The sequence below is a fragment of the Enterococcus sp. DIV1767 genome (assembly GCF_050542585.1).
Classification (GTDB): domain Bacteria; phylum Bacillota; class Bacilli; order Lactobacillales; family Enterococcaceae; genus Enterococcus_D; species Enterococcus_D innesii.
On record NZ_CP172936.1, the window covers coordinates 1,380,532 to 1,438,202 of the forward strand.

Here is a 57,671-nt window from a genome sequence, read left to right on the forward strand (position 1 = left end):
GTGCGACGTTTCTAGGAGATTTTATTCCCGTATCCATTAAGATGGCTAAAGATCAAGGACTTTCTTTGAATCCTACGAAAATCTCAGGATTATGCGGTCGCTTGATGTGTTGTCTTAAGTACGAGAGTGAAGAGTATGAGCGGGCAAAAAAAGAATTGCCGGATCGCGGCAAGGAAGTTGAAACGCCAGATGGCAAAGGACGTGTCGTTGGGCTGGATCTGTTAAGCCGGGTGATCAAAGTTCGTTTGCATGATCGGCAAACACCAATCGAATATGATTATGAAGAGCTAGTGACAAAATAAGTAGGTGACCATAATGAGCATGGACAAACGATCAATATATGACGGATTGAATCAGTTAGAATCGGAGTTGCAAAATTCCTTAAATAATCTAGCAGAAATGAAGCAGTCTTTGCAAGAAATCGTCGAAAAAAATACGACATTAGAATTGGAAAATCAACGCTTACGTGAACACATTCGTGAGTTGAACCAAGTGGCAGATGCACCTGCTGAATCGGTCAAGCAGGAACTTTCTAAATCACGGATGAATTTAGAAAAGATTTACGAAGAAGGATTTCATGTTTGTTATGACTTATACGGTTCTCGCAGAGAACATGACGAACCTTGTGCATTTTGTCTAGAAGTGATCTATCGTGAAAGCGGCAAATAACTGACTGACAGTCTAATAGGTTCGTTAGAAAAAGATCAGTTTCCACTGGTCTTTTTTTCGAAAGGAGCAGTACATGCAAAAGCAACAAAGTTATAAACAAGATACTGGAAAACTGTATCTTGTTCCGACACCGATCGGGAACTTGGAAGATATGACGGTCCGGTGTGTCAAAATTTTAAAAGAAGCGGACCTGATCGCAAGTGAAGATACTCGTAATACTCAGAAATTGTTGAATCATTTTGAGATCACGACACCGCAAAAAAGCTTACATGAACACAATTATAAAGAGCGAGTTCCGCAGTTGGTAGAACAGCTGCAGATGGGCAAGACCATTGCCCAATGCAGCGATGCTGGTATGCCCTCCATCAGTGATCCGGGGCATGAATTAGTCAAGGCGTGCTTGGTCGAAGGAATTGCGGTGATTGCGCTTCCAGGACCTACGGCTGGTTTGACCGCTCTGATTGCTTCTGGCTTATCACCGCAACCAAACCTCTTTTATGGCTTTTTACCTCGTAAGAAAAAAGAACAAAAACAAGCCTTGAGTGAATTAGCGACCCAGAAAGCAACGATGATTTTCTATGAATCACCCTATCGAATCGCTGCGACGATTGAAACGATGCAAGAGGTATTTGGTGAACGGCAGGCAGTCATCTGCCGTGAATTGACGAAAATCCACGAAGAATACTTGCGCGGAACTTTTTCAGAACTGACTGACTATCTAGAACAGCAGTCAATCAAAGGAGAATGCTGTCTGTTGGTGGAAGGGTCTTCTGAAATACAAGAAATTGTTTATGAAGGAAGTTACGCAGAACAAGTGGCTGCCTTGATGCAAGAGACCGAATTGTCCTCAAAAGAAGCGATCAAAGAAGTGGCTAAGCGTAATCAAGTAAAGAAACAGCTTGTCTATCAAGCCTATCACCAAATAGAAGAGTAATCATACCGAGACTTCTCTCGGTATTTTTTTGTATCAAACGCCTACTTATGTGATATTATCTAACATATAAAGTCAGCTATTTTCAGAAAATTCATGTTTTTCTCAGAAAAATCTAGATTATTCGAAAATATGGTGTTAGGATAGCTAACATATAGAAAGGGAGGCGTATAAAATGGATACAGGGAATATTGCATTTATTTTAATTTGTAGCGGTATGGTTTTTCTAATGACTCCAGCATTGGCATTTTTTTATGGAGGATTGGAACGACGCAAAAACATCCTCAATACCATGATGATGGTGATTTGTACGATGGGCTTGGCGTCCGTCCTCTGGGTCGCTCTAGGGTATACATTATCCTTTAGCGGGACAGGATCATTTATTGGCAATTTAGACAAAGTCTTTTTCAATCATGTTTCGATGTCAGAAGGAGAGGGAATTCCTGAAGGGTTATTTGCTGCCTTTCAAATGATGTTTGCTTTGATCACAACGGCGATCATCACTGGATCAGTTGTTGGCAGAATGCGGTTCTCTGCTATTTTCCTATTTATTGGCTTCTGGCTGGTTTTCGTGTGTTTTCCAATGGCGCATATGGTGTGGGGCGGCGGCTTCTTAGATGCGATCGGCTCGATCGACTTTGCAGGAGGCAATGTCGTTCATATCAGCTCAGGAATCAGTGGGTTAGTCTTAGCGATCGTTGTCGGCAAACGACGAGAATTTCATCAAACGGAATATCGACCTCATAATATTCCATTCGTTGTTCTAGGAGCGGGATTGCTATGGTTCGGTTGGTTTGGCTTTAATGCCGGCTCTGCTCTAGCAGCTGATGGCCTAGCGATCCACGCCTTGATGACCACGAATACGGCAGCAGCCAGTGCGATGCTGTCTTGGATGTTGATTGAAAAACTCGTCGTGGGCAAACCGACGATCGTCGGTGCTTGTACCGGAGCAGTGGTGGGCTTAGTTGCGATTACTCCAGGGGCGGGGTTTGTCTCCCTTTGGTCTTCCTTTATCATTGGCGCTTTAGTCAGTCCGTTTTGTTACTTCTTTATTTCCGTCATCAAACATCGATTAGGCTTAGATGATGCATTGGATGCCTTTGGTTGTCATGGGGTAGGCGGAATCTTTGGCGGTTTGATGACCGGGATTTTTGCTGATCCAGCTGTTGGTGGACATTCAGGATTGCTTTATGGCGGTATTGATCTTTTTATCGCACAGGCCGAAAGTATCGTATTTACGATTTTGTTCGCTGGTATCCTATCCTTTGTCATTATCACCTTGATCAAATGGGTGATGCCGATTCGGGTCTCTCAGCAAGAAGAAGCGGTGGGGATGGATCGGATCGAACATGATGAAACGGCCTATCCTACCTTTATGGGGTTAGATTCTTAAGAGTGGAGGAGCAGTCATGAAAAAAGTTGAAGCGATTATTCGCCAAGAAAAATTAGAGGAGCTAAAAGCCGCATTGGATCAATCGGATCTGATCAGCGGGATGACGGTCAGTCAAGTCCTCGGATGTGGCAATCAAAAAGGCCTAAAAGAGTTTATTCGTGGCCAAGAAGTGATCACGACTCTTTTACCAAAAGTAAATGTCCGTTTCGTTTTAGCAGATGAAAAAGTTAACGATGTGATTGAGTTGATTTTATCGATCTGTCGAACAGATGAAGTCGGTGATGGCAAAATATTCGTCTACCCGTTGGAAGAAGCGATTCGGATTCGCACCAATGAACGAGGGGAAGCCGCCTTATAACAGAAATTCTTAGACTATGAACCTTGCAGCAAAAGCAGTAAACGTAGAGGGAAGGACCAATGAAAATTGGTCCTTTTTGCGTGCTTCGCTTGATTCCTTGCTTGATAGGGAACCTCTGTTCGTTTATAATGAGAAGTGAGGTGAGCAACGATGTCGGAACTGCAATTTCCCTTAAAAAATGATACGAGCCGCAAAATTATTCATATTGATATGGATGCTTTTTTTGCTTCGGTGGAAGAACGGGATGATCCTGAGCTGGCCAAGCATCCCCTCGTGATTGCCCGTCACCCAAGTGATACTGGCGGACGAGGAGTGGTCACGACAGCGAATTATTTGGCGCGACAATATGGTATCCATTCGGCAATGAGTGCGCAAAAAGCCTACGAGCTTTGTCCGCAAGCGATTTTTAAACCGGGGAATCATCAGAAGTATCGTGAAGTGTCCCAGCAAGTCAGAGAAATTTTTCACCGATACACCGACATCATCGAACCAGTTTCTATCGATGAAGCGTATCTAGATGTGACAGTTAACAAAATCAACTGTCCTTCCGCGATCAAGATCGCTCGTTTGATTCAACGAGATATCTGGCAAGAGACTCATTTGACCTGTTCGGCGGGTGTCAGTTACAACAAATTCTTGGCAAAACTATCTTCCGATTATCATAAACCACGAGGATTAACGGTGGTGATGCCGGATGAGGCAGTAGCCTTTTTACACCAACTACCCATCGATAAATTTCATGGGATCGGGAAGAAAACTGTCCCCAGGATGCATGAGTTAGGCATTTTTACAGGAGCAGATCTATACGCTTGGAGTGAGATGGCGTTGATCCGCGAATTTGGCAAAATGGGGTATTCCTTGTATCGGAAAGTTAGAGGAATCCATGATTCACCAGTCAGTGTGACCAGAGAACGAAAATCAGTTGGAAAAGAGCATACATACGGCAATCCATTAACTAGTGAAGAACAAGTTTTGAGCCAATTACGGGCTATCGCAGAAGAAGTCGAAAGATCACTGAAGCGCACACAAAAACATGGCAAAACAGTCGTGTTAAAAGTCCGTTACAGTGATTACTCTACGATCACCAAGCGAGTGACCTTGCCAACCTATGTTCATAAAAAAGAACAGCTGTTTTCCGAAGCAAGTCTGATCTGGGAAGAAATTTTAGGTTTGGAAAAAGGCATCCGTCTTTTGGGGATCACCGTCACAAATCTTGATCCACTGACCTATGAAAATATCGTACTGCCCTTATGGCAACTATCTGACGAGCAGTAGGTAAAAGAGGAGGAGCAAAATGACACTCTATCAAGTATATGACACGATGGTGGGGTTGGCTGATTTGGAGCGAAGTGAAAAAATGGCCGCCTACATGCGGCATCAGTTTGATTTTCTGGGCATTCCTGCGCCGTTGCGCCGCCAGCAAGAAAAAACAGCTTTTAAAGCAGCAAAACAAACGAAAACGGTCGATTGGGATTTTATCGATCATTGTTGGCAAAGTAACTATCGAGAACACCAGTACTTTGGGATTGATTATTTAGTGGTGATGGAGCCCTTTTTAATAGCCGTTGATCTAGCAAAAATTGAACAGTTGGTCATAACGAAAGCTTGGTGGGACAGCGTGGACGCACTGAGTGAGGTCGTTAGAAAACTTGTTCGCCGATTGCCAGCGTTAAAGGTTGAGATGCTTCGTTGGAGTCTTGACGATAATCTTTGGCTACGGCGCGTGGCGATTCTCCACCAACTGTTGCAAAAAGAACAGATGGATCAATCATTGCTAGAAGAGATCCTTGTCAACAATTTGGGTAGTTCTGAATTTTTTATCAACAAAGCCATTGGCTGGACCTTGCGAGATTATGCCAAGACAAATCCTCAGTGGGTTCAAGATTTTCTCCTGCGTTATCAAACAAGTCTGGCGCCTTTGACGGTTCGTGAAGCGAGTAAGTACCTTTAAAAAGTAGCTTTACTGGCTGAATATAGCAATAAAAAACACCGTGCAGTATCTTTTTTGAAAGATGCACGGTGTTTTGATCGTTAAATTTGTTTTTTGATTTGTTCGTAGCTTGCTTCCGCATCTTTGCACTTTGCCCAGATAACCGCTTTTCCTTGTTCACGGGATGCAGCAAGATCAATGATTCGTTGATTGCTGCTGCCACGAAATTGCAAGTTTAGGTTTCGCTTACTGAGTTCAAAGCGGCCGTCCACCAAAATATCGATTTTGGATAAGAGTTCCAGTTTATCAGGTGTTTCCAAAAGCAATTCTTCATAGGTGTAGCCGGACCAGCTCCAAATATCTTTGCTGTGCCCGAACTCAGCACGAACGCGATCAACGACTTTCAGACAGACTGTCGTGTTTAAGAAAGGTTCGCCGCCTAGGAGCGTCAGTCCTTGAACATACTCATGTCGCAGATCTTCAATGATTCGATCCTCTAGTTCTTGCGTAAAAGGTGTCCCATAGCGAAAGTTTTGGACGGCTTTGTTGAAACAGCCTTCACAAGCAAACAGACAGCCGCTCACATACAAACTATTTCGAATGCCTTCACCATCCACAAAGTTGAAGGCTTTGTAATCAGCAATATAATTTTGACTGTACTCGTTTGCTTTCCATTCTTGAGGCTTAGGATTTCTCATAAGAAAACTTCTTTCTATCGTGAATTACAGGGGTTGGTCTTCGATAAAAGGAGTGTAGAGGAAATCTAACACTCCTTTTATGATTATTCTTGCAAATGTTTGACCCGAGCAGAGATTTCTTTGTGACGACCGTTGACCATTGGACGAGCTTGAGGATTTCCAAGATACCCACAGGTTCTTTTGACAACATCACAACTTTTTGGATCGTGATTGCCACATTGTGGACATTCAAAGCCTCGTTCGGTTGGATTAAAGTCTCCTTCATATCCGCACTCGTAACAGTGATCGATAGGGGTATTTGTTCCAAGATAAGCGACCCGATCATATGCGTAATCCCAAACCGCTTCTAACGCTTTTGGATTTTGCTGCAAGACTGGGTATTCGCAGTAATGAATAAAGCCACCAGAACAGTATTTTGGATAGTCCTTTTCAAAATCAAGTTTCTCAAATGGTGTCGGATTTTTCCGCACATCATAGTGGAAGCTGTTCGTATAATATTCTTTGTCGGTAATGTTTTCAACTTCACCGAATTTTTCGGTATCTAAGCGACAGAAACGATCAGTCAGGCTTTCACTTGGCGTCGAGTACACGCTGAAATGATAACCGTATTCATCGCCCCAGGCATCCGCATGAGCTTTCAATTCTTTCACGATCGCCATCGTAAAGGCTTTTGCTTCTGGGTCTTGTTCCCAAGTTCCGCCATAAAAAGCAGAAGCAGCTTCGTATAAACCAATGTAGCCAAGTGAAACAGTGGCCCGTTTATTTTTGAATAATTCGTTGACATTGTCTTTGCGATCCAAACGCTCACCGAAAGCCCCATACATATAAAGGATCGGCGCATTGGCGGGACTCGCTTCTTTACAGCGTTCTACGCGATAGACAAGGGCATCTTTAACGATTTGCAGGCGGTCCTCCAGCAGCGACCAGAATTTTTCTTGATCGCCATTTGCTTCTAAGGCGATCCGTGGAATATTCAATGTCACGACACCTAGATTCATCCGACCGACATTGATTTCTTCACCACGTTCGTTTTTCCAGCCTTGCAAGAAAGAACGACAGCCCATCGGCACTTTAAAGCTACCGGTCAATTCAACCAATTTATCATAATTCAAAATATCCGGGTACATCCGTTTAGTGGCACATTCTAATGCCAGTTCTTTGATATCGTAATTTGGATCGGTAGGGGCCAAGTTGACCCCGCGGCGAATACTAAAAATCAATTTTGGGAAAATAGCGGTGCGCTTTTCACTGCCTAACCCGTTGATGCGAATTTGGAGAATCGCTCGTTGAATTTCCCGTTCGAACCAGTTGGTTCCTAAACCAAAGCCAAGGGAAGTAAACGGCGTTTGTCCGTTCGAGGTGAATAACGTATTGATTTCGTATTCTAGACTTTGCATTGCATCATAGATATCTTTGCGCGTTTTGCTCTTCGCGTACGCTTCCCGACGTTCGGGTGTCTCGATCCATTCTTCGGCATCTTTTAGATGCTTTTGATAATTCAACTCAGCAAAAGGAGCCAATAATTCATCTGTTCGATCAGCAGAACAGCCGCCGTATTGACTCGATGCTACGTTTGCAATGATTTGGGAGATTTGAGCGGTGGCCGTTTGGATCGATTTTGGCGACTCCACTTCGGCGTTCCCAATTTTAAACCCATTATTTAGCATGCCTTTAAAATCGATCAGGCAGCAGTTGGTCATTGGTGTGTAAGGATGATAATCCAAGTCATGGTAATGAATGTCGCCTTTTTGATGCGCATTTGCCACGTGAGGAGGCAGCATTTTCAAACCGATCGATTTTCCTACGATCCCGGCGGTCAAATCACGTTGTGTGTTGAACACATTGCTATCTTTATTGGCATTTTCATTGACGACCGATTGATCTTTATTCATCAATTTGTTGATCGTAAAGTTGATGTCTGTTGCTTTGCTGCGCTCGAAATCACGATGGGTCCGATAGTTGATATATTCTTCAGCCAAGGCATACTCGTTTTTTGCTAACAAGATATGCTCGACGATATTTTGAATCTCATAGATTTTTACATTTGTACGAAAACGTTCCGCGATCTCGTGATCGACACTGTCAACGATCTCGGTGATTTTTTCGTGGTCGATGGGAGAAAGCTCGCCGTTGACTTTTCTTAGGGCTTTCACTAACGCATCGTAAATTTTTTGATCATCAAAATCGACAAGCCGTCCATCACGTTTTACGATTTTTAACTGACGCAAAGCGGACTGTCTTTCCAACCCTTGCTCAGGATTTCTCTTAATGTTCATCATTTCTACCACTCCTTATCTTCCTCAATATAATAAAACATATTATAGAAATGAGCAACTATATATAGTGGTGAATAAGGGATAGTAAATTGGATATACACAATATATGGTGTATATTCATTGGGGTGTTTTCTGAGAAAACTGATAAGATTAAGGATTTGGTTGTTCCATGTTTCACATAATGAATAAAAAACTTTTTTAAATTTATTTTTTCTCTGTTTTTAAGCAGAACGATTCAATGAAAAGTATGCTACCATAAGGAGAGAATTTTTTTTAAGGAGGGTTCTATGTGAAAAATATGATTGATGTGAAGCATCTGACCAAAAGTTACGGCACTCGATTCAATCAAACCAAAGTATTAGATAACCTTTCTTTTGCAGTGGATCAAGGAGAATTTGTTGGGGTTATGGGACCAAGCGGTGCTGGGAAAACGACCTTGATGAATCTGTTGTCTTCCATCATGCGACCTAGCTTAGGCTCGATCTATATCGATGGCAAAGACATTACCCGAATGTCGGAAAAAGCCCTCAGCGATTTTCGGCGTCAGCAGATCGGCTTCATCTTTCAAGATTTTAATCTTTTAGAGACATTGACAGCCAGAGACAATATCTTGCTTCCGTTAGCCATTGATCGCTTACCCGTGAAGGAAACCCAAGTACGTATCGAGGAGACGGCCAATTTGTTAGGGATCGAACACTTATTGGATCGTTACCCAGAAGAATTGTCTGTAGGGCAAAAACAAAGGGTTGCTGCTGCTCGCGCAATCATCAGTCGTCCGGCGGTCCTTTTTGCTGATGAACCCACCGGAGCGCTTGATTCAAAAGCGGCGACAGAATTGTTACGGTATTTGGCACAAATCAATCAACAAGAGAAAACAACGATCTTGATGGTCACTCATGATCCTTTCACCGCCAGCTACTGCAATCGGATTTTATTCATCCGCGATGGCGTCTTCTTTGCAGAAGTTGTCAAAAAAGGCAGTCGTCAGGAATTTTTCGAAAAAATCATCGATATGCAGGCAACGATTGGAGGCGGTCCGCGCCATGTTGTTTAAAATCGGTTGGCGGAGTTTTTTGCGGCAGTTTCGCAATTATATGGTGTATTTTATCTGTATGATGACTGCCGTGATGATTTTCTATTCATTTAATGCTTTGATGAACGATCGTCTCTTGAATCAAAGAGTTCAGCAAGATATCCGGATCGAAGGGGTATTAGGATTCGGCAGCAGTGTGGTAGCATTTGTTGTCTTGTTTTTTATGCTGAGTGCCAATCATTTTTTTCTTAGCCAGCGACAAAAGGAAATCAGTGTCTATCAGCTTTTGGGGTTACGTCAAGGTCGTCTTGCTTGGTTGCTGCTGCGGGAAACGTTTCTACTGAATTTTTTCTCTTTAGTAACCGGTATTTTTATGGGAATTATTTTTTCGAAATTCTTTTCAATGATTTTGATTCGGGCAATGGGCCTGAATTTAACCAGTCATTTCTTTAATTCCCCGCAATCGATTTTTTCGACGGTCTTTGTTTTTATCGCCGCAATGATCATTTTGAGTATTCAAGTGATCCTTTTTGTTTGGCGTACCCCAATGAGTGAATTGATCAAGACCGAATACCGCTTACCGATCAAAAAAATGAAAATGACTCCGTTTCGTTCCTTAATGGGGGTTCTAGGTCTGATTTTACTTGGAGTAGGCTACTATCTGTCATTAACCCTGCGGGAAACATGGACCAACTATATCACGTATACGCAAGACTTTTCAGCGATTCTATGGATCCCTTTACTGATTCTATTTTGCTGTGTAACGGCAACCTATCTCTTTTTTGACTGTACGTTGCCGGCACTGTTGTATTTTTTGAGCAAACCCAAAAAACACCTCATTAAAGGGGCAAAATTGATTGCTTACAATAACGTGCGTGCATACTTGCAAAGGACGTGGAAAAGCTATGCCCTTTTGACGATCATTACCGCGATCGCGATCTCACTGATTGGGGGAACAATGGGGGTCATCTCATTAAATTACCAAGCAACGAACCGTATCTACCCAACCTCTTTTCAAGTGTCAGGAGAGCAGGCGGGGACCTTGCGTACCCTTTTAGAAAAGTCGGGTATGCCAATTACAGCGGAGCAAACGATTCCTTACAAAATGACCAATATGACGGTGCAGACTCGCTACCTAGGAGAGTTGCAAGATGAAAGTGTAGAAAATATGATGGTGAATCTGGTGGCACTTTCTGATTATCAGCGTCTACGAAAACTAGTTCCAAATGCTCCTGAAATTCGACTGAGTACAGACAAGCAAGCGGTACTTTTTGATAGTCAGTACGACGTGACTCGTTCATTTGTCACGTATCGGGATGAAGTCAAAGTTGGCAGTCAACATGAGTTTAAACTTATCCAAGCACAGCAGGACTACTTTGGGGATTATGCCTTGCGCTATTCTTTGCCAAATGTCCTTGTCATTCAAGATGATGCGTACCAACAAATCGAGGGATTCACCTATAGCATTGCTTATTTGCAAACCGAAAAGGTGCAAACAGAAGCGCTAACGCAGTTGTTAGATGAAGAATTGCCGATCGAGTGGGCGCATCCTTTGACCTATGAATTTAGCGACGACCAAAAAAACGTACGCTTTTATCCAGAGACCGCACGGGATTCAAGCAATGATAGTGGTCAGACGACCGCTTATCGGCTAACGTTAGCCAATCGCTTTACAACAATGCGGGGGGTGCGGCGACAAGCAGGAATCATTTTGTTCGTATCGCTGTTTGTTGGGGTGATCGTTTTGATCACCACGTCTAGTAGTTTGATCGTTCGACAATTTTCTAACACGGAGCGAGAAAAGCACAATTACCGACTATTGACAAAATTAGGCTACACCCGTAACGAAGTGCGCAAGTTGGTGTACTGGCAAAACATTTGGATTTTTATGCCCGGCACCTTATTAGCGATTTTGCATGCGGTATTTGCTATCAATACCTTCACACAGATCATCGACAGTCCCGGGTATTGGGTCGCTCATTTGTTTGCAGGAGTAGCAGCAGTTGTCTATCTATTTGCCTATTTGATTACCGTCAAGCTGTGTCTGCGGATTATTGAAACTTGATCTCTTTATACGATAAAACGATTCTAGGAAACTAGGAGCGTTTTTTTTCGTTTAACCAATCTTTTTGTATTTCCCTCTGGCACCAGATTAAGAGAATGGTATAATCATAATCAATGAGACAAAGGAGGAAGCAAGATGGAGAAAAAAGAAGAACAGCTTTTAATAGACCTAACGACTGCACGTGGGGTTCCTGGGAATGAGGAGGAAGTGCGTGAAGTCTTTAAAGAATATGCCAAAGACTTTGCTGAAGATATCTTTTTTGATGGTTTAGGAAGTGTCATTGCGAAACATGTTGGTGATGGCGGCGGTCCGAAAATTTTTATTTCGGGACATATGGATGAAGTCGGCTTTATGGTAACGAAAATTACGGAAAAAGGCTTTATTGAATTTCAAACCCTTGGTGGCTGGTGGGGGCAAGTGATGCTGGCACAGCAAGTCGAGATCAAAACCAATGATGGCAAATTGATCCACGGTGTCGTCGGCTCAAAACCACCCCATGTCTTGAGTCCAGAGACTCGAAACAAACCTTACGATATCAAAGATATGTTCATCGATATCGGCGCTTCAAGTGAAGAGGAAGCCAAAGGCTGGGGGATCCGTCCTGGAGATATGATCACCCCCTATATCCAATACAAACGGATGAACGACAGCAAATTTTTGCTAGCCAAAGCATGGGACAATCGAATTGGTACGGCGGTATCACTACGGGTATTAGAAACCTTGGCAGCCGAAGGACATCCAAACTGCTTGTTTGCCGGCAGTGACGTGATGGAAGAAGTTGGCCTAAGAGGGGCACGAACAAGCACTCACTTAGTGAATCCCGATATCGCTATCGCCCTAGATACTGGTACCGCTGGGGACACACCTGGAATGACACCAAAAGAAGCGGATTCTGTGTTAGGCAAAGGCCCACAAGTCTTGATTTTCGATGCTTCCATGATTCCTCATAAGAAATTATTGAATTTTGTGATCGATGTCGCCGAAGAGATGGAAATTCCTTTCCAATATACCGTGATCACTGGTGGGGGAACCGATGCTGGTCAAATGCATTTGACTCGTGATGGGGTTCCTTCAATCGCTATTACTGTGCCAGTTCGTTACCTGCATTCTCATACTTCTGTCATTCATGAGGATGACTACTTCAATACAGTCAAGCTTGTAACGGAAGTGGTTCGCCGCTTAGACGATAAAACCGTTAAAGCATTGCGCAGTTATTAAGGTGAGTCTATGAGATCAAATACAATGATTCGAGAGACGGCTAAAAACTCCTTGCGCGGATTCTGGGGAACATTCGTCTTAAGTATTTTAGCAACGGTTGCCGTACAAGCGGTCGTCAATTCACTGTTCAGTAGTTTAGGCTCTTCCGTAGGGACAAACAACGCAGGAAATTGGCTTGATTTTATTTTGGACAATTTTGTCTTCTTTGCTTTTTCAGTAGCATTGAGTATTATGGCACTCTATCTGGTTCGTGGTAAAGGGATCAAAGTGGCGGATATTTTTCTAGTCTTTGATAAGCGTCTGTATGTACCGTTTTTGCTACTAAATTTAGTGAGCGCGCTTTTAAATTATCTTTTGAGTTTTGCGATTTTCTTGCCGCAATTTGTCTTATCAGGCCTTAATCAATATTTGGGCTTGGTATTCAATTTTAATCGGGGAATTTCTATTGATGTATCGATGTTTAACGGTTCGATCGCTTTTGTGGTTGGGACGATTCTCTCCATCATCTTGTTCTTCTTTTTGTCGCAAGTCGTTACTGGTGTGATCCAATTAGCAATCTATCTACGCTATGATCAGCCGGAATTAGGGGTTCTTCAGTCTATCAAAGTAGCCTTTGCTCTCTTGCGACCACATCTGGGCCAATACATTTGGCTGCAATTATCATTGATTGGCTGGTTTATTCTGGGTTTCTTGGCGCTTATGATTGGGATGTTGTGGGCAAACGCCTATGCGTATGCGGTGAACGCAGCATTCTATGAAGAATTGATCAATGAACAACGAGCGCTAATTAGGTAAGCAAAAAAAACGACGTACCATTGGAATGGTTCCTTAAGGATAGAGTAGAACACTCATTCAAGGGATTCATCAATAGACGTCGTTTTTTTCTCATTTTCTTGATCCTTTTCGCAAAAAAAATGGTCAGATTTTAGTCAAATCAGCAGAGATGTGATAGCATTAAAGAAGTAGAAAATCAGCTTGATTCAAAGAGGAGGAAACACAAGTGAAAATAACTGTCTTAGGTTGTTTAGGTGCCTATCCGTATAACGGTGAAGGGACAACTGGCTATTTAGTTGAGTCAGAAGGCTTTCATTTGCTGCTTGATGCGGGAAGCACCACCTTGGTCCAACTAGAAAAAATCCTTGATCCCTTAGACTTAGATGCAGTGATTTTGACGCATTACCATCACGATCATATTGCGGATTTAGGGGTATTGCAATACTATTGGCAATTATATCCTGGAAGCGAAGAACGCCAGGTTTTACCGATCTACGGCCATGGTGAGGATACAGTTCATTTTGAAAGCCTGACGATGCCTGGAGTGACTCAAGGAATTGATTACCTCCAAACGGAGTCATTGGAATTGGGCCCGTTTACCATTACCTTTATGAAAACGATCCATCCAGTCACTTGCTATGCCATGCGATTTGTTGAGAAAAGCACAGGCAAGGTTTTTGTTTTTACAGGTGATTCTGGCTACTTAGAATCTTTTGTTCCGTTTGCACAAGGAGCTGACCTGTTTTTGGCAGATACCTATCTTTTTGCAGGAAATGAGCGGCACAAGGCTCATTTTACGTCAAAAGAAGCAGGCGAGATCGCCCAGGCAGCGCAGGTAAAAAAATTAATGTTGACGCATTTGCCGCAACATGGTGACTTAGAACAGTTACGAGAAGAGGCTGCACTAGCTGCCAATGGGATCCCCGTTGAATTGGCGGCTGTTCAAAAAATAATTGAAATCATCTAATTAGGAGGAACGAATAGTATGCTTTTTGTACCGAACGAACTGAATGACCCACGCATCAATTTAGCCATCGAGATTTTTCTTCTTCAAGAAATGAAAGTGGATGAACCAATCTTACTTTTTTACATTAATGAACCATCGATTATCATTGGACGCAATCAAAATACGATCGAAGAGATCAATAAGGAATATGTGGATGAACATGGGATCCATGTCGTTCGTCGTTTCAGCGGCGGCGGTGCAGTCTATCATGATTTCGGAAACTTGAATTTCAGTTTTATTATGCCTGACGATGGCAATTCTTTCAGAGATTTTGAAAAGCTGACGAAACCAATCGTCCAAGCCTTGCATGAGATGGGGGTTGAAGGAGCGCAACTAAAAGGCCGCAACGACCTTGTGATCAATGACATGAAGTTTTCTGGGAATGCGATGTACGCAACGAATGGACGGATGTTTGCTCATGGCACGATCATGTTTGACAGTGACATCAATGAAGTGGTCAACGCATTGAAAGTCCGCAAAGACAAAATCGAATCAAAAGGTATCAAATCGATCCGCTCAAGAGTAACCAACATCAAACCATTCTTGCCAAAAGAGAAGCAAGACATGACGACTGAAGAGTTCCGTCAAGAAATCTTATTGAAGATTTTTGGTGTCGATTCCGTTGAAGAAGTCAAAACTTATGAATTAACAGAAGAAGATTGGGTCAAGATCAATGAGATTTCCGATAAGTATTATCGCAACTGGGATTGGAATTACGGTAAATCTCCAGCCTTTGATATTGAACGCCGTCATCGCTTTCCAATCGGATCCATCGAAGTTCGTTTGAATGTGGCAGAAGGAAAAATTACGGATGCCAAAATCTTTGGTGACTTTTTCGGCTTAGGGGACATTGCGGATGTAGAAGAAGCCTTGATCGGTACTCGCTATGCGAAAGAAGATTTGGCACAAGTCATTGCCAACATTGATGTCAAAAAATATTTTGGCAACATCACGCCTGAAGATTTTCTTTCATTGATTTATTAATCAAAAAACGAAGCAGCCTTTTCAATTCTGGCTGCTTCGTTTTTCTATTAGTATGCGCGGGCGATCCAAACGGTATGCTTGGCAGGTTTGCCGCTGACGATATCGACTGTTTTTTCAATTGGTGCTTCAAACGGAATGTTCCGGGTAGTAAAGCCGGTTTCTTCTTTGATTTTCGCTTCCGTTTCTTCCGTGCCGTCCCAACCGATCAAGACAAAGCCAGTGACTTTTTCTTCTTGTTTGCACGTTTCGATATGTGCTTTTAGTTCATCTAATGTATCGATGTTGGTGTACTCATTTTCTTTGTTCCGTTCCTTCGCCGCTTGCAATAAGCGTGGGGTCATTGCTTGCAGTTCTTGATCAACGAAGGCTTCTAAGTCCTCAAGCGCCACCGTTTGCTTGTCAGCCAGGTCGCGGACTTTGACCATCACTTTGCCAGCTTCTAAATCTCTTGGGCCACATTCGATTCGCAAGCAAGCGCCTTTTAGTTCCCATTCGTTGAACTTATAGCCAGGTGAGTTATCAGAATCATCCAAACGAACACGAATGCCCTTGGCTTTAAAGTTGGCATACAGTTCTTCTAATTTTTCTAAGATGGCTGGATTCTTTTTCCAAGGACCGACTGGTAACAACACAACTTGGGTTGGTGCAATGGTTGGTGGGAAAACTAAACCATTTTCATCGCCATGGGTCATGATCAAGGCACCCAACAAGCGGGTAGAGACACCCCAAGAGGTTGTGTGGGCATGGGTATGCTTGTTTTCTTTCGTTAAATACGTAATATCAAATGCTTCAGCAAATTTTGTCCCCATGTAGTGGCTGGTTCCTGCTTGGACTGCTTTACCGTCTTTCATCATCGCTTCGATTGAATAAGTATCAACTGCTCCAGCAAAACGCTCAGAAGGGGTTTTTTGTCCGCGATAAACAGGGATCGCTAGGAATTCTTCGCAAAGGCGGGCATATTCATCTAAGACTTTCATGGTGCGTTGACGTGCATCTTCTTCATTTTCATGAGCGGTATGACCTTCTTGCCATAAAAACTCTGAGGTACGCAAGAAAGGCAATGTTTTCTTTTCCCAACGAAAGACGTTTGCCCATTGATTGATTTCATAAGGTAGGTCACGGTAGGAGTTGATCCAATCAGAAAAGGCAGAGCCAATCATGGTTTCTGAGGTTGGTCGCAAGGCCAAAGGTTCTTCCAATTTTTCATTGCCGACTTCTGTGACCCATGGCAATTCAGGCGCAAACCCTTCAATATGATCGGCTTCTTTCATAAAGAAATTTTGCGGAATCAGCATTGGGAAGTACGCATTGCGAATGCCCTCTTTTTTCAAGAATCGATTGAACTCTTCTTGGATGTGCTCCCAAAGTTCGAAGCCGTCAGGACGGAAAATAATGGAGCCTTTCACTGGGGAGTAAGCCATCAATTCGGCTTTTTGGATCGTTTGAATATACCATTCTGTAAAATCATTTTTTTGTGTCATTCTTTTTCCTCCTTAAAAAAATAAAAAAGCATCTCGTCCTAAAAAAGGACGAAATGCTTGGATTTCGCGGTACCACCTTTGTTGATTATCTATCGGGATAATCCAACTCGTAAAGGATAAGGCCTTTCCACCGACCGTTTTGCGGTCATTGCCATTGGGTAGGTTCATTTTATCAGTGGGTATCGATTTTTCAGCTGCCATCGACTCTCTAAGACCATTATAAAACTACTATTCCAATGCTTGTTGCTGTTCTTTATCATGCTAAAGCGAAAAAGCGAAAAAAGCAAGAGTTTTTTCGCTTTTTCTTAAAAACGCTCCTTTAAGACTAATGCAGCAAGACGGTCAGTCGAAAGACAGCGGATCTCTCTTCGCCCTAAGTGTCAAATGCAAGAGGTGTAGCCCGTCAGTTTCTTCGATCCGGATACTTCCTTGGTAGGCTAAACAAAGTTGTTCGAGCATTTGTATGTCAGCCTGCATCGCCTGTCGTTTGGTTTCATTGTTCTGTAGTTTTTCTGCTTCTTCATTTGAGAGAAGCGGCATTTGGCAGTCGATATGCAACTGGCCGTTCGTGTCATTCACCCTCAACGCGAGTCTTCGCTTTTGAGGATCAGTGACCGCACAAGTGTATCGGATGGCGTATTCTAGGCAATGAGCGATCAAGGATAGACGATCATTTTCCTCCAATTGTTCCAGTGGTTCTATGATGCCATCACAGGCAAAGGTGATTCTTTTTTGAGTAGCTGTGTGTTGATAATTAGTAATCAGCATCGTTGTGAGTGATTCTTTTTCAACGGATGGACGTGTTAGCTGTTGTTTGATCTGTTCTTCGATCTCACAAAGACCTTCGTACGCCGCTGCCAATTGTTGATCTTCCAACATGTCCTTGACTGTATGAGTTCTTTTTTTGATGGCTTGCAAAACTTGTTGCATTTTTAATGATTGTTCTGGGTTATTCGCTTGCTGTTTCTCATAAAGACGGAGTTTGATATCTGCTGTATCGATCCGCTTATTTTTGCCTTCGCTGGAAAAAAAGAGTTCAAGAAAGCCGTAACAAGTAAAGATGATAATTAGTAAGAAAAAGATGATCGAACGCCAATTGACATCAGATTGTGGCAAAACTAAAATATCCTGAATATACAAGAAACAATGACCGATAGCCGCAACGACGATCCAAGGTGCACAAATGACAAAAAATGGATTTTTTTTCAATGCTTCATAAATCGCCGCAAAAGAAGTAACAAAGGTGCTGGTGATATTCAGTAAAAACATGTAATTCATGATAGTGGGTAAACTTTTTGTTTGAAAAAGAGCGAAAAGGATCGCAAAGAGACCGAAGGAGTAATGAAAATATAACCATTTCTGGTAATACTTACGAACAAAGTGCATGTTTGTACAGTAAAACCCAATCAGAAACATTGGCGTAATGATAGAAAGAATATTTAACATCGCAGAATTCACGATTGGAGGAAACAGTAGTCCACCAAGCATATCGCTAAAGCCTGCTTCCAAACCTGCAGTTAAAGCAAAACCACTGAATAGGATAGAAGACAATTTAAGCTTTCGTTGATTGATAAAAGAAACGATGACATAAAACAAGTTGATGATACAAATAAATCCTGTAAATAAGAGGATATAGATATTTAAAATTGACAGACTGAAGACATAGCCGATCAGTGCATTTGCAGGTCCAAAAAAGACTTCGGCGGGAAAGCCGGAATAGGTGTCAAAAGGGCTAGTTACGTATATTTTTAATGTCTTACCAACGTAATCCTCAGGCAAGGTAATAAAGGCCAGTGTTTTACCTGGATGGTTGAGAGTCAATGGATCATTTGGCTTCTCGTTGGTGTAAATTTCTTGATCATCGAGATAGACGGTCATGTGTTGGTGGTCGCCAATTAGCAACATCGTAGGGTATTTATAATCATTGGTCATTTTTCGCTTCATCACAAAACGATCATTGGCTTTCACACTAGGTAAATGTTTCACATAACGACTAATAAAAGTTGATTCGGGATTGTCCTCGGCATAGAAAATCCAATCTTCCTTTTTCTCCACTGCATGGATATCAGAAGTTGGGAATAAAAAAAGAACGAGAAAAAAGACGATACTTCCCAGTAAAAATAGAACCAGAAGGATGAAGGGGATCCAACGTTTTAAAAACAATTTGTTATTTAAAAAAGGCATATTTTTTCTCCTCTGTTTTTTAATCGCCTTTAGCATAATATATATGATTAAATAAAGTCAAATAATAATAGATAGAGTTGCGTATAAAAATTCAATGAATCGTTTTTAAATATTTGAAAAAAAAAGAATTATGTTATAGAATCATAAAATAAACTGAGGTTTAGAAGGAGAGGAAAGAATGAAGCTTTTTCCAAAACAAAGTATCATGCTCTCACTTTTTGTTCTGATGTTCATGCTGCTATCTGTCTTAACTGTTGTAATACCGCATGCATTTGGTTTCACAATGGCTATTGTTACGAGTGATGCAATGGAACCGACATACTCTAAAGGAACGCTGCTTTTTGTAAAAAATGCTTCAGAAGATAATTTAGTGGTTGGCAACGAAGTAACGTATTATGTCGATCAAGGTAGACAAATGCGGACCCGGCGAATCGTTGCGGTTGCGGAAAACCAATCAGTACTGTACACCATTGGCGACAATCAAAACCAGATGGAGCCAAAAGAAATTCAAAAAAGCCAAGTGATTGGCCAGCCGATTTTTTATATCCCAAAAGTTGGGGCTTGGTTGAATCAAACGACGATCCAGCTGTTTAAAAACATGTATCTGCTTTTCGCCTTGTATATTTTAGCAACGACCTTGTTCGTCACGTTTTATCAAATAAAATCTGGTTCAGTAAAAAAGACGATCACTTCTTAATATATAAACAAAGACAAAGAAACGTCAGGGTTTCTTTGTCTTTTTCTCTCTTTATTGATTATAGGATGAGTGTCCCCCCCATTCCCATTACCAGGCATAAGGATAGAAATAGTGCATCCATGAAAGTGACGCGAAAGGTGTTTGCGTAAGTTCGCTTGGCTTCGCTGTCAAAACCTCTTGAAAGCATGGCAGTCGCCAATAATTCAGACCAACGAATCGATTTGACCAATAAAGGGATCAGCATTTTAAATGAAAACGGATTGACCGAGATTCCTCTGGAACGCATGCTATTACGTATATTCTGATACTCTGCTGGAATAATGGGAGCAATTTGAAACGCAGCCAGTAGACCGTAGGCAAAAACGGCAGGCAGACGCAGCTGTTGCTGCAGTGAATAAATCAATTCATTGATCGTGGTGGATACACTGAAGGAGCTTCCTAGAATGCCAAAGCAATAGATACGGCTTGCTATATCAAGACCATAGCGAATAGCTGCTGCAGAGGAAGGACCGCCTTGATTGCCTTGGTAATAAAGGAGTCCAGTGAAAAAGACTCCTATAGCTGCCAGTGTCAATGCAGAAAAGAGCAAAAGACTTTTTTTCAAGGAGCGTTCGTTTACAGTAATACCAAAGAACAGGACCGAGAGCAGCAGGTTTAATCTGAAATTATTTTGAAAAGAAACCAGTAAGGCGAGTCCTAAAATGGCGAATAATTTGACTGTTGGATTTAGCGTGCGCATCAGCATCCTCCTTTTCATAAAGATTAAAATCAATGATTTGGGAGCAGAACTGTTGCAATAATAAGATATCATGGCTAACGATCAAAACTAACGTGCCAGTGGTTGCTTTTTCGGCTAATAGCTGCATGATCTGCCAAGCTTGTTTGATATCTTGACCATAGGTCGGTTCGTCCACGAGCAGCAAGTCGACCGGGCGTTGCAGTAAAGAGGCAACAGCCAAGCGCCGTTGCTGTCCTTGACTCAGTCGAAAAGGAGACTGAGTGCTCTTATTTTGCAGGCGCAATTTTGCTAGTAGCTTTTCGCTCTCGGTCGAGGCGCTACCTTGGCTAAGCTCTTGGGCAACGGTGGCGGCCAAAAATTGGTCTTGCGGATTTTGCATGATCCAACTGATGGAGCGAAAAGGTGACGGATGCTTCTTGATTGGTTGACCTGCCAAGAGAATATCCCCTTTGTAGGCATGCTGCTGCAAAATAGCTTTTAAAAACGAAGATTTGCCACTGCCGCTGCGTCCAGTGATCCCAATCAGCGTGCCTCCATCAAATGCAAAATTGGGAAAAACAATCTCATGGTTGCGGATCGGTAATCGGAATTGCTGAAAAGATAGCCGTTTTTTGTTAGAAGACGACTTGATTTTTGCAAGCGGCAGTGTCTTTCGCATGTGTTGATCAAGGTCACGGATCGCTGCTTGATCGATCGTTCTGAAATCTTCTTCAATCAATAGCCACTCATCGACCCAGTTAGCAGTCTCTTTGATTTGATGGTCGATCAATAAAATACCAATGGCTTTCTTTTGTTGAATGCGCTGCAGTTTTCGGATGACTTTTTTGCTGGTGTCCGTATCCAAATTCGCAAAGGGCTCATCCAAAAGCAAGTATTGGCTTTCTAGGATCAAACAGCAAGCCAATGCGGCTAACTGTTTTTCACCCCCAGACAAGGTCGTGAAAGGTTGATCTGCAAGATGAGTGATCTCGCAAAATGCCAAAGCGTCAGCCACTTTGTTTGGCATGTCTTCTTGGGGAATACATTGATTCTCTAAACAGAAAAGCAGCTCTTCTCGAGGTGTTGCCATACAAAACTGCATATCAGGATTTTGAAACAATAAGCTGACGGACGTGCTTCTTTCCCCGATGGAGAGTTGGCTCATCGTTTGGCCGTCAATCGTATATGTTCCTCCCTCAAAACCTTTCTCGTTGAGTCCTGCTAAAAGATAGAAAAGGGTGCTTTTCCCTGATCCTGAAGCACCATAAATTCCCTTTGTTTCACCAGGGGCCAAAGACAGAGTCAATTCAAGTCGCTTTTGATCCACCAAAAAACAGCCGTTTTTTACTAACAGACTCATACGATTTCCCGTTGGACAGTGATCGTTTGATCGTTAGCGATAGGGTAACTGTTGAGGACTCCCATTCGTGCCAGATGGTCACAGACGATCTTCACCAAAAAGGCTGAAAAGAACAAAGAAGAAAGCAAGCGAATAAGAAAGATCGCCAACAGCAACTGCCATTGCAAGTCAACGAAATTTGATCGAAGAATCCCCCAAAGAAAACTCGTGATCGTGGCGCCCACAGCTCCTGTGATCAAAGGAAACCAGCCATAGCGGCGGTAGCGGCCTAATGCAAAGCCGGCCTCGGTTCCAATCCCTTGTACAAAACCACTAATAAAAATAATAGGTCCATAAAAATTCCCCATAAACACTTCTAAAAGAGCCGCAATCATTTCAGTGATCGTAGCTGCCCCCGGCTTACGTAGCACATATCCGGCAAAAGCTGCCGCCATGAACCAAACACCAAAGATAAACTCATTGGCTAAGACAGATAAACCAAAGGGGGTTAGAAGTGTCCCTAATAGCAATCCGAAATGGACAGCCCCAAGATAGATCACGCCAAAAATCAACGAAGCGATCCCTACCATAATCACATCTTTCAACGCCCACTTAGTCATGTGGCATCGCCTCCTTTTTTGAAGGGCTATTGACTGAAACCGTCGCTTCCAGAACATAGTGGGGGAGATGGTCATGGGCATAAGCTAATGCGGCTTCAAAATAAGCAAAGAGTTGACTTGCTGATCCTGTCAGCATCGTTACATAGTGAACGGAACGAGGGCTCAAGCCATGAGTTTCTGCCAGCTGGACGATCGTGGCGATTTCTTCCATATAATGATTTTCGCCAAATACATAAAACGAATATTTGCAATCAACCAAAAAGTCACCATTCGCAAGGTTCTTTCCTTTATTGGGTTGCGCCTGTTCGCCATTCAAAAACGTGTCCCCTGCAGTGTCCCCGGGGCAGCCCTTGGAAAAGGTAAACTCACCCACGAGGTGTGTCTTGGATTCGTAGGCGTTGATAAATAGCGCTGCTGCTGCGTCTAGGACACTGGGCGCTTCCCCACGAAAAAGGGTGCTAAACAGGTCGGTTTGCTGCCAAACAGCACTCGTATTCGTTTTTTCGATACTTGTTAAAATTTGTTGCGCGAAATGGTCTTTCATTGGGTACAAGCTCACCCGGCACCCCGTGATATCGATTCCATCTTTTGCACAGACGATTGGTTTATTTGACATTTTTCTCTTCTCCTCTCGATTGTTTTTCTGTCTACAAAAAAAGCGTTCCTCCTTTTTCTATCCACACGTAGACAGAAAAAATGGGAACGCGAAAAATCATGCGCTGCCACTTCCCTACGTTGGTACTAACCAAATCAGGTTCTAAGGGACCAGACATACGTCTATCTCAGCATAAAGCGCCCCTAGTGGATAATCTTCTATTCAATTACCCCTCGAGTGTAGCATAGGAGGCGACAAAGGACAATAGATAGTGACTTTTGCAAATCGCTCGATTCCGACGAATCAAAGGAGTTACTTAGCGATCCTTCCGTGATATCAGCAGTGGTACATATGAAGGTTTTTACATATAAAAAAACATCTAAAAAAGAAGTTGACAGGATTCAAATAGTTGTGTAAAGTATAAAACCGATGGTAAAACGTAAACGTTACGTTTTGTTTTTGTAAATCGTAATTGATTTATCAACGTTTTTCCAAAGGGAAGAAAAAGAGGAAAATAAAAAGGAGTGTATTTTCAAAAATGAAGAAGTTTTTTAAAATAACTATGTTATCTGCTGTGGCCCTGACTTTGGCTGCTTGTGGACAAGGAGGATCTGATGCGACCGAGCAATCAGGAAACGCATCATCTGAGAATGAACAAATTCAGGTCATGGCTACGTTTTATCCGATGTATGATTTTACTCGTCAAGTTGTAGGGGATGAAGGGAAGGTTGAATTATTGATGCCCGCGGGCACTGATTCCCACGATTATGAACCTTCTGCAAAGGACATGGCAAAGATCCAAGATGCGGATGTCTTTGTCTACAACAATGAAAATATGGAAATGTGGGTTCCTTCGATTGAAGCCACATTAAATGATGGAGACGTGACAGTGGTCAAAGCCACCGAAGGAATGGTCCTGTTACCCGGTGACGATGATCACGACCACGATCATGACCATGATCATGGCGATGATGGTCATTCTCATGAATTAGATCCCCATGTCTGGTTAGCCCCAAGCTTAGCCATGAAACAAGTAGAGGCGATCCGTGACCAGCTGAGTGAGGCTTATCCAGCGAAAGCGGCAGCCTTTGCTGAAAATGCGGCGAATTATTTGGCACAGTTACAAGACCTCCATGAATCATATGAAGAAGCGTTCAGCAATCCAGCGCAAAATCATTTCGTGACCCAACACGCTGCTTTTGGTTATTTAGCTTTGGAGTATGGGCTAACGCAAGTGCCGATCTCAGGTCTTTCACCAAGTGAAGAGCCTTCCGCTTCACGAATCGCAGAACTAAAAGAGTTCGTCCAAGAAACAGGCATTCAAACGATCTATTTTGAAGAAAACGCCAAAGACAGCATTGCCCGAACGTTAGCGTCAGAAGCAGGTGTCGAATTGGCTGTTTTGAATCCATTAGAAGGGTTGACCCAAGAACAGATGGACAACGGGGAAGACTACATTTCGATTATGGAACAAAACCGTGATGCTTTGAGAAAAACCACCGATGTTGCAAATGACAAAGAAATGGCTGAAGCTGAAAAAGAAAAAACAGTTTATAACGGCTATTTTGAGGATGCCGACGTACAAGACCGTGCTTTATCTGACTGGGCAGGAGATTGGCAATCCGTTTATCCATTTTTACAAGACGGAACACTGGACCAAGTGTTTGATTATAAAGCAAAAATGGACAAGAAAATGACGGCTGACGAATACAAAGAATATTACACGACTGGTTATCAAACAGATGTTGCTCAGATCAAGATCACAGACAACACAATGACATTTATTTTCGATGATGGTACCGAGAAAGAAGCAAATTATGTGTATTCTGGCAAAGAGATCTTGAACTACTCAGCTGGCAATCGTGGTGTGCGCTTCTTATTTGAAAGCACCGATGAAGATGCGGCATTCAAATATATCCAATTTAGTGACCATATGATCGCTCCTGGCGCATCCCATCATTTCCATATCTACTTTGGTAACGAGAGTCATGAAGCGTTACTAGAGGAAATGGAACATTGGCCGACCTATTATCCAACAGGGATGAGCGGATTAGAAATTGCACAGGAAATGCTCTCCCATTAAAAAAAAGATTGACAATCCTCGCTCTTTTCGTCAAAGTAAACTTGATAGGAAGGAGCGAGAATTTTTTTGGAAAAAACATTGAAGAAATTAGCGAAAGTGATTGACCGCATGATGGATCACGTTGATTTGTATGGCGGACCAAGTGTGGTTAGTGACGACGATCTTGAACACTACTTAGATCCTGTTTTTTACTTGATCTTTTGCGCGGAAACAGATGGTGGCATGACTAAATTAAAAGACAAAGTCTTTGTCGAATCGGTGTATACCGAAATGCTGCCTCAAGAAGTACCGTACAGTTTAAATTTTCTTCCGTTTGCCAAAACAGCCATTGAAGACTTTTATTACTGCATGTATAAAGAAAAGCATATCACCAAATCACAATACCAAGAAATCGCCTTTGTATTGGCTGAAAAACAACCTATCTTTTTCGCACGGATGTCCAAACCCCAGTTTTGGTCAGCTGAAAAGAAAGAAGCGATGTTAGCGATGATTCAAGACACCGATCCTGAAGAACATGAACTATTGCCCATTGATGACCCGCGTATTGCTACAATCTCGCCAAAAATCGTCCCGTTTCCAACGAAACATACGGCTTTTGATGACACGGCGGATACGCCGGTCGCCTATCAAGTCCGTATTGATTTAGAAGGATACCGTCCGCCAATTTGGCGTCGTTTGATCATTCCTGCAGGAGTGACCTATGAGCAGTTGCATATGTTGATCCAGATTGCCTTTGAGTGGATGAATCAACATTTGTACTTGTTTATTGCCGGTTCGAAATCGATCGGCTTAGGCAATTCCGTTCCAACCGATGCGTCCGGTATTGACCAAGATTTTCAATACTGTAAGTCCATGACCTACATTTATGATATGGGGGCAGATTGGACGCATAAAATTAAAATTGAAAAAGTGTTGACCGCAGAAGATCACCCAGATCCCGTCGTTCCGGTTTGTATCAAAGCTGTTGGCGATGTCCCGATCGAAGATGCCTTTGATGATGATATGCGAGAACCACTGGATCGTGAGATCATCAATGAAGTCTTACTCGATTATTGGGAAACTGGAGAATATGTTTAGCTAGTAGCTAGAAATTGTCCGTAATTTTATAAGAATCAAACAACAAAACCACCAGACCGTAACGATTCTGGTGGTTTTTTAGCAGTTTCCTGTCAAAGTCGTTTCTTGATATATTCTGTCATCGGTTTGGTGTAACTTGAGAAATCTGTTGGTTGAGTGTGCGTATTATTAATCCGATTGGCTAGCAGATAACCAATATAAGGCCCGGTCGTTAACCCAGAAGAACCAAGTCCACTGGCGGCGAACAAATTTGCTTCATCAGGCACTTCCCCAAAGAAAGGTGCAAAATCAGAGGTGTAAGCACGTGTGCCGACTCGCATAGTCATTGGCGTTGCAAAGAGTGCTTCGGGGTCTTCAAGAAAAGCACCGATTCCTGTCATCAATTGCTGTTTGGCAGCTTCCGTAGGCGTTAAATCCCAACCCGCATCGTTTTCATGGGTGGCTCCTAGTAAAATTTGACCATTAGAGAAGGGAATCAAGTCACCTTCACCCTCTAACATGGCGACCGGCCAACTGTTTGTCGGCAGGTTGGTGGCAAAGGAAAGCAACTGACCTTTTTGTGGACGGATATCGACCTGATAACCTAAAGGTGATAATAAGTCTAGCAATCCCGGTCCAGCTGTCAGGCAAAGAATCTCGGTTTCAAGAAAGTGATCCTTGGTTTTGATTTGCCAATGGTTGTCCTTTCTGACTACCTCAGCTTTTTCTTCAATAAAAGTCACTTGCTGCTGCTGAGCGTTTGCTTTTAAGTGGGCAAGATAAGCCTGACCATCTAAGCGGCCACCGCCTGTGATTCGTAAAGACGGCATTTCTTTTAGTAACGGCAATGCCTCTTTGGTTTGTGGGCCCGTCAGTAAGTCGATTTTGCCGATTTCTGGTGCCGCTTTACGTCGATTTTCAGCTAATTCTGCCAGTTCTTGAAGCGCCTTTTCTGGTCGCACCACCAAAGTGCCACAGGGGGCATAGATGGATTCATCTAAAGCAAAATCCCGTACCAATTTCGGGAAGAAAGCGGCGCCGTCTTGTGCTAACTGGTACCATTTTTTATTGCGCCGTTTGGATAGCCAAGGGGAAATGATGCCAGCGCTGGCAGATGTTGCTTGACCGATGAGGGAATCAATGACAGTCACGTCAAATTTGGTTTTATCAAGATAATTGGCGAGGGTCAAACCGATGATCCCACCGCCGATAATCATAACTTTTTTCATAGTAGAAGACTCCTTTGGTTGATTTCATTGAAAAGCGAATAAAAAGCGAAAGTTCTCTTAATGCCGTTTTCTTTGCGTACTTAATTGCGTATAATAAGGAAATGGAAAAGAGGGTATTATGCAAACTATTCAAACAGTCTTAAAAGAACATTTTGGCTATTCACAGTTTCGTGAAGGTCAAGAGACGATTATTCAATCTATTTTAACACAACAAAATGTTTTGGGGATCATGCCCACAGGTGGAGGGAAATCCATTTGTTATCAATTGCCAGCGCTTTTGTTGGATGGAGTGACCTTGGTCATCTCCCCTTTGATTTCATTAATGAAAGACCAAGTAGATAGCCTCGTTGATATGGGGATCCCAGCAGCTTATATCAATTCTTCCTTGACAGGGGCACAGATCAACCAGCGCTTGCAAGAAGCACGCCAAGGGCGGATCAAACTGCTGTATGTTTCGCCAGAACGCTTAGACTCAGAATCTTTCCGCTACTCATTGCGGCAGATGCCGATCGCTTTATTGGCCGTTGATGAAGCCCACTGTATTTCCCAATGGGGCCATGATTTTCGCCCGAGCTATCTGCGACTCGCCGAAACGATCGAAAACTGGGAGCAAAAGCCAACGATTGTTGCCCTTACGGCGACAGCTACACCTAAAGTTGCCGAAGACATTGAAAACTTACTTTCAATTCCTGCTGAAAATCAAGTCAAGACCGGGTTTGCTCGGGAAAATTTGGCTTTTCAAGTTGTCAAAGATCAAAAAGATACCTACATTACGACGTATTTGAAAATGAACCAAGGACAATCAGGTATCATTTATGCCAGCACCCGCAAAGAAGTGGAACGGATCTATCAGCTGTTGAAACATGAACATGTTTCTGTCGGGTATTACCATGGCGGACTTTCAGAAGAAGAGCGCTCCTTTTTCCAAGAAGAATTTCTTTATGACCGCCTGCAAGTGATGGTAGCGACCAATGCATTCGGGATGGGAATCAACAAAAGCAACGTCCGCTTTGTGATCCATGCCCAGATACCTGGAAATTTGGAATCTTATTATCAAGAAGCAGGGCGTGCCGGACGAGACGGAGAACCCAGTGATGCGATCTTACTATATGCTCCGCAAGACATGCAGATTCAGCAATTTTTTATCGATCAATCCGAATCAGATATTCTTTATCGCCAAAACGAATACTTGAAGTTGCGGGAGATGAGCCAATACGGACATACTCAGCTGTGTTTGCAACGCTATATTTTGCGTTATTTCGGAGAAGATGGACCCGATTGCGGTCGTTGCAGCAATTGTCTCGATGAAAGAGAACAAGTGGATATCACCGTGGATACACAAAAAGTGTTGTCATGTGTGAAACGAATGGGCGAACGCTTCGGGAAAGCCTTGGTGGGGAAAGTGCTGACTGGCTCAGGCGATCAAAAAGTCAAACAGTGGGGCTTTGAAAAATTACCGACTTATGGATTAATGAAAGATTGGTCCCAAAAGGAAGTCACTCAGCTGATCGATTACTTGACAGCCTCCGGGTACCTTTTGCCGTCCGAAGGGCAATACCCTTTGTTAAGTGTGACAAATGCCGGTATCGATGTATTGCTTGGAAAAGCGAAAGTTTATCGAAAACAAACCAAAGTCAAACAGTTAGTGGTTGATGATGAACTATTCGATCAACTGCGCACCTTACGATTGAATCTCGCACAAGAACAAAACTTGCCACCGTATGTCGTCTTTTCTGATAAGACCCTGCGAGAATTAGCAGAAGTGCAACCAAAAACACCAATCGAATTTTTACAGATCAAAGGTGTCGGGCAAAACAAATTGGATAAATATGGCGATGCCTTTCTTACCTTGCTTTCGGACTACCGAGGGAAGGTAAGCGACTAAAACAAACGGCTTCCTCAGAGATAAAATGCAGAATAACAAAGAAAAGGAGTAAAAATCATGATTGCGATTCGACTGGCGGTAGCAACAGATGAAGACTTCTGGCTTTCATTGGATACCCATTTGCCAAAGGAACGATTCTTCAAAAAGGTAGCTGAACAAACGGCTTATGTCTTGATCGATAATGGACAGCCAATTGGGTTGTTACGCTATAATTTTTTCTGGGATACGATTCCTTTTTGTACGATGCTAGTAATCGCCGAATCCCATCAAGGTAGGGGATTTGGGAAGTGTTTGGTCGATCACTGGGAACAACAGCAAAAAGAAGCAGGGCATGCTCTTTGTATGACGTCCACACAAGTCGATGAAAATGCCCAGCATTTCTATCGAAAATTAGGGTATCAAGATGCCGGCGGTTTGCTTTTGAATTCTCCCGGATTTGTACAACCGATGGAATTATTTCTTGTGAAACAGTTGTGATGTTTTTGCTAGCTTGTGGTACATTGATAGGAGAATGAGAAAATAGGAGCGTTTACTATGTCTTTTTTTGGAAAAATCGATTTCAATGAGTTATCAGAGACCGATCGTGCGATTTATCATTATATGTCGAGCCAAAGTGATAAGATTCCCTATATGCGGGTCCGTGAGATCGCGCTTGAATCCCACACCTCAGCTTCTTCGGTTATGCGCTTTATCCGTAAATTAGGGTATGAGAGCTTTACAGAATTTCGTACCCAGTTCAAAGCACCTGAGTTAGAGGCGGTCAGTTTTTTTAGCAGTATGACCGTTTTGGATCCGGAACGCTTCCCGCGAGACATCGAAGGAAAAATCCGGCGAATCGCTGAAAGAATGCTGGTATGTGAGAATATTATATTTTATGGCATCGGTGCGTCAGGTTCAATGTGTGAATATGCTGCTCGCCGTTTTGCTACGATCGGATTTAATAGTTATGCTTTGGTGGATAATACCTATCCAATCTTTGCGAAGCTGAAACATACTTCAGACAATATGATCGTTGTCCTTTCAATTACTGGAACGACCACTGAGATCATTGAAGTGGTCAATGGCTTTCGTAACAATCCTGACTTCACCACGGTAGCGATCACCAGTGATGCCAACAGCACCTTGGGACGGATGTCCGATTACGTCTTGGACTATTCGGTTGATGTAAAACGCATCAACAAATATGAAGATTTGACGACACAAATTCCTTGCCTTTTCTTAGTGGAAGCGTTGTCGGAGACGGTTCGTCAGTTTTCTTTAACAGCAGAAGAATAGGGAACGGATTTTTTGTATGTTTAATCATAAATCAACAAACAGCTTCATTCCATCAAAAGGAAGTTCCTTTGTTGGGATGATCCGGCTGTTTGTTTTTTTATTAGAAACGTGGACGAGACAATGACGAATGTATCAGGAGATTTGGTGCTATACATATTTGTGGTACACCTTGTACCATGATGATGATTTTTCCTTTCTACGAAGAGTTGCACCAAAGTATAAAAACAATCTATTTTTGAAAACGTTTTTAATTATACTGAATGAAAGGAATAGAAACCTTTTTGCTTCTGTCGAGAAGGCGCAAATCAGGCAATTTCGACAAGCAAAAGAAGAGAGCCCAATGATTGGAGAGAAGAATAGTGGAAACCGTAAAACTAAAAAAACTGATTGACCGAATGACCGTAGCTGAAAAAGTGGGCCAATTGGTTCAACTAACGCCAGATTTTTTTGCACAAGGAGGAGAAATCACCGGCCCGATGCAGCAATGGCAAATGAGCGAAGAACAATTAGGGACGATTGGTTCAGTGTTGGGAACCCATACTGCTGAACAAGTCTACACGATCCAAACGTCTTATCTAGAGAAAAGTCGGTTAAAAATGCCCCTTATTTTTATGGCAGACGTTATCCATGGATATGAAACGATTTTCCCAATTCCTCTTGCTTTGGCATCCTCCTTTGATGCGCAATTAGTGGAAGAAGTCGCAAAAGCCTCGGCAAAGGAAGCGGCAGAAGCGGGTATCCATGTCACGTTTTCACCAATGGCGGATCATGTCAAAGATCCGCGCTGGGGAAGGGTTTTAGAGAGTAATGGAGAAGATCCGACCTTATCTGCGGTGCTGACGGCTGCTTATGTACGAGGGTATCAAGGAACTGCTTCCCTTGCAGAAAATAAACAGCGAATTGCTGCTTGTGTCAAACACTTTGTCGGCTATGGCGCTGCAGAAGGTGGGCGGGATTATCATACGGTCGATTTGTCTGATCTTGAGCTTTACCAAAATTATCTGCCCGCTTTTCAGGCAGCAATTGAAGCTGGTGCAGAATTGGTCATGACTTCTTTTAACACGATCCATGGTGTGCCAGCTACAGCCAATCAACCATTGCTGCAGGATGTATTACGAGAAAAGCTTGGGTTCGATGGCTTGATCATCTCAGATTGGGCAGCTGTGGCTGAATTGATGGCCCATCGTGTGGCTGCTGATCGAACGGAAGCAGCGAAAAAAGCCTTTACTGCAGGTGTCGAAATGGATATGATGAGTGATTGCTATTTAAATGCACTAGAACAAATCATTGATGCAGATCCTGCTATGAATGAGCAGTTGAATAAGGCGGTTTTTCATGTGTTACATTTAAAGAACAAGCTAGGCCTGTTTGAAGACCCTTATAGAGGGTTAACACCGGAAAACTTAGCACCTAGACTCCTAAAAGAAACCCGTCTGCTTTCACGAGAAGCAGCAAAGAAAACAACAGTCCTTTTGAAAAATCAAGCATTATTGCCTTTACAGAAAAAACAAAAAGTGGCGCTGATCGGTCCAAAAGCAGATTCAAAGGATCTTTTAGGGGCTTGGTCGTGGATCGGGAAACAGGAAGAGGCAGTTTCATTAGCCAAAGGTCTTTCTCAAAAAGAGATTGACCTCACTATCTTGCCTTATCCTGATGGGAAAGTTTTGACGGCAGCCTATATTGAGGAAGCGTGTAGATTAGCAGAACAATCTGAAGTCGTTTTGTTGGCTCTGGGGGAAACCAGTGAGGAAGCGGGGGAAGCGGCAAGTTTGACCAAACTTTCTCTATCAAGAAATCAAGAAGCATTAGTTGCAGCAGTTAGTCAGGTCAATCCTAAGATCGCAACGATTCTTTTCTGTGGCAGACCATTGGTTTTGTCCGCCATCGAGCCTCTTTGTCAAGCCATCATGATTGCTTGGTTCCCTGGATCAGAAGGCGGTAATGCGTTGGCAGATTTGTTGATGGGCGAGTCTGAACCGCAAGGACGTTTAGCTATGAGTTTTCCTCGAGCAGAAGGCCAATTACCGATGACCTATGCTCAACTCTCTACAGGTCGGCCATTGACAGAAGAGAATAGTGATCAAAAATATATTTCGCGCTATATGGATGAAAAAAACGATCCTCTCTTTTCTTTTGGCGCAGGAATAGGTTATGGACAATGCAAGATTAGCAAGACACAAATCGTTCACCCTGATGAAAAAAATAAACCATTTGAGATCATTTGTACGCTGAAAAATGAGGGAGACAGTCCTCATACCACAACACTTCAATTGTATAGCAGAGACGATGTTACTGAAGTGGCACGACCGATGAGAGAATTAAAGCAATGGCAAAAAATCAATCTTGCTGCTGCTGAAGAAACGCAGCATTCCTTCTATGTTACACCAGAGGATTTTGCTTATGTTCATTCCGATTTCTCGACAAAAAGTGATCCTGGTACGATTTCTTTATACCTTGGCTTTGCTGCTGCCTCAGCGAAGTTGATTGGTACGCTCACGATTTAAAAGCCTTTCGAGGCTTTTTTTGTAGGTACAACTTGTACCATGATGGCACAGGTTTCAAGGTGCTGGTACATGCGCCAACTAGTTCTAGAACCATTGTGGGTGAAAACGTTTTTATATATAGTTGGTTTATCGGATGACCAATCTTAGAGTGGTCGTTGATTTTTTTAGCAAAATAAAAACGTTTTTATTTTTGAGAGGAATCGTTCAGGAGGGGAGAATCATTTGACAAATCGAATCACGATTCGGGAAGTGGCAAAGGAGGCAAACGTATCAATTGCGACTGTTTCTAAAGCACTGAACGGTGTCAATGTTGTTCGACCAGCAACGAAAGAACGAGTGCTGGCTGCCGCGCAACGTTTGCATTATGTCCCCAATTTAATGGGCAAACAATTGAAAAACACAAAAACCAAGATGCTTGGTTTTTACACCACTAGCATTAAAGGACCTTACTTTAGCGTATTAGTTGAAGCGATTGCCAGAGAGGCAGAAACGCATGGGTATGCAGTCAACGTCTTCTTATCCACGGATAAACGAGTGGTTCTCAATCGTATTTTAGGGGGGATGGTTGATGGCATTATTGGATTTGAAGATTTTTTAACAGAGCAGGATTTGGCAGCGATGGAAAGAGAACAAATCAAAGCCGTCTTTATCGATCGAAACATTCAAGAGAGGAACTTTGGTAGTGTGGTATTTGATTCCTTCGAAAAAGGAAAAGCTGCTACTAAGTATCTCTTGTCACTAGGACATAAAAAAATCGTTTTTATCAGTGGGATTGCTGGTGTTTATGATAGTGATGAACGCTTAAGAGGGTATTGCGAAGCATTAAAAGAAGCCGGCATCTCTTGGCGCTCGGATTATCAATTGCAGGGATTCTTTGAAGAAGAACGGACGAGAGCCAGCGTGCAGCAGTTTTTGTTAGAGCAAAAAGACTTGCCCACAGCATTTTTGGCAGGGAATGATCTTAGTGCGATCGGAACAGTCAAGGCGATCCACGAAACCAAGTGGCGGGTGCCTGATGATTTCAGCGTGATTGGTTTTGATGGTATTGATCTTTTAGACTATTTTACTCCTCGCTTGACCACAGTGAAAAATCCGATCCAACAGCAAGGGATCACGGCAGTAAAACATTTAGTAGAATTGATTGAGGAAAACGCATTTGGTATCTCCTACGTTTTACCAGGAGAATTGAGTATTAATCAATCGACAAAACAAGTAAATGAATAATGAGGGTGAAGCGATGTTTATTGGAATTGATGTTGGAGGAACGGCTATCAAATATGGTGTGATCTTGAGAACTGGTGAAATTGTAAAGAAAGGACAGATGCCAACGATTCATGAAAAAGAAAATTTTTTGCAGTCTATCGAAGTATTGATCAAATCGCTGCAGCAAGATGCAGTGATCGAAGGTGTCGGTATTAGCGCACCAGGCATTATCCAAAAAGATGGCACGATGATCACGGCAGGATCAATCAAATCCCTGTATGGAATCAACTTGAAGCTAGAATTAGAGGGACGTGTTAAGCTGCCGGTCATTGTTGAAAATGATGCCAATGCGGCGGCGATTGCTGAAAAATGGTTGGGGCACGCACAGACCTGTGAAAACTATCTTTGTCTCGTTGTGGGAACAGGCATTGGGGGCGGGATCATCGTCAACAATCGGCTCTATCGCGGCAGCCATGGTATGGCGGGGGAATTTGGGTGGATGCTGATCGACTCATTGCCTGAACAGGGAAATCTAGAGTCAGTTTCCTTGAACCAACGAGCTGCCATCGTGGGAGGGCTTTGCCATCAATACCAACTGGCACTCCAGCAACTAGGGCGAAGTGATCTGCCCCAAGATGCAATCGAGATTTTCCAGCGAGGAGAACAAGGAGAAGTAGTAGCGAATCAAGTGATTGCACAATTCTTCCAAGATTTATCAGTAGGCTTGCTGAATTTGATCAGTACATTTGATCCCGAGCTGATTTTGATCGGTGGTGGAATCAGTGAAAATGATTCTTTCATGGCAAAACTTGAAGAGACCATGAGTCAACTAAAAGCTCGCCATGAGAGTATTGGTTATTTAGAGGGGCGCACGATTGCACCAATTCAACGAGCAAAATTAAAAAATGATGCAGGCATGATTGGTGCGGTCTATCAATTGATGAACCAATAAAGGAAAGCATGTATTTCCTTTGGGTGAAAAAGTAAGCGTTTTAGAAAGGGTGGAAAAATGGAATCAAAAGGTGTCATGCTAAAAGCAACCCCACAGAAAAGGTCATTTTTGCAAAAACTAAAAAGCCAAAGCTTTTATCAAGCGATGGTTTGGCCAGGTATTCTCTTGATGATCATTTTTAATTTTATCCCACTATATGGGATCGTCATCGCGTTTAAAGATTACTCGGTTCTTGATTCGATCGCAAATGCGGAGTGGGTCGGTACCCAGTATTTTCAAGAGTTTTTTAGTGATTCAATGTTTTGGACGGTGATGAGTAATACACTAGGCATCAGCTTTTTTAAACTGCTGATTGGTTTTCCAGCGGCGATTGGCTTAGCGGTATTGATCAATGAAATCGTTCATGTTCGTTTAAAGAAGGTCGTTCAAACGGTCTCTTATTTGCCCCATTTTCTGTCTTGGGTCATCTTAGGTGGCATGTTTATTACGTGGTTATCTGATACGGGATTGGTCAATAATTTGTTGCTAGGTGTTGGGGTGATCGATGAACCGATCCGTTTCTTGACTGACCCAGAAAAATATTGGGCCATCGCAGTCATTTCCGATATTTGGAAAGAAGTTGGCTGGAATACGATTTTATACATTGCTGCTATGACAGGGATCAATCCAGCTCTTTATGAAGCAGCGAGAATGGATGGTGCCACGAAATTTCAGCAGATCACGCGGATCACGATCCCTTCAATCCGCCATATTATCGCATTGACGTTTGTTTTATCCGTTGGTGGGTTATTGGGTTCAAACCTTGATCAAACACTCGTCTTACAAAATCCTGTCAATTATCAGTCCAGTGAAGTCATTAATTCATTCGTCTATAAAATGGGGATACAACAAGGAGACTTCTCCTATGCGACCGCCGTTGGCCTGTTTGTGTCGGTTGTTTCTTTGATCCTCGTGGTAGGAAGTCATCTTTTGACCAAAAAAATCAGTGATGAATCAGTTTTTTAGAGGAGGGAAAGTATGAAGCAAACATTTTCAAAAGATGAGAAAATCTTCAATGTTGCCAATGTGATTTTTATGGTGTTCTTTTTAGCCATCATTGCTTTGCCTTTGTGGAATATCGTCGCTTTATCTTTCAATGATGCGACCGATGCCGCAAGAGGGGGGATCTACTTTTGGCCCCGGAAATTTTCACTAGAAAGTTACTACACCGTTTTTGAAGATTCTGCGATCTATAAAGCCTTTGTCATCTCAGTTGCAAAAACTGTGATTGGTGTTGTGTTGCATACGGCACTGACGGCGATGGTCGCCTACGGGATGAGTCGTAGAAACCTAATGGGACGGAAAATTTATATGAACATGGGGATTTTAACGATGTTCGTTTCTGGAGGGATGATACCCACATTTCTCTTATTTAAGGAACTGGGCTTGTTAAATAATTTTTGGGTCTACATCATACCTGTCTTATTTTCTTTTTACGACATGGTGATTCTGATGAATTTTTTCCGGAGCATTCCATTTTCGCTGGAAGAATCTGCCATGATGGATGGCGCCAATCCTTTTATTATTTTCGTGAAAATCATTTTGCCATTGTCCCTTCCAGTTTTGGCAACCATCGCATTATTCCACGGGGTCTTTCAGTGGAACGATTATATGACGGCTAATATCTACGTTGATGATCGCAGCTTATATCCTTTACAAATGCTGCTATTTCGGATCGTTTCGGAAAATCTATCGCCCGCAGTGGCGACCGGAACCAATGTGGTCAGAAATACGACTTCACAGTCATTGCAATTAGCAACCATGGTCGTCACGACGGTTCCTGTCGTCGTGATCTATCCATTTTTACAAAAGTACTTTATTCAAGGGATGACTCTTGGATCAGTAAAAGAATAGACAAAAGGAGAGAAAAAAATGAAAGCAAGCAAATTATTTTTAGGGATCGGTCTCGCACTTACGTCAACCATAGTATTAGGAGCCTGCGGCAATTCCAATAATGAGTCCAAAGGGGCCGCCGTCGTAGAAGATCTGCCAGAAGCCCGCTTTGAAGCAGATAAAGACACGCCTAGCTGGCAAAAGGACACCGACCATGAAGCTACTTTGAAATGGTATGTCAATTTTGATTGGTATGCTCAGCCGGGTTGGGGCAAAGATACTGTGACGCGAAAAATCAAAGAAGATATGAATATCAATGTCGAATTTATTTCAGGAAATGACGAGAACCTTAATACGATGCTAGCTGGTGGCGATCTTCCAGATATCATGACCTTCGATAAAAACCTGTCTGCTGCAAATGAAGCGACAAAATTTGCCTTGCCATTAAATCTTTTGGCAGAAAAATATGACCCTTACTTCTTAGAACATGCAGCGAAACCGGAATCTGTTCAATGGTTTACTTTAGAAGATGGCAACATTTATGGATACCCAAGCTTTTCCACGACTGCACAAGATTATGAGGACGGTAATGTAGTAGGAGACCAAGTTTTCATTGTCCGCAAAGATATTTATGAAGCATTAGGGGAACCCGATATGTCGACGCCAGAAGGATTTTTAGATGCGTTAAAACAGGCAAAAGAAGCATTTCCGACGGCAGATGATGGTGCAGCTCTAGTCCCATTTGCTTCGACTGCACTAGATATTTCCAATGGCGGGGATGGCGCCTATGGTGGTACTTTGCAAGATTTTCTAAGCATTGCACCAAGTGTTGATGGGCAATTTAATGATCGAGATGCTGATGAGGAGTATATCACGTGGATCGAGACTTTTAGAAAAGCGTACAATGAAGGATACATCACCAACGACCAGTTTTCAGACAATGACAACACGATGAAAGAAAAACTAGGACAAGGGCGATATTTTGCTTACCTGCATACGAATACGAAGGGACTCAATGAGTTTATGTCTGATAATAATGCTCGTAACCCTGAACAAACTTATATTGCCGTCGATGGTCCAAAAAATTCGAATGGCGATGATTCCACTTTTACTGGCGGAAATATTGGTGGATGGACACAAACCTTTATCACGACGTCGACAAAAGAACCCCAAAAAGCCATGGAACTTTTGACCTATTTAGCAAGTGAGTATGGCACGATGGTCACTACCTTTGGTATCGAAGGGGAAACATACAATCTCGTAGATGGCGTGGTTGAATACTCAGAAGAAACAGAAGCCTTAAGAAATTCGGACATAGCTCGTTTTGACAAGGAAGTTGGTTTGGGCTCTTATTGGTTCGTTGGCAATGACAATTATGCCATCCAAATGGGACAAAAACCAGCTACATCGATTCGGCAGATGGTGGAATGGTCGCAAGACAAATTGGCGCCACGTTTTGAGATCGAAGACATTGATCCTCGCACCGGTTCTGAAGCAAGAAATCTCACTTCCATCAACACAGCAAGAGTGCAAGCGTTGGTCAACTTTATTCAGGCAGACTCGGAAGAAGCGGGACGTCAGATTTGGGAAGATTACTTACAAGAACGAGAAAACAATGGTTGGTCAGCAATCGTTGATTATCGAAATGAGAAAATCGCTGAAAATATTGAAAAATTAAAATAAAGGTGTGTGTGTGATGTTTGCTTTAGAGAGTCGTTTTTATCGTCTTTGCGAAATCGTTTTTCGTATGCTGGTATTGAATCTCTTGTTTTTGGTGGTATCGTTTCCGATCGTCACGTTTCCAGCAGCTTTGCGAGCAGTGGTCGATGCTTACGAACATCCTGAAGCAAAACTGCTAAAACCCTTTTTGAAAAATAGCAAAAGCGCGTTATTGAAGACTCTGCCACTAGGGGTCTTCAATCTCTTCTCATTTTTATGCGGACTCAGCTTGTGGCGTTCTGCTGCTTTGACGAATTCCTTGTTTTTCTCTTTTTTGACCATCATTTTTCTTACTTTTTTGTTGTCCTACAACATTAACCTGTATGTGATGCAATCAAAAATGCAAGATCGGCAAAACCTGTTTGACCTTTTTCGTAGTAGTTTTTTCTTTACGATGATGCACTACCATAAAGGGATCGGAATCTTAGTCCTAGCAGCGATCGGCTATTTCTTCACATGGCAATCAGCACCAGGTATCTTCTATCTGTTTTATCTGTCTGGGCCTTTGTATTTCTATCAAAAAGTGTTGCATCTAAAAAGAGTGGATCAATCTTGATTCACTCTTTTTTTGTTGCTGGTAATCGCCACTAGCAAGGAAGGAAACAGGATGAAACACATTCCAATCTTTGAAACGCATTGAATTGAAAACGTTTGCTATTCTATTAGTAACAAATGTTTCCTATAATGAACCTACAAATCAACTACAAAGGAGTTTCCTCAATGAAAGAAAAAGTGATGGATGCCATGCAGAAATTCTCCAAGGCAATGTTTGTGCCCGTTTTGATTTTGCCGATCGCAGGGATATTGATTGCCGTTGGGAATGTGTTTACGAATGTCCGCTTGCTTGAGCAGTTTCCCTTTTTGGATAATCCGATAACCACCGGTTTTGGTAGTATCTTATCCGCTTCCTTATTACCGATTTTAACCAATTTAGGCATTATTTTTTGTGTCGGGATCGCTTTAGGGTTAGCCAATAAGAAAAAGGCTGAAGCGGGATTTACCGCGTTGTTAGGTTATTTCGTCTTCTTAAATGCCATGAACAAATTCATGGAGCTTCGGGGGATGTTGGTTCCAGCCGATGCCCTTCAAGGTTCAGGACAAGCGATCGTTTTAGGAATCCAAGTGTTGGACATGGGGGTCTTTCTGGGTATCATTTTAGGGATCGTCGTAGCATTGATCCATAATCGTTTTATCGATACGACCTTTAACAATGCCTTTCAAGTTTATGGCGGCGCGCGCTTCGTCTTTATTGTCTTGATTCCGGTCGTCGTGTTATTAGCCATCGTTTCCACGTTTATATGGCCAGTAATACAAACTGGTATCGACGGTTTAGGCGGCATCATTCAACAAACGGGCAATTTTGGCATCTTCTTGTACGGGATGTTGGAACGCTTATTGATTCCAACTGGCTTGCATCACTTGATCTATACGCCGTTTTTGTATACTTCATTAGGCGGTGTCGCAGAAGTTGGCGGTCAAGTCTTTGAAGGGGCACGGAATATTTATTTTGCGGAAATTGCTGACCCAGCAGTCCGCGTATTATCGCAAAGTGTCATTTGGGACGCTCGTGGGATCTCAAAAATGTTTGGACTGATCGGTGCTTGTTTGGCGATGTATCAAACGGCAAAACCAGAAAATAAAGTCAAAGTCAAAGCCATTTTGATTCCAGCTGTCGTTACTTCCTTTATTGCAGGTGTGACTGAACCAATCGAATTTTCTTTTATGTTCGTGGCACCTGTTTTGTTCGTCATTCATTCTGCCCTTAGCGGCTTGAGTATGGTGGCGTTAAATCTCTTTGGTTCTCGTGCCATCGGACCGAATGGCTTCATCGACTTTCTTTTGTACAACTTGCCCTTAGGGATCGAGAAGACTCGCTGGCCGGTATACTTGATCGTCGGGGTCGTCTTCTTCTTTCTTTATTACTTCTTGTTCCGCTTTTTGATCACGAAACTGAACTTGAAAACGGTCGGGCGTGAAGAAGATGGAACAGAGACCAAACTGTATTCGAAGAAAGAGTACAAAGAAAAACAACTTGCTGGAGCAGGTGTCGGGGTCATGGCGAGTGATCAAGCCGCCACTAATCCAACTAGTGAAACAAGTATCTCAGCAATCATCACCAAAGCGCTAGGTGGCGATGACAATATCAAAACCATCGACAACTGCTATACCCGCTTACGTTTAAAACTAAAGGATCCTGAACTCGTGGATGAAGCGCTGCTAAAAGACGAAACACAAGCCAAAGGCGTGATCAAAAATGGTGAAAATGTCCATGTCGTTTACGGGTTGACCGTGCCGAAAGTGCGGGAAGAATTAGAAAATTATCTTGGAAGAGAAGGAGAGATTGAATGATGAAAAATTTTTCAGTAGTGATCGCAGGGGGCGGCAGTACCTTTACCCCGGGAATCGTTATGATGCTGCTTGACAATCAAGAACGCTTTCCTTTAAGAAAGCTGAAACTATACGACAATGATGAAGCACGCCAAGCGATCCTTGGTGAAGCCCTAGCGATCTTATTAAAAGAACAAGCACCGCAAATCGAATTTTCGTTTACGACGGATCCTGAGGAAGCCTTCAGCGATGTCGATTTCTGTATGGCGCATATCCGAGTAGGAAAGTATGATATGCGGGAAAAAGATGAAAAAGTCCCCTTGCGTCATGGCGTCTTTGGCCAAGAAACCTGTGGACCAGGAGGGATCGCTTATGGGATGCGCAGCATCACTGGTATGCTGGAGATCATTGATTACATGGAAAAGTATTCCCCCGATTGTTGGATGCTGAATTATTCCAATCCAGCTGCAATCGTAGCTGAAGCATGTCGAGTCTTGCGTCCTAAATCAAAAGTTCTGAATATCTGTGACATGCCCGTGGGCACGTTGCGTCGGATGTCGCAAATCATTGGCAAGCAGCCAGAAGAGTTAGAAGTTCGCTACTTTGGCTTGAATCATTTTGGCTGGTGGACCAGCGTCAAAGACAAAGAAGGCACGGAGTACATTCAAACCATTCGGGACTACGTGGCAGAACACGGCTATTTGACACAGATCGAAGTGGATACCCAACATACAGACCCAAGTTGGCAAGACACCCACAAAAAAGCCAAAGACCTCTTGGCGCTCACACCAGAATATCTGCCAAATACGTACTTGAAATATTATTTATACCCAGATTACGTCTACGACCACATGAAAGAACATCCAGAGTATACGCGTTCCAATGAAGTGATGGAAGGACGGGAAAAACGAGTGTTCGATCATGCCAAAAAGATCACGGCACAAGGATCTGCTGAAGGGATCGCTTTTGAGATTGATGCCCATGCAACCTTTATCGTTGATTTGGCACGCGCCATCGCTTTTAATACGCATGAGCGAATGGTGATGATTGTGGAAAACAACGGCGCGATTGCGAACTTCCCAGATGATGCCATGGTGGAAGTGCCATGCATCGTGGGTTCTGATGGACCAGAAGCCCTCGCTCAAGGGAAAATTCCTGCCTTCCAACAAGCGCTCATGTTCCAACAGGTGACTGTGGAAAAATTAGTGGTCGAAGCATATGTGGAAAAGAGCTATCAAAAAATGTGGCAAGCGTTAAGCCTTTCCAAAACGATTCCTAGCGCAAAAGTAGCCAAAGAGTTACTCGATGATTTGGTCTCGGAAAATGGTGATTACTGGCCAGGATTGTCTTGATTTGTTTCACATTTGCGAAACATTTGCTGATTGGCTAACTGGAAAGAGGAAGATTCTCCAAGAATCTTTCTTTTTTTTTATTTTTGCTGTGGAAGGATAATTCTCTGAAGAAAATCATCACTAAACGTCTTCTCAACAAAACGATCAGACAGGTATACTAGAATATGCCACTAACTATGGTAGAATAAAGCTAATTGAATCAGATGAGAGGGAGCAATGCGATGTTTTTAGGGATTGATATCGGCACAACAGCTATAAAGTTTGGGGTCATTGAAGATCGGAAAATCATTTACTCACAGTCATTACCAATCAAAACCCATAGCCACGGGTTAAAACAGACCCAATCAGCGACCCAGATCAGTAGCCAATTAATCAGTGGTGTCACAACGATTCCCGCTCAATTAAAAGCGGCAATCACAGTGATCGGGTTCAGTACCGCCATGCACAGTTTGATGCCAGTGACTGGTGAGACAGCTGAAGAGATTTACATTTGGTCAGACAATCAAGCGAGTCAAACGATGACGGCCTTTCGTCAAACGGATCTGGCGGCAACGTTTTATGAAGAGACGGGGACACCGATCCATGCAATGTCTCCCTTTGCAAAACTGGCTTATTTTCAAACGAATGGTTCATATTTCAAAGAGACGAAATGGTTTGGCTTAAAAGAACTTGCAATGGCGTTGTTTACCGGACAAGCACGGATCGATTATAGTACCGCATCAGCGACCGGTCTTTTTTCTTTGAAAGAAAAGCAATGGAGTCAAAAAATTCTTAACTATTTATCCCTTTCAAAAGCCCAGTTAGCGCCTTTATGTGCACCGACTGATCGTTTTTTGATTACCGAGGAGATGGCGCAGCGGTGTGGCTTGAAGCCTGAGGTAGAAGTGATGTGCGGGGCTAGCGATGGGTGTTTGGCAGCATATGCTGGCTATATTTCTACAGGGATTCGCAACAGCTTGACGATCGGGACCAGTGCGGCGGTTCGTAAAGTAAGTGAGACCACCGTCTTTGATGACCAAAAACAAAATTTTTGCTACTATCTGCAAGATGACCTCTATGTCGTAGGGGCACCTTCAAACAATGGTGGCTGTGTCCTTGCTTGGGCAAAAGAGACCTTATCAGAAGATCCTGATGGGTTTTATCATTATCTGCCGCAAGTCATGGAGGAATCACCGATCGGCAGCAACGGCTTACGTTTTTTCCCCTATTTAAACGGGGAGCGGGCACCCTTTTGGACGAATGAGATCACAGGCGGCTTTTCTGGCTTGACCCTGAAACACAATCGCTCAGACATGTTGCGGGCAGTCATCGAAGGCATGCTGATGAACATCAATTTATTAAAGCAAATGGCGCAGTTGGAAGGGGCAGTCACTGTAAGTGGTGGTTTCTTTCAAACAAAACTTTTAGGTCAAATGACCGCGGATGTGTTGGGACTGACCTGTTATCTTTCCGATGAAAATGAACCAATATTCGGCTTGTATGATTTATATAAAAGCTCTGTTGTGCGGCAAGATCAGCCAGCTGAAAAATTTGTACCTGATCCGCAGAACCAAGCACTTTATCAAGAACTGGCAAAAACCTATTTTCAAGCATAAGCCAAAACCAGCAATCCACTAGGGTTGCTGGTTTTCTTTTTCAACACGGGTAAAAGCGTCGACGATATATTCCATCAATAAGAGTAGTTTACCAAAGAAGCTAGTGTACTGGATGTTTTGGGTGTCGTAGGGACGTTCATCTGTCACTTCAAAGGAAAAGGTCGCTAGTTGATTGGCGCGATGATCACCGTTCCCGCAAAATAAAACAGTTGGTATGTGATGTTCATTGGCTAATGCCATCTTTTCCAGCACTTTTTGTGTTTCGCCAGATTTAGAAATGGTGATCAACATACTGATGTTCTCGATATTGTTACTAATGATCCCACCTGAGTCAGAAGCACTGACTAATAAGGTTTTGATGCCGTTGACCAGCATTTTTTTGTGGAGGTATTCTGCCACGATCCCCGAAAAACCTGTTGCATAAATCGTAATAAACTTGTGCTTATTTTGTCCATAGATTTCTTTGATCGCGTCAATCGTATCTGCAATACTGGCAGCGTCAATTTGGTAATCGATGGCGGCTTCAGTGATCGTCTGATTTTTCAAGCGATTCTTTAAGAAGTAAAGTAGCTCTAGATAGCCAGAAAAACCTAATTTTTGCGCAAGCCGCACGATGGTTGCGGGGGAAGTATAGACCGCTTTAGCGATTTCTCTTAAGGGCAGTCCATCGATCGCAGCGGTATTTGCAAGCAAATAATCAAGAATTTGCAGCTCATTGTCAGTCAATTTTTTTCCTTTGATCAATACATTTAAGTCCATTGTTCGGCACTCCTTTGTCTTGTCTTCATCATACAATGAATAACGACAGAAAGTAAAATAGGAATCGCGTCATACTGATATATAGGAAAAAAGATTGTGCATTTCCTAAAAAGATATTATAATTTCTTATATAGAAAATAAAGGTGGAGAAATGATGACGCAAAAACCATATGGAACCGTACTACTAAAAGCAGCAACCATTTTAGATTATCTCGCAGAAGCGCCCAGTAAACCATTGCAAGAAATTTCGGAAGCAACGAAACTGACCCCATCCACAGCTTTGAAAATATTGGAAACGCTGCAAATGATCGGCTATGTCAAACGGGACAAAGAGAAGAATTATCGCTTAGGGTCTAAACTGATCAAGTATGCCAATCAAAACATTCAAGAGCTTGATTTAGTGGAAATCAGCTTGCCATACTTGGAAGCATTGCAGAAAACGGCGGATGAAACGATCCACTTAGGGGTCTTGACTGCCAATGAGATTCTTTATGTCAATAAATTGGAGCCTCAGAATCAAACGATTCGCATGTCTTCAAAAGTAGGGATCACAAGACCGTTGTATAGCTCTGCCATGGGGAAAGCCGTTTTAGCGGAGTTTGATACCCCTCAAGTAGAGGAGTACTTGGCAGCAACGCCTTTAACCGCTTATACCGAAAATACCATTACAAATCAGTTGAAGTTGAAGAAAGAATTGGAGCAAGCAAAAGAAAACCAAGTAGCGTTTGATGATGAAGAAATGGAACAAGAAATCTATTGCATCGGCGCCTCACTGATAAAAGATCAGGAGATCGTTGGGGCGTTTTCTATCAGCCTACCGAAATACCGCTTGACCCCAGAATACAAAATGACATTGATCGATGCGATTATTGCGACAAAACAACAAATTGAACAAGCATTATAAACTTTTTAATGGAAAGCCCTTGCAAATAAAAACAAGAACGGTATAATAAACGTGTAAGTTTCTTTATAATAAATACCGTTTTCCAAATAGGAAATAAATGGAGGGTCTCAATGAAAAAAGTAGCGAATTTAATGAAACTAAAAGAAAGCGGTGTGATCGCTGTTGTGCGTGGCGCTTCAAAAGAAGAAGCACTACAAGCAAGTAAATCGATCGTTGCAGGGGGGATCACCGGCATTGAGTTGACTTTTACAGTGCCTCAAGCGGCGGATGTAATCGCTGAATTGGTAACAACCTTCAAAGAGAATCCAGAGGTAGTCGTTGGTGCTGGGACCGTTCTTGATGCAGTGACCGCCCGCTTAGCGATTATGGCAGGAGCAGAATATGTTGTCAGCCCAACTTTTGACCAAGAAACGGCTGAATTATGTAATTTATATCAAATTCCTTATCTGCCTGGTTGCATGACCATTTCAGAAATGAAGGACGCCTTAAAAGCAGGCGCAGATATCATTAAACTATTCCCGGGTAGTGCGTATGGCCCAAGTATCATCTCGGCCTTCAAAGCGCCATTGCCGCAATTAAACATTATGCCGACTGGTGGTGTCAGCTTAGACAACATGCAAGAATGGTTTGCAGCGGGTGTCGTAGCCGTTGGTGTAGGGGGGAATTTGTTAGCACCAGCAGCAAGTGGGGATTTTGACAAAGTAACAGAAGTAGCGAAACAATATGCGGCAAAATTAAAAGAGATTCGAGGAAAGTAAGATGGCAAACATTCTGACACTAGGAGAAATCATGTTGCGTCTATCGACAACGTTAGGCGACCGAATCGCCCATAGTTCGATGTTTGCTGCCCATTATGGCGGTGGTGAAGCCAATGTTGCGATCTCCTTGGCGAATTTTGGTCATCGCGTTTCTTTTGCTAGTAAAGTGCCTGAGAATGCTTTAGGAGATGCCGTTTTTCAGCATTTACGAAGCTATGGCGTCGATTGTCGCCACGTGCTTCGTGGCGGTTCCCGACTAGGTACTTACTATATTGAAACCGGTATCGGGGAACGAGCAGCGCGAGTGGTTTATGATCGTGCAGGCTCTAGCTTTGCTCAAATGATAGAAAATGAGTGGCAGTCTGACCTTTTTGATGGGATTGACATTGTTCACCTTTCAGGGATCACGCCCGCTCTTTCAACGACTTGGCAGACACTTTTGCTGACGTTGATCAAAGAAGCGAAAGTAGCTGGTTGTAAAATCAGTTTCGATATCAATTATCGTGGAAAGCTGTGGACGACTGCTGAAGCGCGCGTCTTTTTGCAAGAAGTGCTCCCCTATGTCGATTATTGCTCAGCAGGACAGTTAGATGCCCAAGTCTTTATGGATGTACCTGCTGCAACAGAAGAAGTCGAAGATGACTACTATTATCAAGAAATGCATCGGAAATACCCAAATATCCAGCTATTTTATTCAACTAGTCGTCAGGTGCTCTCAGCAAGTCACAATCAATTGACAGGAAGCCTATGGCACAACGGCAATTATGTCGTTTCTGCAACCCATGAGATCAATCCAATCGTTGATCGCGTCGGAGGAGGCGATGCCTTTTCAGCTGGTATCCTACATGGTCTTGTCACGAAGAAACAAGACCAAGAAATCATTGATTTTGCCACTGCCGCATCTGCCTTGAAGCATACGATCCATGGCGACTGTAATCAGTTTAGCGCCAATGAGATACAAGAATTTATTACAACAGGTTCAGGAAAAATTATCCGATAGGAGGAATAAAACATGCAACACATGGAAACACGCTATACCCATAGTCCACTTGATATTCGTCACTATAGTACCGAAGAATTACGCAGAGAATTTTTGGTAGAGAAAATTTTCACACCGGGACAAATCATGCTGACCTACACCCACAATGATCGCATGATCTTTGGCGGAGTGACACCGACAGAAGAAGCGTTAGAAGTGCAATTAAGCAGCGAATTAGGGGTGGAATACTTCTTAGAACGCCGTGAATTAGGCGTCATCAATATTGGAGGACCCGGTGCGATCACGATCGATGGCCAAAAAGAACCAATGAAGAAACAAGACGGTTACTATATCGGCAAGGAAACCAAACAAGTCTTGTTCCACTCAGATGATCCAGCAAATCCAGCGAAATTCTATCTATCTTGCGTGCCAGCACATAAGAAATACCCAAATGTAAAAATCAGTATCGATCAAGTCACACCAATGGAGACTGGTGAGGGCTTGACCTTAAATGAACGGAAAATTTATCAATACATTCACCCAAATGTTTGCGAAAGCTGTCAATTACAAATGGGGTACACGATCTTAGAACCAGGCAGTGCTTGGAATACGATGCCCAGCCATACTCATGAACGTCGGATGGAAGCATATGTGTATTTTGATTTTGCTAATGAAGATACAAAAGTATTCCATATGATGGGCAAACCAGATGAAACGAAGCATTTAGTGGTTAGTGAAGAACAAGCCGTTATTTCTCCAAGCTGGTCGATCCATTCGGGTGTTGGAACCAGTAACTACTCCTTTATCTGGGCAATGTGTGGCGAAAACATCACCTATACCGATATGGATATGGTGGCTATGGACGACTTAAAATAAAAAGAAAGAGGGTTTATCAATTATGGATTTTTCAATGGATCAATTTCGTTTAGATGGTAAAATCGCCTTAGTGACAGGCGCTGTCTATGGGATCGGTTTTACGATCGCTCGTTCACTAGCAGCAGCAGGAGCAACGATCGTTTTTAACAACTTGGATCAAGAATCAGTGGATAAAGGATTAGCAAACTATCGTGAAGCAGGGATTGAAGCCCACGGCTATGTCTGTGATGTAACGGATGAAAAAGCAGTCAACGAAATGGTCAAGCAGATCGAAGAAGAAGTTGGCGTGATCGATATCTTAGTCAATAATGCTGGGATCATCAAACGAATCCCGATGTTGGAGATGTCTGCTGAAGACTTCCGTCAAGTCGTTGACGTGGACTTGAACGCTCCATTTATCGTTTCAAAAGCAGTCTTACCGTCAATGATCAAAAAAGGACATGGAAAAATCATCAACATTTGCTCAATGATGAGTGAATTGGGAAGAGAAACAGTGGCTGGTTATGCAGCGGCTAAAGGCGGCTTGAAAATGTTGACGAAAAACATTTGTGCTGAATTTGGTTCAGCTAACATTCAATGTAATGGGATCGGACCTGGTTATATTGCAACACCGCAAACCGCACCATTACGAGAGATCCAACCAGACGGTTCTCGTCACCCATTTGATCAATTTATCGTAGCAAAAACACCTGCTGCCCGTTGGGGTGAGCCAGAAGATTTAGCAGGACCAACGGTTTTCTTAGCTTCTGAGGCATCAAACTTTGTCAATGGCCATGTCTTATATGTAGACGGCGGTATCTTGGCATATATCGGGAAACAACCTGAATAAAACAATCAATAGTAAGGATGGGGACGATTGCAATCGTTCCCATTTTTATGGTACAACACCCAAAAAATGTAGGTCTTTAAAAGGTAGCTTGGCGATTAATGGGTTGAAGCAAAGGAATGGCAAACAAATCTTTTAAAAAGAAGGAAAAGCAAAACGTTGTGAAGGGAAATGTTCTTCGCAGCGTTTTGCTTGAGTAGCTCTTTTTCAAATCAGGTAGCGTATTTATACTAGGGGAAGATTCAACACGAGCAATGAGTTTCAATCTAAAAGAACTTGTTGTGCAAGTGGTAATGGAGCATTTGTCAAACATTTGGCAACTAATTTGGCGACGACTGTAGCACCCTGGTCGTTCAAATGTGTGTTATCCGTAACGCCGGCTGGATAATTGGGATGCTGATTTTTTTCTAAATGAAGAAAATAGGTTTTCGCCTGTTGTGGTTTCAGTGCTGAAAAGAACCGTTGTGTTGCGGCAAAAAGATCCAGACAGACCACATCCAAGGAGGTAGCCAAAGCACGCATTGCTTCTGGGTAGGGACCGACTGTCAAAGGATCAAGTTGTTGTTGGTCCACGTAATGCAAACGAGTGATCGAGGTCAATAGGATCGGTGTCGCTTGCTGCTGGCGTGCCGTTTGCACGTAGGTTGCTAAATTATGCTGATATTCTACAGGTGTCGTACCACGACTATCTGTTTTTTGATCGTTGTGTCCAAATTGAATCAAGAGATAATCACCAGCATGTAGTTCTTTTTTTGCCTGCAACAAGCCTCCTTCTTCAATGAAGCTTTTGGAGGAACGCCCATTTTTTGCCAAGTTGACGATTTGATGCTGGGGGAGATAGCGTGAGATCTTTTCACCCCAGCCCGTTTCTGGACGAGCGCTAGGCTCTTTGATCGATGCGGTGGAATCACCGACGATGACGATTTTTTCCATTGTCTTTCTCCTAAAATTTGAAGTAGTTGTTGGCGTTTTGATAACAGACATTTTCTACTAATGGTTTTAACTGACAAAGATCAGCAGGTGCTTCACCACGTGCAACGACCTCAGCAAGCCATTCACAAAAGACGCGTCGGAAATATTCATGACGGGTGTAAGACAGAAAGCTTCTTGAATCCGTCAGCATGCCGACAAAGTTAAAGATCACACTGCCGTCTGCGAATTTCGTCAATTGGTGACGCATGCCTGCGCGGGTGTCGTTATACCACCAGCCAGATCCTAACTGCAATTTATTATTGCCTTCTTGCTGGAAGCACCCCATCAAAGCGACGAGTGCATCATAGTCATTGGGATTTAAGGAGTAGAGAATCGTTTGAGGCAAATGGTCCTGCGCATCAGCAGCGTTCAATAATTTCTGCAAGTTTTGAGTCAGTGGTTGATCATTGATGCCATCATAGCCAGTATCTGGTCCCAAGTGCTCAAACATTCGTTGATTGCAGTTGCGGTACGCATGGACATGCAGTTGCATCGTCCAACCATGTTCGTGATACAGCTTCATCAGTTCAACTAGAACATTGGTTTTGAAGAACGAGACTTCGTTTTCCTCCAAAGATTCCCCAGCTAATGCTTTGGCAAATATTGCTTCAAGGGATAACTGTTCGTCTGTAAAATACACTAAAGTATCCAGCGCATGGTCAGACAAGCGGCAGTGATGTTGGTGAAAGTAGGTTACACGGTCCCGCAAGGCTGTCAAGAAAGCATCATAGGTAGTGATCGCGTTTTCGACACTCTTTTCGAGTTTGGTAACATAGGCAAGAAAATTCGGATGGTCGATTTGTAACGCTTTGTCAGGTCGAAAGGTCGGCAAGACACGAAAACGTTGTTCTGTTTGGCTTAATTGGTGATGATAGTGAAGATCATCGACTGGATCATCTGTGGTGCAAACGATCTCGACTTTACTGCGAGTAATCAAAGCTCTTCGAGTAAAGTCTTTTTGCTGCAATTTTTCGTTGCATAGCGTCCACAAGGTTTCGGCATTTTCTTCAGTAACGGGAAGATCGATCGCAAAAAATCGTTTTAATTCTAAATGAGTCCAACTGTAAAGGGGATTTCCCACCAATTTTGGCACTGTTTGACACCATGCCAAAAATTTTTCATAATCACTGGCATTGCCGGTGATCGCTTCTTCTGGTGCGCCACAAGCGCGCATCAAGCGCCATTTGTAATGATCGCCACTTAGCCATGCCTCGGTGATAGTTTTAAAGGGTCGATCCTCATAGATTTCTTTCGGGTCTAGGTGGCAGTGGTAATCAATGATCGGCAGCTCTTTGGCATATTCATGGTAAAGGGTTTGAGCAATTTCATTTGGCAATAAATAGTTTTCATTTAAAAACATGTCGAACCTCTTTTCTTTGATTATAGTGTCACGCCATTTTTAAAGATGGCGATCTCACGAACGTTGTTGGCTTCATTACGCGTCGGTTTTCCACTGGCAGTATCGATGATCGCTTGAATAAAGTCTTCCAGCACGACCTCCATCGGCTCTTCCAACAAGCGACCGGCGTTGAAATCCATCCAGTGGGGTTTCTTATGGTAAATCTCTTGATTCGTGGCAACTTTCATGGTCGGCACATAGGCACCAAATGGCGTGCCGCGACCCGTGGTAAATAAGACGAGTTGGCAATCGGCAGAAGCCAGTGCAGAAGCGGCAACAAGGTCGTTTCCTGGACCTTCCAGCAGGCTCAAGCCTGGCTTACGGAGTTTCTCCCCATATTTTAAGACATCGACGACAGCGGAAGTCCCAGATTTTTGGGTACAGCCTAATGACTTATCTTCTAGTGTTGTGATGCCGCCTGCCTTATTGCCAGGAGAAGGATTTTCATAGACCGGTTCACCGTAAGCAAGAAAATAATCTTTAAAGTCGTTGATTAGATGGAGGATTTTTTCAAAGGTTGCTTCATCTTGTGCACGCGCCATCAAGACTTGTTCAGCGCCAAACATTTCGGGTACTTCCGTCAAGACCGTACTGCCACCTTGAGAAACTAAAAAGTCAGAAAATGCCCCCAACAAAGGGTTGGCGGTGATCCCAGAAAACCCGTCGGAACCCCCACATTTCAACCCGATCTTTAGCTCACTCAAGGGAACGGCTTCTCGTTGATCTTCTTTTGCTGCTTCCAGTAATTCTTCTAATAAGCTTTCGCCGACCGCAATTTCATCGTCGCTTTCCTGTGCTACCATAAATTTGACGCGCTTTGGATCGTAGTCACCCAGGTTTTTCTTAAACTCGGAAACGGTGTTGTTCTCACAACCTAAGCCAAAGACCAAGACGCCACCGGCATTTGGATGATGCACCGCATCAATTAAAATTTGACGAGTGTTTTGATGATCTTGGCCTAACTGGGAGCAGCCGTAGGGATGTTTAAGGATCGTAATATGATCAAACGTGCCAAGATCTGGATGATTCTTCTTGAAGTTTTCAACAATGATCTCTGCGATGCCATTGATGCAACCAACTGTTGGTACGATCAGTAAATCATTCCGAATCCCAACTTTGCCATTCGCCCGACGGTACCCTTGGAACGTCGCAGCCCTTTTTGGATAACGGACGGGATGCAAATCGGGGGCATAGGTGTATGCTAAGGTACCAGAAAGGTTGGTTTTGACATTGTGGGTATGCAACCATTGGCCGGTTTTAACGTCAGCTAAGAGATGTCCAATGGGATAGCCGTATTTGATCACGTCTTGTGATTGTGCTAGATCTTTGAGGGCGATTTTGTGTCCTTGCGGAATATCCTCAAAAAGGGTGATCGTTTGGCCTTCAAATGCAAGGGTCGTTTTAGCAGCTAGTGGTTTTAATGCGACTGCGACATTGTCTTTAGGGTGCAATTTCAATAGTTGCGCGGGCGTTTCTGTTAATGTGGTGGACATAAAGATTCTCCTTTATTTCAAACTTGGCTCAGGGGTGTCAATCGACGCAAGTAACTGGCGTGGTCCGTCTTGTTTTAGACAAGCGCACATTTCATTGATCGTCTCTGTCATGAAGCTCAGGTCTGCATGCCAAAGTTGCTCATTTTTTAATAGAGTGGCGATCTGTTCTTCTGCTGGTAATTGTTTCACTTGCTGAAATATGGTTGTCACTAGCTCATCATCTTGAAAGGGTCTTGTGAGATAGAAAGTCAGTAACCCTGCCAATGCGGCAGTGATTCGTTTTGGTACCTGCTGGTTTTGTTGGACATAACGAGTTAAGACTGGTTGAAGACGCGCACGGAATTTTGAAACACTGTTTAAAGCGATCGATTGCAGCTGATGCTTCACATAAGGATTTCTGAAGCGTTCTTTGATTTGTTCCGCATAAGCTGTAAGCTGTGCTTTAGGCAAATCAAGCATTGGAATCAACTCTTCCTGAAAAAGACCATCCAAAAAGGCTGCAAAATCACGGTCGTTCATTACTTCTTCAACCGTTTCTAAACCAGCTAAAAGACCAAGTGGAACCATCGCCGTATGAGGACCATTTAATAAATGTACTTTTTGTTCACGGTAAGGGGTCATATCTTCTGTCACGATCACATTCAACCCAGCTTCTTGCAAGGGGAGCTTTTCAGCTACGCCGCTTCCTTCGATCACCCATAACATAAAGGGTTCTGCAGTGACCATTACGGCATCCTCATAGCCAAGAATCTCTTGGTATTGTGCCACTTTGTCGCGAGGATATCCTGGAACGATCCGATCGACTAAGCTACAGCAGAAGGTGTTTTCTTTTTCTAACCAGTTGACGAAGTCTGACTCCAAAGACCATAATGCGGCATATTGTAAGACGATCTCTTTTAATTTTTCCCCATTCCGATCGATCAATTCGCAAGGAATGATCAAAAATCCCGGTTTTTGTCGTTGAAAACGACGATACAAAAGGGCGGTCAGTTTTGCAGGAAAACTGTGGGGAGGGGTATCGTGCAAGGAATCCTCTGGGTGAAACGCAATACCTGCTTCCGTCGTATTAGAAACGATGATCTCGAGTTGCTCATCTTCGGCTAAAGCAAGATAGTCTTCCCATTGCTGATAAGGATTTAACACTTGATCGATAGTGGAGACGACTTCAAATGTTTGAGATAAAGCGCCATCGACAAGTCCTTCTAAGATAACAGTGTAGAGATTTTCTTGTTGTGCCAACAGCTCTTTCAAGCCGTGATCGATCGGCTGTACCACAACGGCACTGCCGTTAAAAAGACCTTGCTTGTTCATTTGCTGCAGCTGCCAGTTAAAAAAGCCCCGCATAAAATTGCCTTCCCCGAATTGAATTACTCGGGCTGGATAAGTTTGATGGGTTTGTTCGGTAATTTTTTTCATAGAATCCTCCTTAAAAAATAGTTATGCACACGTTAACATTTTTGCGTAAGCACTCTTGAAAACAAGAGGCTTACAGCGATTGACGAATGATTAACGAGGTATCAAAGAAATGTTGTTTCTCAACTACTTGATTGGCAAATGCTTGCAACAGCAGAGTTGCTGCCAATTGACTCATTTCATAAACTGGTTTGCGGATCGTTGTTAATGGGGGATACGTATAGGGAGAAAAAGAACTATCATCAAAACCGATGATACCGATCTCCTCTGGGATCTTTCGTCCTGCTTGATGACAGGCATTGATCGCACCGATCGCCATATCATCATTGGCGCAAAAAATCACTTCAGGTGGTTCAGGTAAAGCGAGTAGTTGCTGGGCACCCAGCTGACCACTTTCCAAAGAGTAGTCGCCAGCTACGAAGTATTCTTTCGGGCAGACAAGCTGCTTTTCTTGAATCGCTTTCATAAATCCTTTACGACGCTCTCTAGCGGAACCAAAGGAAGCGATCCCTTCAATCATGGCGATCTTTCGAAAGCCTTGTTCAAGCACATAGGTGATCATTTGATAGACCCCTTGGGCATCATTACTAGTGACATTCATCAAGGTTGCATCCTGCAATTGACGATTCAAAACGACGATGGGAATGTTTTTCTTTGAAAGAGCAGCAATAAAGCCGTCATCCCGATCACTTTGACTCATCACGATCGCTCCATCTAAACGATTCGGCTCTTCATCAAATGTATCGGATTGCAATAATTCATGAACCGCTAAAGTATATTCGGATGGTAGGGTATCATTGATTCCTTTGATCACTTCGACTAAAAAGCTATCGGAAGTACCAATGGATAGATGAGAAAAATAAAGACCAATGATATAGGATTTTTGATTCACCAGACTTTTGGCATTGACATTGGGCACATAGTGTAAAGATTCAGCGATGGCTGCGATCTTCTTTTTTGTTTCTGGCTTAATTAATGGGCTATCGTTTAACGCACGAGAAACAGTTGTATGTGAAACACCAGCGACTTTGGCGATATCTTTGATCGTGACCATAGAAAACCTTCTTCCTTTTTGCTTGATTCAAGCATAGCTTGTTCCCACGAGAATGTCAATACACCAAGGATGCACACGTGAAACATTTTTCAAAATAACATAGGAACTTTTTCTGGGATGTGCTAGTATAAAAGAAGATAGTTAGGTAATGGGAGGGAGTCTATGAAATTCTTTTTAAGCTATCATCAAACGTCCAACTTGTTCTATAAAATTTTCATTTGGGTCTCTTTGATTGGTAGCGCTTTAATTATCGGCTTTAGTGGAGTCATTTATCATCGAACGTATCAAAACATTCAAGAAACCTTTTTGCAAAGTCAACATAATTTGGTCAACCAAGTCAAAGAAAATCTGGATCAAAAAATTCAGATGGTGGAGTATGCCTTTTCTACATATAGCAGTACTCAAAGTTTTTCCGATACGATGGAACAGCCGTTTTCCGTGACGAATTATCGACAAGTGCGCGAGATCAATTCGCAACTGGCTTACATTGGTGTGATGGGGATCGAAAACGCCAGCTACCAATTGGTGAATTTGAATCAGCATTGGAAAATCGAAGAAGGCTCCTTAAAACAGATCGATGATACAGAATTCGCTGCTTTTCAAGCGCTGATCGACAACCAACGCTACTTGTATTGGTTGCCAGAAGACGGTTATTTAAAAATGGTAATGACGTTGCCTGTGTTTCGGCAGGAAACCACTGCTTTGGGGATCGCTGAAATCCAAGACCATACCATTGCGCAGTTGGTGGCAGATCATGATGATTCCTTTCTGAATATTTTTCATGCGGATGGACAACTACTTTTCGATAATGGTGAAGTGATCGATTCTGACTTACACGAAACAATGGTCGCAGCTGCCCACGGCGATGGCATCTTCACTGACAAAGAAAACAACAAGTATGTGGTCACACAATCGGATTACAATCAGTGGTATCATGTGATCCGTCTGGCGCCAGCCAGTGTTTCGCAAGCAATTCGTGAGTTAAGAAGCGGTTTGATCGTGATTGGTAGTCTATTGATTTTCCTGTTTTTATTAGTATCTTATCGCATTGCGATCGTGGCTACTTCACCCATCAATCGGATCGGAGAGCTTTTAAAGCCCAAAAAACAAGGTCAAAAATTAGAAGTCAATCAATTGATTTCCGATATCGACCAAGTCTTGCATCAAAACCATGATCTTGCTGTTAAAGTTGAACACCAAAAGCCCGAGTTAGAATCCTTGTTTTTATTAAACTTGTTTCGCGGCTGTATCTCAGAAGCAGATATTCACTTAAAACTGTCACAATTTGGGTATGAAGTATCCGAAACGGAACACTTTGCCGTATTACTGATTCAAATCGATGATTTGTGTGGGCGAGAAACAGCGACCAGTGATATTTTCTTGCTTGCCATTGAGAATCTCGTTTCTGAGATCATTCCGGCGAATTTGCGTTTTCAGCCAATCATCTCTAGTCAAGAAACCCAAGGAACGATATTAAAACTTCCGAAAACGATTGATCAAAAACAAGTATTGACCTATTGTCAAAAGATCCATCAAGCGGCAAAAGACTATTTAAGAATTAAAATAAGTTGTGGGGTCTCACAATCCTACGACCGCCTCGTAGAAACCAAATTAGCGGTTGATAACGCCAAAGAAGCCTTGCACTATCGAATGAATTTAGGGGAAGAAGTCATTATCTTTTTTGACGACATTGCGGCACAATTGGACAATAACGCGATCGTTCAATACCCTAGAGAAGCAGAAAGTACCTTTTTGGATGCGATGCGTAGTGGGGAGCTAGCGACTATCAAAGCGAGTTACACGGAAGTTGTACGGGAAATCATCCATGAAAATAAAAATCCGTTGACGATTGAAAGCGCCTTGTTTAAGTTGATCAACAGTATCGTTCAGCTAGGGCAACTCTTAGGAGCAGATCATACCAGCTTGCAAAATAGTCGTAAAGTTTATCAATCCGTGCTCAACCAAACCAGCTTAGTCAAAGTTGAGCAAAGCATCTATCAAGAGTTAGTTTTACCTATCGTTGAAACGACACAAGCCAAAACAGATCGAGAAATTCGCTCCTTGTCTGAAAAGATGGTCTTGATCGTACACCAACAATACGATCAGGATCTTTCCTTAGATAGCATTGCTGAGCAGTTGCATTATAATGCCAATTACTTAAGTAATGTGTTTAAAAAGGAATTATCCATCAATTTTGCCGATTACTTACAAAATTA

Annotated in this window: 50 protein-coding genes, 1 riboswitch and 1 other annotated feature (2 of these 52 only partly in view); of the genes, 35 read left to right on the top strand and 15 right to left on the bottom strand. The window is 42.8% G+C overall.

All coding sequences use genetic code 11. From position 1 onward, the window contains the following. The 7 genes from IGI78_RS06680 to IGI78_RS06710 all read left to right on the top strand — a co-directional run. On the top strand, positions 1 to 302 hold the 3' portion of the coding sequence (locus IGI78_RS06680; RefSeq protein ID WP_086292659.1) for a PSP1 domain-containing protein. The gene continues 499 nt to the left of window position 1, outside the view; only the last 302 of its 801 coding nucleotides appear in the window; the start codon falls outside the window, past its left edge; its stop codon occupies positions 300 to 302. Positions 303 to 321: 19 nt separating this feature from the next. Continuing rightward, positions 322 to 669, top strand: a complete 348-nt coding sequence (locus IGI78_RS06685) for a DNA replication initiation control protein YabA (protein WP_077452675.1) — start codon at positions 322 to 324, stop codon at positions 667 to 669. 73 nt (positions 670 to 742) lie between these two features. Next, a complete protein-coding gene (rsmI, locus tag IGI78_RS06690; RefSeq protein WP_140965523.1) occupies positions 743 to 1,603 on the top strand; it encodes a 16S rRNA (cytidine(1402)-2'-O)-methyltransferase in 861 nt (286 codons plus the stop codon). A gap of 172 nt (positions 1,604 to 1,775) precedes the next feature. Next, entirely contained in the window at positions 1,776 to 2,993 is a 1,218-nt protein-coding gene (locus IGI78_RS06695) for an ammonium transporter (RefSeq protein WP_430618554.1), read from the top strand. Positions 2,994 to 3,009: 16 nt separating this feature from the next. Continuing rightward, complete coding sequence (locus IGI78_RS06700; RefSeq protein WP_086292653.1) at positions 3,010 to 3,351, top strand: P-II family nitrogen regulator; 342 nt, start codon at positions 3,010 to 3,012, stop codon at positions 3,349 to 3,351. A 150-nt stretch (positions 3,352 to 3,501) separates the two neighbouring features. Further along, positions 3,502 to 4,626 carry a DNA polymerase IV gene (dinB, locus tag IGI78_RS06705; RefSeq protein ID WP_086292651.1) on the top strand — a complete coding sequence of 375 codons (1,125 nt, stop codon included), beginning with the start codon at positions 3,502 to 3,504 and terminating at the stop codon, positions 4,624 to 4,626. A gap of 19 nt (positions 4,627 to 4,645) precedes the next feature. Then, positions 4,646 to 5,302: a DNA alkylation repair protein gene (locus IGI78_RS06710; protein WP_140965524.1), complete on the top strand. Its 657-nt coding sequence runs from the start codon at positions 4,646 to 4,648 to the stop codon at positions 5,300 to 5,302. Between the two features lie 80 nt (positions 5,303 to 5,382). On the opposite strand, the gene nrdG is transcribed toward IGI78_RS06710, so the two are convergent. Together nrdG and nrdD are read right to left on the bottom strand one after the other, a co-directional pair. Continuing rightward, entirely contained in the window at positions 5,383 to 5,979 is a 597-nt protein-coding gene (gene nrdG, locus IGI78_RS06715; RefSeq protein ID WP_140965525.1) for an anaerobic ribonucleoside-triphosphate reductase activating protein, read from the bottom strand. 83 nt (positions 5,980 to 6,062) lie between these two features. After that, positions 6,063 to 8,258 (bottom strand): anaerobic ribonucleoside-triphosphate reductase, encoded by a 2,196-nt coding sequence (nrdD, locus tag IGI78_RS06720; RefSeq protein ID WP_077452475.1) that lies wholly within the window; start codon positions 8,256 to 8,258, stop codon positions 6,063 to 6,065. 286 nt (positions 8,259 to 8,544) lie between these two features. On the opposite strand from nrdD, the gene IGI78_RS06725 reads away from it, so the two are divergent. The 6 genes from IGI78_RS06725 to IGI78_RS06750 all read left to right on the top strand — a co-directional run bounded on the left by IGI78_RS06725 (position 8,545) and on the right by IGI78_RS06750 (position 15,335). Beyond that, positions 8,545 to 9,309 (top strand): ABC transporter ATP-binding protein, encoded by a 765-nt coding sequence (locus IGI78_RS06725; protein ID WP_005236606.1) that lies wholly within the window; start codon positions 8,545 to 8,547, stop codon positions 9,307 to 9,309. Next, positions 9,299 to 11,353 (top strand): FtsX-like permease family protein, encoded by a 2,055-nt coding sequence (locus IGI78_RS06730; protein ID WP_081118479.1) that lies wholly within the window; start codon positions 9,299 to 9,301, stop codon positions 11,351 to 11,353. Before IGI78_RS06725 ends, IGI78_RS06730 begins: the two co-directional genes overlap by 11 nt. A gap of 135 nt (positions 11,354 to 11,488) precedes the next feature. After that, complete coding sequence (locus tag IGI78_RS06735; protein ID WP_077452472.1) at positions 11,489 to 12,571, top strand: M42 family metallopeptidase; 1,083 nt, start codon at positions 11,489 to 11,491, stop codon at positions 12,569 to 12,571. 9 nt (positions 12,572 to 12,580) lie between these two features. Continuing rightward, complete coding sequence (locus IGI78_RS06740; protein ID WP_228078945.1) at positions 12,581 to 13,366, top strand: DUF975 family protein; 786 nt, start codon at positions 12,581 to 12,583, stop codon at positions 13,364 to 13,366. 205 nt (positions 13,367 to 13,571) lie between these two features. Continuing rightward, the gene (locus IGI78_RS06745; protein WP_195265758.1) at positions 13,572 to 14,312 is read left to right on the top strand and encodes an MBL fold metallo-hydrolase; all 741 of its coding nucleotides are present in this window, start codon (positions 13,572 to 13,574) and stop codon (positions 14,310 to 14,312) included. Positions 14,313 to 14,330: 18 nt separating this feature from the next. Beyond that, a complete protein-coding gene (locus tag IGI78_RS06750; RefSeq protein WP_077452469.1) occupies positions 14,331 to 15,335 on the top strand; it encodes a lipoate--protein ligase in 1,005 nt (334 codons plus the stop codon). A gap of 47 nt (positions 15,336 to 15,382) precedes the next feature. Here the strand turns inward: IGI78_RS06750 and proS are convergent, their stop codons facing one another. Both proS and IGI78_RS06760 read right to left on the bottom strand, forming a co-directional pair. Further along, positions 15,383 to 16,816 (bottom strand): proline--tRNA ligase, encoded by a 1,434-nt coding sequence (gene proS / locus IGI78_RS06755; RefSeq protein ID WP_142962620.1) that lies wholly within the window; start codon positions 16,814 to 16,816, stop codon positions 15,383 to 15,385. 41 nt (positions 16,817 to 16,857) lie between these two features. After that, positions 16,858 to 17,062: a binding site (T-box leader), on the bottom strand. Positions 17,063 to 17,158: 96 nt separating this feature from the next. Continuing rightward, positions 17,159 to 19,036 (bottom strand): hypothetical protein, encoded by a 1,878-nt coding sequence (locus tag IGI78_RS06760; protein ID WP_195265759.1) that lies wholly within the window; start codon positions 19,034 to 19,036, stop codon positions 17,159 to 17,161. 142 nt (positions 19,037 to 19,178) lie between these two features. Here IGI78_RS06760 and IGI78_RS06765 point away from each other — a divergent pair, with 142 nt between their 5' ends. Next, complete coding sequence (locus tag IGI78_RS06765; RefSeq protein ID WP_077453859.1) at positions 19,179 to 19,697, top strand: signal peptidase I; 519 nt, start codon at positions 19,179 to 19,181, stop codon at positions 19,695 to 19,697. A gap of 58 nt (positions 19,698 to 19,755) precedes the next feature. Here the strand turns inward: IGI78_RS06765 and IGI78_RS06770 are convergent, their stop codons facing one another. From IGI78_RS06770 to IGI78_RS06785, 4 genes are read right to left on the bottom strand one after another with little or no spacing between them, the layout of a single operon-like run. After that, on the bottom strand, positions 19,756 to 20,436 hold the full coding sequence (locus tag IGI78_RS06770) for an energy-coupling factor transporter transmembrane component T (RefSeq protein WP_195265760.1): 681 nt from the start codon (positions 20,434 to 20,436) through the stop codon (positions 19,756 to 19,758). Continuing rightward, entirely contained in the window at positions 20,363 to 21,775 is a 1,413-nt protein-coding gene (locus IGI78_RS06775; protein WP_195265761.1) for an ABC transporter ATP-binding protein, read from the bottom strand. Before IGI78_RS06775 ends, IGI78_RS06770 begins: the two co-directional genes overlap by 74 nt. Beyond that, positions 21,772 to 22,374 carry an ECF transporter S component gene (locus tag IGI78_RS06780; RefSeq protein ID WP_195265762.1) on the bottom strand — a complete coding sequence of 201 codons (603 nt, stop codon included), beginning with the start codon at positions 22,372 to 22,374 and terminating at the stop codon, positions 21,772 to 21,774. Before IGI78_RS06780 ends, IGI78_RS06775 begins: the two co-directional genes overlap by 4 nt. Further along, positions 22,367 to 22,990, bottom strand: coding sequence for a YkoF family thiamine/hydroxymethylpyrimidine-binding protein (locus tag IGI78_RS06785; protein ID WP_195265763.1), 624 nt, complete (start codon positions 22,988 to 22,990; stop codon positions 22,367 to 22,369). Before IGI78_RS06785 ends, IGI78_RS06780 begins: the two co-directional genes overlap by 8 nt. A 94-nt stretch (positions 22,991 to 23,084) precedes the next feature. Continuing rightward, positions 23,085 to 23,184: riboswitch (TPP riboswitch) on the bottom strand. 323 nt (positions 23,185 to 23,507) lie between these two features. Here IGI78_RS06785 and IGI78_RS06790 point away from each other — a divergent pair. Together IGI78_RS06790 and IGI78_RS06795 are read left to right on the top strand one after the other, a co-directional pair. Continuing rightward, complete coding sequence (locus tag IGI78_RS06790) at positions 23,508 to 25,052, top strand: metal ABC transporter solute-binding protein, Zn/Mn family (RefSeq protein WP_195265764.1); 1,545 nt, start codon at positions 23,508 to 23,510, stop codon at positions 25,050 to 25,052. Between the two features lie 66 nt (positions 25,053 to 25,118). Continuing rightward, positions 25,119 to 26,129 carry a plasmid pRiA4b ORF-3 family protein gene (locus IGI78_RS06795; RefSeq protein WP_077453853.1) on the top strand — a complete coding sequence of 337 codons (1,011 nt, stop codon included), beginning with the start codon at positions 25,119 to 25,121 and terminating at the stop codon, positions 26,127 to 26,129. Positions 26,130 to 26,221: 92 nt separating this feature from the next. Here the strand turns inward: IGI78_RS06795 and IGI78_RS06800 are convergent, their stop codons facing one another. Beyond that, the gene (locus IGI78_RS06800; RefSeq protein ID WP_194195393.1) at positions 26,222 to 27,337 is read right to left on the bottom strand and encodes an NAD(P)/FAD-dependent oxidoreductase; all 1,116 of its coding nucleotides are present in this window, start codon (positions 27,335 to 27,337) and stop codon (positions 26,222 to 26,224) included. A 118-nt stretch (positions 27,338 to 27,455) separates the two neighbouring features. Here IGI78_RS06800 and recQ point away from each other — a divergent pair, with 118 nt between their 5' ends. The 13 genes from recQ (at position 27,456) to IGI78_RS06865 (ending at position 44,022) form a co-directional block, all read left to right on the top strand. Continuing rightward, positions 27,456 to 29,222, top strand: coding sequence for a DNA helicase RecQ (recQ, locus tag IGI78_RS06805; RefSeq protein ID WP_086292624.1), 1,767 nt, complete (start codon positions 27,456 to 27,458; stop codon positions 29,220 to 29,222). A gap of 57 nt (positions 29,223 to 29,279) precedes the next feature. Continuing rightward, on the top strand, positions 29,280 to 29,699 hold the full coding sequence (locus IGI78_RS06810) for a GNAT family N-acetyltransferase (RefSeq protein WP_195265766.1): 420 nt from the start codon (positions 29,280 to 29,282) through the stop codon (positions 29,697 to 29,699). Positions 29,700 to 29,756: 57 nt separating this feature from the next. Beyond that, positions 29,757 to 30,497, top strand: coding sequence for a MurR/RpiR family transcriptional regulator (locus tag IGI78_RS06815; protein WP_081118493.1), 741 nt, complete (start codon positions 29,757 to 29,759; stop codon positions 30,495 to 30,497). Positions 30,498 to 30,856: 359 nt separating this feature from the next. After that, on the top strand, positions 30,857 to 33,001 hold the full coding sequence (locus tag IGI78_RS06820) for a glycoside hydrolase family 3 N-terminal domain-containing protein (RefSeq protein ID WP_195265767.1): 2,145 nt from the start codon (positions 30,857 to 30,859) through the stop codon (positions 32,999 to 33,001). A 222-nt stretch (positions 33,002 to 33,223) separates the two neighbouring features. Next, positions 33,224 to 34,225 carry a LacI family DNA-binding transcriptional regulator gene (locus IGI78_RS06825; protein ID WP_195265768.1) on the top strand — a complete coding sequence of 334 codons (1,002 nt, stop codon included), beginning with the start codon at positions 33,224 to 33,226 and terminating at the stop codon, positions 34,223 to 34,225. 13 nt (positions 34,226 to 34,238) lie between these two features. Beyond that, positions 34,239 to 35,156 carry an ROK family protein gene (locus IGI78_RS06830; RefSeq protein ID WP_195265770.1) on the top strand — a complete coding sequence of 306 codons (918 nt, stop codon included), beginning with the start codon at positions 34,239 to 34,241 and terminating at the stop codon, positions 35,154 to 35,156. Between the two features lie 57 nt (positions 35,157 to 35,213). After that, entirely contained in the window at positions 35,214 to 36,161 is a 948-nt protein-coding gene (locus IGI78_RS06835) for an ABC transporter permease (protein ID WP_081118497.1), read from the top strand. Positions 36,162 to 36,173: 12 nt separating this feature from the next. Beyond that, positions 36,174 to 37,049, top strand: coding sequence for a carbohydrate ABC transporter permease (locus tag IGI78_RS06840; protein WP_077453844.1), 876 nt, complete (start codon positions 36,174 to 36,176; stop codon positions 37,047 to 37,049). Positions 37,050 to 37,067: 18 nt separating this feature from the next. Next, on the top strand, positions 37,068 to 38,711 hold the full coding sequence (locus IGI78_RS06845; RefSeq protein WP_195265772.1) for an ABC transporter: 1,644 nt from the start codon (positions 37,068 to 37,070) through the stop codon (positions 38,709 to 38,711). A gap of 13 nt (positions 38,712 to 38,724) precedes the next feature. Continuing rightward, the gene (locus IGI78_RS06850) at positions 38,725 to 39,303 is read left to right on the top strand and encodes a hypothetical protein (RefSeq protein ID WP_195265774.1); all 579 of its coding nucleotides are present in this window, start codon (positions 38,725 to 38,727) and stop codon (positions 39,301 to 39,303) included. A gap of 164 nt (positions 39,304 to 39,467) precedes the next feature. After that, positions 39,468 to 41,096 (top strand): PTS transporter subunit EIIC, encoded by a 1,629-nt coding sequence (locus tag IGI78_RS06855; protein WP_081118500.1) that lies wholly within the window; start codon positions 39,468 to 39,470, stop codon positions 41,094 to 41,096. Further along, positions 41,096 to 42,427 carry a 6-phospho-alpha-glucosidase gene (locus tag IGI78_RS06860; RefSeq protein ID WP_077453863.1) on the top strand — a complete coding sequence of 444 codons (1,332 nt, stop codon included), beginning with the start codon at positions 41,096 to 41,098 and terminating at the stop codon, positions 42,425 to 42,427. The genes IGI78_RS06855 and IGI78_RS06860 overlap by 1 nt, the downstream gene beginning before the upstream one ends. Positions 42,428 to 42,648: 221 nt before the next feature. Continuing rightward, entirely contained in the window at positions 42,649 to 44,022 is a 1,374-nt protein-coding gene (locus IGI78_RS06865) for a gluconokinase (protein WP_288362182.1), read from the top strand. Between the two features lie 18 nt (positions 44,023 to 44,040). Here the strand turns inward: IGI78_RS06865 and IGI78_RS06870 are convergent, their stop codons facing one another. After that, positions 44,041 to 44,781, bottom strand: a complete 741-nt coding sequence (locus tag IGI78_RS06870) for a MurR/RpiR family transcriptional regulator (protein ID WP_195265776.1) — start codon at positions 44,779 to 44,781, stop codon at positions 44,041 to 44,043. 151 nt (positions 44,782 to 44,932) lie between these two features. Here IGI78_RS06870 and IGI78_RS06875 point away from each other — a divergent pair, with 151 nt between their 5' ends. The 5 genes from IGI78_RS06875 to IGI78_RS06895 all read left to right on the top strand — a co-directional run bounded on the left by IGI78_RS06875 (position 44,933) and on the right by IGI78_RS06895 (position 49,127). Next, complete coding sequence (locus IGI78_RS06875) at positions 44,933 to 45,685, top strand: IclR family transcriptional regulator (RefSeq protein WP_170924083.1); 753 nt, start codon at positions 44,933 to 44,935, stop codon at positions 45,683 to 45,685. Positions 45,686 to 45,795: 110 nt separating this feature from the next. Then, on the top strand, positions 45,796 to 46,443 hold the full coding sequence (locus tag IGI78_RS06880) for a bifunctional 4-hydroxy-2-oxoglutarate aldolase/2-dehydro-3-deoxy-phosphogluconate aldolase (RefSeq protein WP_195265779.1): 648 nt from the start codon (positions 45,796 to 45,798) through the stop codon (positions 46,441 to 46,443). Between the two features lies 1 nt (position 46,444). After that, positions 46,445 to 47,443 carry a PfkB family carbohydrate kinase gene (locus IGI78_RS06885; protein ID WP_430618556.1) on the top strand — a complete coding sequence of 333 codons (999 nt, stop codon included), beginning with the start codon at positions 46,445 to 46,447 and terminating at the stop codon, positions 47,441 to 47,443. A 12-nt stretch (positions 47,444 to 47,455) separates the two neighbouring features. Beyond that, entirely contained in the window at positions 47,456 to 48,298 is an 843-nt protein-coding gene (gene kduI, locus IGI78_RS06890) for a 5-dehydro-4-deoxy-D-glucuronate isomerase (protein WP_005229915.1), read from the top strand. A 22-nt stretch (positions 48,299 to 48,320) separates the two neighbouring features. After that, on the top strand, positions 48,321 to 49,127 hold the full coding sequence (locus IGI78_RS06895) for a gluconate 5-dehydrogenase (RefSeq protein ID WP_005229917.1): 807 nt from the start codon (positions 48,321 to 48,323) through the stop codon (positions 49,125 to 49,127). 258 nt (positions 49,128 to 49,385) lie between these two features. Here IGI78_RS06895 and IGI78_RS06900 read toward each other — a convergent pair whose 3' ends face one another. The 5 genes from IGI78_RS06900 to IGI78_RS06920 all read right to left on the bottom strand — a co-directional run bounded on the left by IGI78_RS06900 (position 49,386) and on the right by IGI78_RS06920 (position 55,455). Next, positions 49,386 to 50,057: a rhamnogalacturonan acetylesterase gene (locus IGI78_RS06900; RefSeq protein ID WP_195265782.1), complete on the bottom strand. Its 672-nt coding sequence runs from the start codon at positions 50,055 to 50,057 to the stop codon at positions 49,386 to 49,388. Positions 50,058 to 50,067: 10 nt separating this feature from the next. Further along, positions 50,068 to 51,456: a glucuronate isomerase gene (gene uxaC / locus IGI78_RS06905; RefSeq protein WP_195265784.1), complete on the bottom strand. Its 1,389-nt coding sequence runs from the start codon at positions 51,454 to 51,456 to the stop codon at positions 50,068 to 50,070. Between the two features lie 20 nt (positions 51,457 to 51,476). Next, complete coding sequence (locus IGI78_RS06910) at positions 51,477 to 52,988, bottom strand: UxaA family hydrolase (protein WP_195265786.1); 1,512 nt, start codon at positions 52,986 to 52,988, stop codon at positions 51,477 to 51,479. 12 nt (positions 52,989 to 53,000) lie between these two features. Then, positions 53,001 to 54,404 (bottom strand): tagaturonate reductase, encoded by a 1,404-nt coding sequence (locus IGI78_RS06915; protein WP_140966624.1) that lies wholly within the window; start codon positions 54,402 to 54,404, stop codon positions 53,001 to 53,003. Between the two features lie 70 nt (positions 54,405 to 54,474). Then, entirely contained in the window at positions 54,475 to 55,455 is a 981-nt protein-coding gene (locus IGI78_RS06920; RefSeq protein ID WP_140966623.1) for a LacI family DNA-binding transcriptional regulator, read from the bottom strand. Positions 55,456 to 55,617: 162 nt separating this feature from the next. Between IGI78_RS06920 and IGI78_RS06925 the strand changes: the two genes are divergently transcribed. Next, positions 55,618 to 57,671: the 5' portion of an AraC family transcriptional regulator gene (locus IGI78_RS06925; RefSeq protein ID WP_195265790.1), read on the top strand. The gene runs 160 nt beyond the window's last position; 2,054 of the gene's 2,214 nt are visible here — the first part of the coding sequence; its start codon is at positions 55,618 to 55,620; the stop codon falls past the right edge of the window.

What these genes read in the sequence shown, in the direction of transcription:
- IGI78_RS06750 (WP_077452469.1), top strand. Translation starts at nt 14,331, where the DNA reads ATGCTTTTTGTACCGAACGAACTGAATGACCCACGCATCAATTTAGCC.
- IGI78_RS06700 (WP_086292653.1), top strand. Translation starts at nt 3,010, where the DNA reads ATGAAAAAAGTTGAAGCGATTATTCGCCAAGAAAAATTAGAGGAGCTA.
- dinB (WP_086292651.1), top strand. Translation starts at nt 3,502, where the DNA reads ATGTCGGAACTGCAATTTCCCTTAAAAAATGATACGAGCCGCAAAATT.
- kduI (WP_005229915.1), top strand. Translation starts at nt 47,456, where the DNA reads ATGCAACACATGGAAACACGCTATACCCATAGTCCACTTGATATTCGT.
- IGI78_RS06920 (WP_140966623.1), bottom strand. Translation starts at nt 55,455, where the DNA reads ATGGTCACGATCAAAGATATCGCCAAAGTCGCTGGTGTTTCACATACA.
- IGI78_RS06835 (WP_081118497.1), top strand. Translation starts at nt 35,214, where the DNA reads ATGGAATCAAAAGGTGTCATGCTAAAAGCAACCCCACAGAAAAGGTCA.
- IGI78_RS06790 (WP_195265764.1), top strand. Translation starts at nt 23,508, where the DNA reads ATGAAGAAGTTTTTTAAAATAACTATGTTATCTGCTGTGGCCCTGACT.
- rsmI (WP_140965523.1), top strand. Translation starts at nt 743, where the DNA reads ATGCAAAAGCAACAAAGTTATAAACAAGATACTGGAAAACTGTATCTT.
- IGI78_RS06900 (WP_195265782.1), bottom strand. Translation starts at nt 50,057, where the DNA reads ATGGAAAAAATCGTCATCGTCGGTGATTCCACCGCATCGATCAAAGAG.
- IGI78_RS06685 (WP_077452675.1), top strand. Translation starts at nt 322, where the DNA reads ATGGACAAACGATCAATATATGACGGATTGAATCAGTTAGAATCGGAG.
- IGI78_RS06845 (WP_195265772.1), top strand. Translation starts at nt 37,068, where the DNA reads ATGAAAGCAAGCAAATTATTTTTAGGGATCGGTCTCGCACTTACGTCA.
- IGI78_RS06735 (WP_077452472.1), top strand. Translation starts at nt 11,489, where the DNA reads ATGGAGAAAAAAGAAGAACAGCTTTTAATAGACCTAACGACTGCACGT.
- uxaC (WP_195265784.1), bottom strand. Translation starts at nt 51,456, where the DNA reads ATGTTTTTAAATGAAAACTATTTATTGCCAAATGAAATTGCTCAAACC.
- IGI78_RS06730 (WP_081118479.1), top strand. Translation starts at nt 9,299, where the DNA reads ATGTTGTTTAAAATCGGTTGGCGGAGTTTTTTGCGGCAGTTTCGCAAT.
- nrdG (WP_140965525.1), bottom strand. Translation starts at nt 5,979, where the DNA reads ATGAGAAATCCTAAGCCTCAAGAATGGAAAGCAAACGAGTACAGTCAA.
- IGI78_RS06815 (WP_081118493.1), top strand. Translation starts at nt 29,757, where the DNA reads ATGTCTTTTTTTGGAAAAATCGATTTCAATGAGTTATCAGAGACCGAT.
- IGI78_RS06865 (WP_288362182.1), top strand. Translation starts at nt 42,649, where the DNA reads ATGTTTTTAGGGATTGATATCGGCACAACAGCTATAAAGTTTGGGGTC.
- IGI78_RS06800 (WP_194195393.1), bottom strand. Translation starts at nt 27,337, where the DNA reads ATGAAAAAAGTTATGATTATCGGCGGTGGGATCATCGGTTTGACCCTC.
- IGI78_RS06775 (WP_195265761.1), bottom strand. Translation starts at nt 21,775, where the DNA reads ATGAGTCTGTTAGTAAAAAACGGCTGTTTTTTGGTGGATCAAAAGCGA.
- IGI78_RS06870 (WP_195265776.1), bottom strand. Translation starts at nt 44,781, where the DNA reads ATGGACTTAAATGTATTGATCAAAGGAAAAAAATTGACTGACAATGAG.
- IGI78_RS06770 (WP_195265760.1), bottom strand. Translation starts at nt 20,436, where the DNA reads ATGCGCACGCTAAATCCAACAGTCAAATTATTCGCCATTTTAGGACTC.
- IGI78_RS06915 (WP_140966624.1), bottom strand. Translation starts at nt 54,404, where the DNA reads ATGAAAAAAATTACCGAACAAACCCATCAAACTTATCCAGCCCGAGTA.
- IGI78_RS06880 (WP_195265779.1), top strand. Translation starts at nt 45,796, where the DNA reads ATGAAAAAAGTAGCGAATTTAATGAAACTAAAAGAAAGCGGTGTGATC.
- recQ (WP_086292624.1), top strand. Translation starts at nt 27,456, where the DNA reads ATGCAAACTATTCAAACAGTCTTAAAAGAACATTTTGGCTATTCACAG.
- nrdD (WP_077452475.1), bottom strand. Translation starts at nt 8,258, where the DNA reads ATGATGAACATTAAGAGAAATCCTGAGCAAGGGTTGGAAAGACAGTCC.
- IGI78_RS06895 (WP_005229917.1), top strand. Translation starts at nt 48,321, where the DNA reads ATGGATTTTTCAATGGATCAATTTCGTTTAGATGGTAAAATCGCCTTA.
- IGI78_RS06850 (WP_195265774.1), top strand. Translation starts at nt 38,725, where the DNA reads ATGTTTGCTTTAGAGAGTCGTTTTTATCGTCTTTGCGAAATCGTTTTT.
- proS (WP_142962620.1), bottom strand. Translation starts at nt 16,816, where the DNA reads ATGACACAAAAAAATGATTTTACAGAATGGTATATTCAAACGATCCAA.
- IGI78_RS06885 (WP_430618556.1), top strand. Translation starts at nt 46,445, where the DNA reads ATGGCAAACATTCTGACACTAGGAGAAATCATGTTGCGTCTATCGACA.
- IGI78_RS06855 (WP_081118500.1), top strand. Translation starts at nt 39,468, where the DNA reads ATGAAAGAAAAAGTGATGGATGCCATGCAGAAATTCTCCAAGGCAATG.
- IGI78_RS06910 (WP_195265786.1), bottom strand. Translation starts at nt 52,988, where the DNA reads ATGTCCACCACATTAACAGAAACGCCCGCGCAACTATTGAAATTGCAC.
- IGI78_RS06860 (WP_077453863.1), top strand. Translation starts at nt 41,096, where the DNA reads ATGAAAAATTTTTCAGTAGTGATCGCAGGGGGCGGCAGTACCTTTACC.
- IGI78_RS06780 (WP_195265762.1), bottom strand. Translation starts at nt 22,374, where the DNA reads ATGACTAAGTGGGCGTTGAAAGATGTGATTATGGTAGGGATCGCTTCG.
- IGI78_RS06810 (WP_195265766.1), top strand. Translation starts at nt 29,280, where the DNA reads ATGATTGCGATTCGACTGGCGGTAGCAACAGATGAAGACTTCTGGCTT.
- IGI78_RS06710 (WP_140965524.1), top strand. Translation starts at nt 4,646, where the DNA reads ATGACACTCTATCAAGTATATGACACGATGGTGGGGTTGGCTGATTTG.
- IGI78_RS06830 (WP_195265770.1), top strand. Translation starts at nt 34,239, where the DNA reads ATGTTTATTGGAATTGATGTTGGAGGAACGGCTATCAAATATGGTGTG.
- IGI78_RS06760 (WP_195265759.1), bottom strand. Translation starts at nt 19,036, where the DNA reads ATGCTAAAGGCGATTAAAAAACAGAGGAGAAAAAATATGCCTTTTTTA.
- IGI78_RS06785 (WP_195265763.1), bottom strand. Translation starts at nt 22,990, where the DNA reads ATGTCAAATAAACCAATCGTCTGTGCAAAAGATGGAATCGATATCACG.
- IGI78_RS06740 (WP_228078945.1), top strand. Translation starts at nt 12,581, where the DNA reads ATGAGATCAAATACAATGATTCGAGAGACGGCTAAAAACTCCTTGCGC.
- IGI78_RS06765 (WP_077453859.1), top strand. Translation starts at nt 19,179, where the DNA reads ATGAAGCTTTTTCCAAAACAAAGTATCATGCTCTCACTTTTTGTTCTG.
- IGI78_RS06695 (WP_430618554.1), top strand. Translation starts at nt 1,776, where the DNA reads ATGGATACAGGGAATATTGCATTTATTTTAATTTGTAGCGGTATGGTT.
- IGI78_RS06875 (WP_170924083.1), top strand. Translation starts at nt 44,933, where the DNA reads ATGATGACGCAAAAACCATATGGAACCGTACTACTAAAAGCAGCAACC.
- IGI78_RS06840 (WP_077453844.1), top strand. Translation starts at nt 36,174, where the DNA reads ATGAAGCAAACATTTTCAAAAGATGAGAAAATCTTCAATGTTGCCAAT.